This window comes from Sphaerochaeta sp. PS, from assembly GCF_032144095.1.
Classification (GTDB): domain Bacteria; phylum Spirochaetota; class Spirochaetia; order Sphaerochaetales; family Sphaerochaetaceae; genus Sphaerochaeta.
Map to the genome: position 1 here is coordinate 1 of NZ_JAVSNJ010000017.1, position 57394 is coordinate 57394.

At 48.2% G+C, this 57394-nt stretch carries 54 protein-coding genes; 37 read left to right on the forward strand and 17 right to left on the reverse strand.

All coding sequences use genetic code 11. From position 1 onward, the window contains the following. A partial coding sequence (locus tag ROJ03_RS11510; RefSeq protein WP_313727207.1) for a MarR family transcriptional regulator occupies positions 1–423 on the forward strand: 423 nt, incomplete at its 5' end. Between the two features lie 16 nt (positions 424–439). Then, positions 440–1276, forward strand: coding sequence for a DUF6544 family protein (locus ROJ03_RS11515; protein WP_313727257.1), 837 nt, complete (start codon positions 440–442; stop codon positions 1274–1276). Here ROJ03_RS11515 and ROJ03_RS11520 read toward each other — a convergent pair. Continuing rightward, complete coding sequence (locus ROJ03_RS11520; RefSeq protein ID WP_313727208.1) at positions 1266–2018, reverse strand: fumarylacetoacetate hydrolase family protein; 753 nt, start codon at positions 2016–2018, stop codon at positions 1266–1268. The two genes, ROJ03_RS11515 and ROJ03_RS11520, sit on opposite strands and share 11 nt — an antisense overlap. A gap of 70 nt (positions 2019–2088) precedes the next feature. Here ROJ03_RS11520 and rlmD point away from each other — a divergent pair, with 70 nt between their 5' ends. From rlmD to ROJ03_RS11575, 11 genes are all read left to right on the forward strand, one after another. Then, on the forward strand, positions 2089–3252 hold the full coding sequence (rlmD, locus tag ROJ03_RS11525) for a 23S rRNA (uracil(1939)-C(5))-methyltransferase RlmD (RefSeq protein WP_313727209.1): 1164 nt from the start codon (positions 2089–2091) through the stop codon (positions 3250–3252). Between the two features lie 14 nt (positions 3253–3266). Continuing rightward, complete coding sequence (locus ROJ03_RS11530) at positions 3267–3836, forward strand: HXXEE domain-containing protein (protein WP_313727210.1); 570 nt, start codon at positions 3267–3269, stop codon at positions 3834–3836. A gap of 49 nt (positions 3837–3885) precedes the next feature. Continuing rightward, positions 3886–4449 carry an isoprenylcysteine carboxylmethyltransferase family protein gene (locus tag ROJ03_RS11535; RefSeq protein WP_313727211.1) on the forward strand — a complete coding sequence of 188 codons (564 nt, stop codon included), beginning with the start codon at positions 3886–3888 and terminating at the stop codon, positions 4447–4449. Positions 4450–4739: 290 nt separating this feature from the next. After that, complete coding sequence (locus ROJ03_RS11540; RefSeq protein ID WP_313727212.1) at positions 4740–6011, forward strand: AAA family ATPase; 1272 nt, start codon at positions 4740–4742, stop codon at positions 6009–6011. Between the two features lie 109 nt (positions 6012–6120). Next, positions 6121–6690, forward strand: coding sequence for a hypothetical protein (locus tag ROJ03_RS11545; protein ID WP_313727213.1), 570 nt, complete (start codon positions 6121–6123; stop codon positions 6688–6690). Between the two features lie 274 nt (positions 6691–6964). After that, positions 6965–7093 (forward strand): hypothetical protein, encoded by a 129-nt coding sequence (locus tag ROJ03_RS11550; RefSeq protein WP_313727214.1) that lies wholly within the window; start codon positions 6965–6967, stop codon positions 7091–7093. A gap of 311 nt (positions 7094–7404) precedes the next feature. After that, positions 7405–8682 (forward strand): O-acetylhomoserine aminocarboxypropyltransferase/cysteine synthase family protein, encoded by a 1278-nt coding sequence (locus ROJ03_RS11555; protein WP_313727215.1) that lies wholly within the window; start codon positions 7405–7407, stop codon positions 8680–8682. Between the two features lie 78 nt (positions 8683–8760). Continuing rightward, positions 8761–9879: a cysteine desulfurase family protein gene (locus tag ROJ03_RS11560; RefSeq protein ID WP_313727216.1), complete on the forward strand. Its 1119-nt coding sequence runs from the start codon at positions 8761–8763 to the stop codon at positions 9877–9879. 126 nt (positions 9880–10005) lie between these two features. Further along, positions 10006–10650 (forward strand): class I SAM-dependent methyltransferase, encoded by a 645-nt coding sequence (locus ROJ03_RS11565; RefSeq protein ID WP_313727217.1) that lies wholly within the window; start codon positions 10006–10008, stop codon positions 10648–10650. Positions 10651–10719: 69 nt separating this feature from the next. Further along, entirely contained in the window at positions 10720–11952 is a 1233-nt protein-coding gene (locus ROJ03_RS11570) for an MFS transporter (RefSeq protein WP_313727218.1), read from the forward strand. A gap of 88 nt (positions 11953–12040) precedes the next feature. Then, positions 12041–13264 carry an MFS transporter gene (locus ROJ03_RS11575; protein WP_313727219.1) on the forward strand — a complete coding sequence of 408 codons (1224 nt, stop codon included), beginning with the start codon at positions 12041–12043 and terminating at the stop codon, positions 13262–13264. Between the two features lie 13 nt (positions 13265–13277). Here ROJ03_RS11575 and ROJ03_RS11580 read toward each other — a convergent pair whose 3' ends face one another. Next, complete coding sequence (locus ROJ03_RS11580; RefSeq protein ID WP_313727220.1) at positions 13278–16184, reverse strand: PAS domain S-box protein; 2907 nt, start codon at positions 16182–16184, stop codon at positions 13278–13280. A gap of 206 nt (positions 16185–16390) precedes the next feature. Here ROJ03_RS11580 and ROJ03_RS11585 point away from each other — a divergent pair, with 206 nt between their 5' ends. Then, complete coding sequence (locus ROJ03_RS11585) at positions 16391–17071, forward strand: peroxiredoxin (RefSeq protein WP_313727221.1); 681 nt, start codon at positions 16391–16393, stop codon at positions 17069–17071. 182 nt (positions 17072–17253) lie between these two features. Here the strand turns inward: ROJ03_RS11585 and ROJ03_RS11590 are convergent, their stop codons facing one another. After that, positions 17254–17868: a 4Fe-4S binding protein gene (locus tag ROJ03_RS11590; RefSeq protein WP_313727222.1), complete on the reverse strand. Its 615-nt coding sequence runs from the start codon at positions 17866–17868 to the stop codon at positions 17254–17256. Beyond that, positions 17865–18197 (reverse strand): cupin domain-containing protein, encoded by a 333-nt coding sequence (locus tag ROJ03_RS11595; protein WP_313727223.1) that lies wholly within the window; start codon positions 18195–18197, stop codon positions 17865–17867. The genes ROJ03_RS11590 and ROJ03_RS11595 overlap by 4 nt, the downstream gene beginning before the upstream one ends. Before the next feature lie 87 nt (positions 18198–18284). Between ROJ03_RS11595 and ROJ03_RS11600 the strand changes: the two genes are divergently transcribed. Together ROJ03_RS11600 and ROJ03_RS11605 are read left to right on the forward strand one after the other, a co-directional pair. Then, on the forward strand, positions 18285–18932 hold the full coding sequence (locus tag ROJ03_RS11600) for a Crp/Fnr family transcriptional regulator (RefSeq protein WP_313727224.1): 648 nt from the start codon (positions 18285–18287) through the stop codon (positions 18930–18932). Positions 18933–19002: 70 nt separating this feature from the next. Then, positions 19003–20226: a hypothetical protein gene (locus tag ROJ03_RS11605; protein ID WP_313727225.1), complete on the forward strand. Its 1224-nt coding sequence runs from the start codon at positions 19003–19005 to the stop codon at positions 20224–20226. A 72-nt stretch (positions 20227–20298) separates the two neighbouring features. On the opposite strand, the gene ROJ03_RS11610 is transcribed toward ROJ03_RS11605, so the two are convergent. Then, positions 20299–21075, reverse strand: coding sequence for a GNAT family N-acetyltransferase (locus tag ROJ03_RS11610; RefSeq protein WP_313727226.1), 777 nt, complete (start codon positions 21073–21075; stop codon positions 20299–20301). After that, the gene (locus ROJ03_RS11615) at positions 21072–21938 is read right to left on the reverse strand and encodes a phosphatidylglycerol lysyltransferase domain-containing protein (protein ID WP_313727227.1); all 867 of its coding nucleotides are present in this window, start codon (positions 21936–21938) and stop codon (positions 21072–21074) included. The genes ROJ03_RS11610 and ROJ03_RS11615 overlap by 4 nt, the downstream gene beginning before the upstream one ends. Positions 21939–22284: 346 nt before the next feature. Here ROJ03_RS11615 and ROJ03_RS11620 point away from each other — a divergent pair, with 346 nt between their 5' ends. The 8 genes from ROJ03_RS11620 (at position 22285) to ROJ03_RS11655 (ending at position 32154) form a co-directional block, all read left to right on the forward strand. Continuing rightward, entirely contained in the window at positions 22285–24414 is a 2130-nt protein-coding gene (locus tag ROJ03_RS11620; protein WP_313727228.1) for a KamA family protein, read from the forward strand. Between the two features lie 135 nt (positions 24415–24549). Next, complete coding sequence (locus ROJ03_RS11625; RefSeq protein WP_313727229.1) at positions 24550–25506, forward strand: D-2-hydroxyacid dehydrogenase; 957 nt, start codon at positions 24550–24552, stop codon at positions 25504–25506. 329 nt (positions 25507–25835) lie between these two features. Next, positions 25836–26813: a tripartite tricarboxylate transporter substrate binding protein gene (locus ROJ03_RS11630; RefSeq protein ID WP_313727230.1), complete on the forward strand. Its 978-nt coding sequence runs from the start codon at positions 25836–25838 to the stop codon at positions 26811–26813. An 89-nt stretch (positions 26814–26902) separates the two neighbouring features. Beyond that, positions 26903–27463 (forward strand): tripartite tricarboxylate transporter TctB family protein, encoded by a 561-nt coding sequence (locus ROJ03_RS11635; protein WP_313727231.1) that lies wholly within the window; start codon positions 26903–26905, stop codon positions 27461–27463. Positions 27464–27474: 11 nt separating this feature from the next. After that, on the forward strand, positions 27475–28977 hold the full coding sequence (locus ROJ03_RS11640; protein ID WP_313727232.1) for a tripartite tricarboxylate transporter permease: 1503 nt from the start codon (positions 27475–27477) through the stop codon (positions 28975–28977). 22 nt (positions 28978–28999) lie between these two features. Next, complete coding sequence (locus ROJ03_RS11645) at positions 29000–30340, forward strand: enolase C-terminal domain-like protein (protein WP_313727233.1); 1341 nt, start codon at positions 29000–29002, stop codon at positions 30338–30340. Between the two features lie 24 nt (positions 30341–30364). Then, the gene (garR, locus tag ROJ03_RS11650; RefSeq protein ID WP_313727234.1) at positions 30365–31249 is read left to right on the forward strand and encodes a 2-hydroxy-3-oxopropionate reductase; all 885 of its coding nucleotides are present in this window, start codon (positions 30365–30367) and stop codon (positions 31247–31249) included. A gap of 8 nt (positions 31250–31257) precedes the next feature. Continuing rightward, the gene (locus ROJ03_RS11655; RefSeq protein ID WP_313727235.1) at positions 31258–32154 is read left to right on the forward strand and encodes a dihydrodipicolinate synthase family protein; all 897 of its coding nucleotides are present in this window, start codon (positions 31258–31260) and stop codon (positions 32152–32154) included. Positions 32155–32240: 86 nt separating this feature from the next. On the opposite strand, the gene ROJ03_RS11660 is transcribed toward ROJ03_RS11655, so the two are convergent. Further along, a complete protein-coding gene (locus tag ROJ03_RS11660) occupies positions 32241–33032 on the reverse strand; it encodes an IclR family transcriptional regulator (protein ID WP_313727236.1) in 792 nt (263 codons plus the stop codon). Positions 33033–33391: 359 nt separating this feature from the next. Between ROJ03_RS11660 and ROJ03_RS11665 the strand changes: the two genes are divergently transcribed. Next, positions 33392–34717, forward strand: a complete 1326-nt coding sequence (locus ROJ03_RS11665; RefSeq protein WP_313727237.1) for an enolase C-terminal domain-like protein — start codon at positions 33392–33394, stop codon at positions 34715–34717. Positions 34718–34856: 139 nt separating this feature from the next. On the opposite strand, the gene ROJ03_RS11670 is transcribed toward ROJ03_RS11665, so the two are convergent. Next, positions 34857–35564: a GntR family transcriptional regulator gene (locus ROJ03_RS11670; RefSeq protein WP_313727238.1), complete on the reverse strand. Its 708-nt coding sequence runs from the start codon at positions 35562–35564 to the stop codon at positions 34857–34859. Between the two features lie 527 nt (positions 35565–36091). Here ROJ03_RS11670 and ROJ03_RS11675 point away from each other — a divergent pair. Then, positions 36092–37264, forward strand: a complete 1173-nt coding sequence (locus tag ROJ03_RS11675) for an ABC transporter substrate-binding protein (protein ID WP_313727239.1) — start codon at positions 36092–36094, stop codon at positions 37262–37264. A gap of 224 nt (positions 37265–37488) precedes the next feature. Here ROJ03_RS11675 and ROJ03_RS11680 read toward each other — a convergent pair whose 3' ends face one another. Further along, a complete protein-coding gene (locus tag ROJ03_RS11680; protein WP_313727259.1) occupies positions 37489–37785 on the reverse strand; it encodes a hypothetical protein in 297 nt (98 codons plus the stop codon). Between ROJ03_RS11680 and ROJ03_RS11685 the strand changes: the two genes are divergently transcribed. The 3 genes from ROJ03_RS11685 to ROJ03_RS11695 are packed head-to-tail and all read left to right on the forward strand — an operon-like array spanning position 37700 to position 41168. Beyond that, on the forward strand, positions 37700–39190 hold the full coding sequence (locus ROJ03_RS11685) for an iron ABC transporter permease (protein ID WP_313727258.1): 1491 nt from the start codon (positions 37700–37702) through the stop codon (positions 39188–39190). The genes ROJ03_RS11680 and ROJ03_RS11685 overlap by 86 nt on opposite strands. A 28-nt stretch (positions 39191–39218) precedes the next feature. Further along, entirely contained in the window at positions 39219–40340 is a 1122-nt protein-coding gene (locus tag ROJ03_RS11690) for an ABC transporter ATP-binding protein (RefSeq protein WP_313727240.1), read from the forward strand. Positions 40341–40385: 45 nt separating this feature from the next. Then, the gene (locus tag ROJ03_RS11695; protein WP_313727241.1) at positions 40386–41168 is read left to right on the forward strand and encodes an inositol monophosphatase family protein; all 783 of its coding nucleotides are present in this window, start codon (positions 40386–40388) and stop codon (positions 41166–41168) included. 249 nt (positions 41169–41417) lie between these two features. Here the strand turns inward: ROJ03_RS11695 and ROJ03_RS11700 are convergent, their stop codons facing one another. The 8 genes from ROJ03_RS11700 to ROJ03_RS11735 form a co-directional block, all read right to left on the reverse strand. Further along, positions 41418–42464: an SIS domain-containing protein gene (locus ROJ03_RS11700; RefSeq protein WP_313727242.1), complete on the reverse strand. Its 1047-nt coding sequence runs from the start codon at positions 42462–42464 to the stop codon at positions 41418–41420. 18 nt (positions 42465–42482) lie between these two features. Further along, positions 42483–43376 carry an ROK family protein gene (locus tag ROJ03_RS11705; RefSeq protein WP_313727243.1) on the reverse strand — a complete coding sequence of 298 codons (894 nt, stop codon included), beginning with the start codon at positions 43374–43376 and terminating at the stop codon, positions 42483–42485. Next, positions 43373–44224, reverse strand: a complete 852-nt coding sequence (locus tag ROJ03_RS11710; protein WP_313727244.1) for a carbohydrate ABC transporter permease — start codon at positions 44222–44224, stop codon at positions 43373–43375. The genes ROJ03_RS11705 and ROJ03_RS11710 overlap by 4 nt, the downstream gene beginning before the upstream one ends. A gap of 8 nt (positions 44225–44232) precedes the next feature. Next, complete coding sequence (locus tag ROJ03_RS11715; protein WP_313727245.1) at positions 44233–45105, reverse strand: sugar ABC transporter permease; 873 nt, start codon at positions 45103–45105, stop codon at positions 44233–44235. Between the two features lie 2 nt (positions 45106–45107). After that, complete coding sequence (locus ROJ03_RS11720) at positions 45108–46376, reverse strand: extracellular solute-binding protein (RefSeq protein WP_313727246.1); 1269 nt, start codon at positions 46374–46376, stop codon at positions 45108–45110. Between the two features lie 212 nt (positions 46377–46588). Continuing rightward, the gene (locus ROJ03_RS11725; RefSeq protein ID WP_313727247.1) at positions 46589–47197 is read right to left on the reverse strand and encodes a hypothetical protein; all 609 of its coding nucleotides are present in this window, start codon (positions 47195–47197) and stop codon (positions 46589–46591) included. 9 nt (positions 47198–47206) lie between these two features. Beyond that, positions 47207–48469, reverse strand: coding sequence for an ATP-binding protein (locus ROJ03_RS11730; RefSeq protein ID WP_313727248.1), 1263 nt, complete (start codon positions 48467–48469; stop codon positions 47207–47209). A gap of 396 nt (positions 48470–48865) precedes the next feature. After that, positions 48866–49729 carry an AraC family transcriptional regulator gene (locus tag ROJ03_RS11735; protein WP_313727249.1) on the reverse strand — a complete coding sequence of 288 codons (864 nt, stop codon included), beginning with the start codon at positions 49727–49729 and terminating at the stop codon, positions 48866–48868. Positions 49730–49836: 107 nt separating this feature from the next. Between ROJ03_RS11735 and ROJ03_RS11740 the strand changes: the two genes are divergently transcribed. From ROJ03_RS11740 to ROJ03_RS11775, 8 genes are all read left to right on the forward strand, one after another. After that, the gene (locus ROJ03_RS11740) at positions 49837–50913 is read left to right on the forward strand and encodes a mannonate dehydratase (protein WP_313727250.1); all 1077 of its coding nucleotides are present in this window, start codon (positions 49837–49839) and stop codon (positions 50911–50913) included. A 1-nt stretch (position 50914) separates the two neighbouring features. Continuing rightward, positions 50915–51580: an RraA family protein gene (locus ROJ03_RS11745; RefSeq protein ID WP_313727251.1), complete on the forward strand. Its 666-nt coding sequence runs from the start codon at positions 50915–50917 to the stop codon at positions 51578–51580. A gap of 10 nt (positions 51581–51590) precedes the next feature. Further along, positions 51591–52361, forward strand: a complete 771-nt coding sequence (locus tag ROJ03_RS11750) for an SDR family oxidoreductase (RefSeq protein WP_313727252.1) — start codon at positions 51591–51593, stop codon at positions 52359–52361. A 145-nt stretch (positions 52362–52506) separates the two neighbouring features. After that, complete coding sequence (locus ROJ03_RS11755) at positions 52507–53493, forward strand: C4-dicarboxylate TRAP transporter substrate-binding protein (protein WP_313727253.1); 987 nt, start codon at positions 52507–52509, stop codon at positions 53491–53493. A 71-nt stretch (positions 53494–53564) separates the two neighbouring features. Next, a complete protein-coding gene (locus tag ROJ03_RS11760; RefSeq protein WP_313727254.1) occupies positions 53565–54080 on the forward strand; it encodes a TRAP transporter small permease in 516 nt (171 codons plus the stop codon). Position 54081: 1 nt separating this feature from the next. After that, positions 54082–55365, forward strand: a complete 1284-nt coding sequence (locus ROJ03_RS11765; RefSeq protein WP_313727255.1) for a TRAP transporter large permease — start codon at positions 54082–54084, stop codon at positions 55363–55365. 14 nt (positions 55366–55379) lie between these two features. Further along, positions 55380–56804, forward strand: coding sequence for a glucuronate isomerase (gene uxaC, locus ROJ03_RS11770; protein WP_313727256.1), 1425 nt, complete (start codon positions 55380–55382; stop codon positions 56802–56804). Positions 56805–57014: 210 nt separating this feature from the next. Then, positions 57015–57394: AAA family ATPase (locus ROJ03_RS11775; protein WP_409530498.1), on the forward strand; the 380-nt coding region annotated here is incomplete at its 3' end.

Sequence of the window (57394 nt, forward strand, 5' to 3'; positions counted from 1 at the left end):
TTCGGTTCTTTGTTTACCCTATCCAACCGGCTGCAGGTCGTTGGTGACAGCCTTGATGAAGCGATGACGGTAAAGCAGTGGTTTTTGATGGCGGTTTTGTTCAGGAGCGAAGAGAGGGAACTCTCTGTCTCCACCCTTGCCCAGAGGATGGGATCCTCCCGGCAGAATGTGAAGAAGATGGCCCTTCTTCTGGAAAAGCAAGGGTTCCTCTCGATCGAGAGAAGCGAGGATGACAGGCGCTTTCTGATGGTTCGCCCTACCCAGGCATGCCTTGAGCATTTCAGGGGTAGACAGGCCATGGAGGAGGCTTTCATCAAGGCCCTGTTTGCCGGTTTCTCCCTTGAGGAATTACACCACCTTTGTCAGGGGTTTTCCAAACTCGCTGCCAATATAGAGGCCCTGGAAGAGGGTCCTCATGCGTAGGGGGGTTCGTGTGGCCATGATACTTCTCGGTAGTGTAGTAACGTTGGTATTGCTGGTTGTACTCTTTTTCTCCTTGCCCAATTCCAGGACACGGGATGAGTTTTCCCAATCTACGACAATGCTCATCGACGGGGCAGGAAGTAGTGATGGGCTCTTTAGCCTTGAGGACATAGCCCCGTTGCCCCTCCCTGTGCAGAGGTTCTTCCTCCACTGCAACTTTATCGGCAAGCCGAAGGTGGCCTATATGAAGGCTACCTTCAGGGATGTCAGTTTCTCCATGGGAAGGGGCAAGCCGACCATCATGATCGACTATGTGCAGTACAATGCGGTAGAGAAACCGCAGAGGCTGGCCTATATCGATGCCTCGCTGTATGGGATCCCGTTTGAGGGGCTGGACTCCTTCCTGGAGGGAAAGGGTTCCATGAAAGGGAGGCTTGCAAAGGGTTTTACCCTCTTCGATGAGCGGGGAGAGGATATGGACAGGGCCTGTCTGGTGACTTTCCTTGCAGAGTGCCTGTTTGTCCCCTCCGCCGCCCTGCAAAGCTATATCCACTGGGAGGCGATCGACGATACCCATGCCAAGGCCACCATCGAGGCGTATGGGCTCTCCTGCAGCGGCCTCTTTACCTTCAGCGAGGAGGGGGAGATGGAGAGCTTCACTACGGAGGACAGGATGGCCACTGGCCTGGATGGGAAGAAGGAGCGGGTGAGGTGGACGGCAACCCTTGCCGATTACCGAATGCACTCTGGCATGTTGCTTCCCTCAAGGCTCCAGGGGATATGGAACTATCCTGAAGGGGACTTGCTCTACTTTGATGGAAAAGAGGTGGAGATCGAGTACTCTAGCCGATAGTGTTCTTCAGCACTCCCAGCCCTTCGATGATGATCTCGACTGTGTCGCCGTGGTGCATCCCGCTGATGCCTCCAGGGGTCCCTGTCAGGATGATGTCTCCAGGAAGCAGTGTCATGATCTTGGATAGGTAGCTTACCAGGAATGGGACACCGAAGATGAGGTTGCTGCTATTCGATTTTTGCAGGGTCTTGCCATTTACCCGGCTTTCGATGCTCAGGTTCGAGGGGTCCACCTCATCGCTGATGAAGGGGCCGAAGGGGCAGAAGGTGTCAAAGCTCTTGGCTACGGTCCACTGTCCCTGCTTGGGCTGCAGGTCCCGTGCCGTTATGTCATTGGCACAGGTGTAGCCGAGAATGTAGGGGCCGACATCTGCAACCTCCACATCCTTGGCCTTCTTTCCTATGACGATTGCCAGCTCAGCCTCATAGTCGAGTCGGTTGCACTGCTTGGGGTATTGGACTGTCCCCAGGTGGGCCAGGGCAGAGGTCGAGGGTTTGATGAAGACCACCGGTTCGGTTGGGATGGGAAGCTGGAATTCCAGGGCATGGTCAATGTAGTTCAAGCCTATGCACACTGCCTTGGAGAAATCACAGGGGGTAAGCAACTGCACCTTCTCCCTGGGGATGGCGGTTTCGGTTATGGTGTATTCACCAAAGGGGGAACCTTCCAATACCTTGATGGTGTTCTCCTCTAGGATGCCGTAGCTAATGGTGTTGTGGTAGGAAAATCTTACATATTTCATGGCCCTAGCATACCAAAGAGAACGGGGAAAGACAATTGACAAACCTTTGTTTTGACGTCACGGTAGACCTATGAAAAGCTATAAGAAATGTCCCCTAGAACGGGAGTGTGGTGGATGCCAGCTGATGGCCTATCCCTATCCCGTACAGTTGGAATACAAACAGGAGCATGTCCAGGACATGCTCGGTCAGTTCGGCCCTATCGCCCCGATCCTCGGCATGGAGGACCCTACCCACTACCGGCACAAGGTGCAGGCGGTGTTTGGACGTGACTACAGCGGGAAGGTCATCAGTGGAATCTACCGTGAGGGCAGCCACCAAATCATCCCGATCCGCGATTGTCTGGTCGAACATCCAACAGCTGACGCGATCCTTGCAACCATCCGCAGTCTCATGACCCGCTATGGTATCGACCCCTACGATGAGGATGAGCAAATCGGATATATCCGCCATGTGCTCATCAAGGTCTCCCGCTCCAATGGGGAGGCCATGGTGGTGCTTGTCTGTGGCCAGTGGCCCCTTCCTTCCAAGGATTTGTTTCTCAGCTCACTGAGACAGCGCCATCCTGAGATCACGACCATCGCCCTGAACATGAACCGCGACCAGACCAGCATGGTCCTCAGCGAAATACCTGAGAAGATCATCTATGGCAAGGGGTATATCGAGGAGGAGCTCAATGGCCTGAAGTTCCGCATCTCCCCCAAATCCTTTTTCCAGGTGAACCCAGCCCAGGCGGAGAGGCTCTATACCATTGCCATGAAGATGGCCCAGCTTACCCCAAACGATGCAGTCATCGACGCCTATTGTGGCACCGGTACCATCGCCCTCATAGCCGCACATGAGGGTGTGAGGCAGGTTCTTGGCATCGAATCGAATCCAGGTGCTGTCGACGATGCCCTTCGCAATGCCCAGAGCAACCAGCTTGGCAATGTCCAGTTCATCGCCTCCGATGCCTCTGTCTACATCAAGCAGATGGCCAAGGAGAAGCAGAGCTGTGACGTGCTCTTCCTCGACCCTCCACGAAGTGGCAGTGACGAGCGCTTCCTTGCTGCTGCCTTGAAGATGGGACCCAGGAAGATCATCTACATCTCCTGCAACCCCAGGACCCTTGAGCGGGACTTGCGCTACATGCTCAAGTTCAGTCCCTATGAGGTCAGGGGTATCCAACCGGTAGACATGTTCCCCCATACGGAGCATATCGAGACGGTGGTGTTGTTACAGCGGGTCCAGGAGTAAAAGAGGTGAGGGCGATGACGATCAAGAAGCTTGCTGAACATCAGAATTGGGCGAAGGGTGCCCCTGTGTTGGGCCTTGTGACGGCCGTTCTGCTCTTTGTCCTCACCCGTCCTTCCCAGCCGCTCTTCTGGGCGCTCGTCAACATCCCCCTCTATTTTTTCCACCAGACTGAAGAGCATCTTTGGCCAGGTGGATTCAAGCACTATGTCAATGCTGTCATCAACAAGCTGCCGGAAGGGGAGGAGAAGCTGACCGACATTAGTGTGTTCTGGATCAACATTCTATTGGTCTGGGTCGCCTTCCTCATGTTCGGTGCACTCTCCTTCCTATATATCGGCTTTGGCCTGCTGCTGATCATCTTCAGCATCATCAACTGCCTGACCCACGTCGGCATGGCGCTGCGCAAGAGAGAGTGGAACCCAGGCCTTGTCATGGCGAGTATCCAACTGCTCCTGTCCTGTTATGGTGCCTACTTTCTGACGGCATTCGGAGCCATCGACCACGTTGTGCTCTGGTGGGTCTTTGCGACCCTGTTCTCTATCGCTGCCCATATATCGGTATTCAAGATCTGCATGGCAAAGTAGGTAGCTATGCAACCCAAAGTGCTCTGATGAAGAGACAGGAGTAGGTTCCATGCAAGGATATGTTGCTGTAGTGACACTGGCATCTCTTATGGTGATGATTCCCATCCGGGTAGCTCTGATGCGCAAAAAGGGAATTGAGGCAATGAAGTTTGCAAAGATGGACAAGAAGGACCTCTTGATCCTTCCCTTTGCACTGTTTTTCTTGTACGAGGTCTTTGCCAACGCTTTCCCTCTGCCAAAGGTCGGCACCACCCTCTATGGCAATGCGATACTGGGTTGGGTAGGGGTTGTGTTCTGCCTGCTGGGCCTGGTTGGGGTCGTGGCAAGCCTGGCATCCTTTGGCAAGAGCTTTCGCATCGGGATCGATGAAACCCAACCCGGGCCACTGACAACCACGGGCCTGTTTGCCTGCAGTCGCAACCCGATCTACACCTCGTTCGCCTTCATTCTCTTTGGGATAGTCTCTATCTTTGGCGATTGGGTGCTCTTGGTGTTCGTCATTGCAGCCTTATGGCTCTTCAATCGTCAGGTTCTTCTTGAGGAAGCGTCCTTGAAAAAGCTGTATGGAGAGGAATACCTGCACTACTGTAAAAAGGTTCGTAGGTACCTGTAGTAGGGACACCACAAAAATGGGTAGGGAACTCTCCTGACAGCGTGTTTGGAAGAAAGTGGATTTGCCATAGCCTAAAACTATGGAGAATCCACTTTTTATCGGATGGATGACTTTCGATTGTTTGGAGTTGATTGCTTAGAGAATTTGGTGGTAGACTGATAAGGTCTCAAATCTGTAGGGACTAGTATAGAACGCTATGTGAGGTTAGGGGGATGATTTTCACATGTTCGTTTTTGAAGACCGGAAGGTGCTTGACTATGTTGGGAGAAAACAAAACTGAGGTATAACTGATGTTGTTAGAACAGCTTGATATCGAGAATTTCCGAGGAATCAAAAATCTATCACTTGATTTGGATCGCAATATCACTATTTTATCCGGAGTCAATGGAGCAGGAAAGACAACAATCCTTGATGCAATCTCTCATAGCCTTTCATGGTTCATTCTGAAAGTGCATCGAAGCTCTCCTGGTGGGAGTGGTGATCAGATCAGTACTTCAGAGATCAGAAATGGGGCTTCTTCTTCCAAAATTCGAACACGCTACAGGGATGGCGGAAAAAAGTATTCAGTTTCCTTATTCAAGACGAAACCTGGGAATGTTGTTTCTGAGAAATCTGATATGACTGCATTTTCTGAACTTGCAGATTTGTATAAACAGAGAATTACTGACTCAAATGAAATCTGCTCAATCCCTATTCTTATGTATTATACAGTGGGACGAACGGTGACAGATCTTGTGCAAAGAATCAAGAAAACCCATCATTTCAACCTGCTAAGTACATATGAGAACGCACTGGATCCTCAAGTAAACTATAGGACATTTTTTGAGTGGTTTAGAAATTTAGAGGATATTGAGAACGAACAGTATCGAAGTTTATACCTGGAAAATCAAATAAACGTACGATTGAAAGGAATCCCTCAACTAGATGTAATTCGAAGGGTTATTGAACAGTTTACTGGATTTAAGAATATAACAATAAAGAGGAATCCTCACCGTATGCAGCTAGAGAAGGATGGGGAGATTCTTGGAGTTGAGCAGTTATCTGAAGGTGAAAGAGATTTGTTTGCTCTTGTTGGTGATTTGGCTCGAAGGATGGCAATTGCCAATCCAGTGATGGAGGATCCCCTGAAAGGGGAGGGTATTGTTCTCATAGACGAAATTGAGTTGCACCTGCATCCTAAGTGGCAGAAAGAAGTGATAAGAAAATTGACTTCTATATTCCCGAACGTCCAGTTTATTATTACAACCCATTCTCCGCAGGTGTTGAGTGAGGCGGAACCAAATTCTGTTATTCTCTTGTCTCGTAAGGACGGCGAAATTGTCCATACAATCATTGAGCAAAGCAAAGGGTTGAGCTCCAATGAGATTCTTGAGGAGATTATGGATACTTCCCCTGTCAACTATGAGGTTAAGGAAAAACTTGATCGTATTTTCGACTTGATCTATGAGAATGAGATTGAAAAAGCAAAAAGCTCTATCAACGAATTTAAGGAAACCTATGGATCTATCCCCGAAATTGTACGTGGTGAGACATTAATTTCCTTTTACGACACCAAACTCTGATATGATACTGATCCATAAGCGACAACCTCCCAACTCATTGACTCAGTACAAGCGAGAATGTTCAGATTCGTTGAATAGAGGAGTGATCCGTCTTCTTGATGATTTTTCGATGAAGGATTCTCTGCGAAGGCAATTAGCCGAAGAACAGGGCTATCTTTGTGCTTATTGCCTGCAAAGAATCTCAGCGGATCCTCTTAACACAAAAATCGAACATGCCATTGCTCAAACTCTACAACCTCTGAAGCAGCTCGATTATGATAACCTGCTATTGTGCTGTAAAGGAAACGAGGGCCAGTCTGAGAACCATCAGCACTGTGACACGAAAAAGAAAGATATGGAGATCAAGTATAATCCTGCCACGTATCCCAATATTGAGGATACTATCAAGTACAAACGTGATGGGACGATAAGATCCGATGATCAAGAGTGGAATCAACAGCTGAATGACGTATTGAACCTAAATGAACCCCGATTACGTGTAAATAGAAAAGCAGCGGACAATGCGCTGATAAATGAATTGGAAAGAATACAAGGGACTTGGACAAAGGCGAGAATTGACCACATGATTGAAGACCTGAGAACCAAGAATACCGAAGGGAAGTTGAAACCATTTTGTGGAATACTTCTCCGCCGACTCACTAGGCACCCATCATACAGAGATATTGGTCATAACAATTGAAAAATTAGGTAAAGAGGTGCAACTCACCAATGATAGGGCACTCAACGAAACGAATAGGTTTTTTGCTGTAGTTGGCGATTTCCCAGATATTGTTAGCAAAAGAAGATCGGTACGATACCCCATTTTTCAACACTCAATTAGAGGAAATGAAAAAATCTCACCCCAACCTTACGGTAGATAATACCCTACATTGTTTCATTGCCAGCTTTCAATCATTCTGACATTGTCCGGGCTTTCACAAATCTTTCTGATATACCAGCTTTTCAGTATGGTGATGAAGAGAATACGTAAATCCCCCATCCCCCGAAGGGGTAGCCTCGCATTGGCCACTTCCTCCTGCTACCGTAGGGCAGCAGAACCAAGGGAGGTGAAAAGCCAACAGAGACGATGGGTAAGGGTGTAACATAGTTTGTGTACATGGAAATCTGCTATGCTAAAAAAGGAGCAGTAAATGGCCAAGAGGAACAAACGAGGGAAAGACGCAATGGAGAATCCACTTTTTATCTATTATCCTTTCTCCCCGATATGATTTATACTGGGAGAAATCGTATCGCCAGTACGGGTGTAGGATGGACGATATAGTCATATCCCTTTCGCTGGTTTGGTATGGCAAGTGGACAATTATGGAACAGGATATCCCCGAGACGAGTGTGAAGAACCTTGTACCGACAAAAAGAATCGTAAAAAACCTTGTTTGAAATAGAGGAGTTTGAAATGGAGAGCAAAAGGGAAACACAATGTATTCATGAGGGATGGAAACCAAAGAAGGGTGCACCCAGACAGTTGCCCATCTATCAGAGTACTACATTTACCTATGATACAAGCGAGGAGATGGGGAAGCTGTTTGATCTGGAAGCGGAAGGGTATTTCTATACCAGGCTACAAAATCCAACCAATGATGCAGTAGCGGCAAAAATATGCGCCCTGGAAGGCGGTTCTGCAGCGATGCTTACTTCCTCCGGCCAGGCGGCAAATTTCTATGCGCTCTTCAATATCTGTGAGGCAGGGGATCATTTCATTGCTTCTTCATCCATCTATGGGGGAACCTTCAACCTGTTTGGGATTACCATGAAAAAGATGGGCATAGAGTGTACCTTTGTGGATCAGTATTTGCCAGAAGAGGAACTTGCAACATATTTCAGGCCGAATACGAAAGCTGTATTTGGGGAGACCATTACAAACCCAACCGTATCGGTATTTGATTTTGAGAAGTTTGCAAGATTGGCCCATTCGCACGGAGTCCCGCTTATTGTGGACAATACCTTTGCCACACCCATCAATTGTAGACCCTTTGAATGGGGAGCTGACATTGTTACCCACTCCACCACAAAATATATGGATGGCCACGCTGTAGGCGTTGGTGGCTGCATCGTGGATAGCGGTAATTTTGACTGGATGGCACATGCAGAGAAGTTTCCGGGCCTGACCACTCCAGACCCATCCTACCATGGGATCATCTATGCACAAAAGTTTGGAAAGGGAGCGTACATCACAAAAGCAACAGCACAGCTGATGCGTGATTTTGGGTCTGTCCAGTCGCCCCAAAATGCGTTTTATCTGAACCTTGGCCTGGAAACCCTCCATCTCAGGATGCAGAGACACTGTGAAAACGCCTTGGCAGTAGCCAAATTCCTGGAAAGCCAGGAGAAGGTTGCATGGGTGAATTACCCTGATTTGGAAAGCAGTGCCTATCATGCTTTGGCAAAGAAGTATTTTCCGAATGGTTCCTGTGGGGTAGTGGCATTTGGGATCAAGGGTGGAAAAGAGCGGTCGATTCAGTTTATGGATACCTTGCAACTGGCCTCTATCGTAACCCATGTGGCCGATAGCAGAACCTGCCTCTTGCACCCTGCAAGCCATACCCATCGACAGTTGACGGATGCTCAGCTGAAAGAGGCTGGGATAGCACCAGATTTGATCCGTTTTTCAGTAGGGATTGAAAGTGTGGATGACATTATAGCTGATTTGCAGCAGGCCCTTGAGAAGATATAGGGCCTGCAATGAGGCAGATTTGGACAAGGTAGTATGCGAAGGAAGGCACCGAGGAGTGACCAAAGGTGAGGCAGTAGGATGATCTGTCTGGATTACAATGCAACGACCCCCATAGCCAAGGAGGTAGCCGAAGCGATGCTGCCCTTCCTGAATGGGAATTTTGGCAACCCCTCCAGCACCCATGGCATGGGCCTTGCTGCCAAGGAGGCCCTTGGGCATTCGAGGGCCCAGGTCGCTGCCCTCTTGCATTGCAAAGCTCAGGAGGTTGTATTTACCAGTGGGGGGAGTGAGTCCAACAACATGGTCCTCAAAGGGGTTGCCCATTCCTACAAAAACAAGGGCAACCACATCATCACAACCAGGATAGAACACCCTTCCATTCTCGAACCCTGTTCTTTCCTGGAAACGTTGGGCTATGAGGTAAGCTATCTCCCTGTTGACAGGTTTGGCATGGTGGATCCCTCTTCCATTGAAGAGGCGATCCGAGACACCACCATCCTGGTCACCGTAATGCACTCCAACAATGAGGTTGGGACGCTAGAGCCCATTGGGGAGATAGGTCGCCTCTGTAGGGCCCATGGGATCCTGTTCCATACCGATGCATCGCAATCGGTAGGGAAGGTTCCAGTTGACGTAGAGGCCCTTGGTGTGGATTTCCTTACCTTGGCTGGTCATAAGCTCTATGCCCCAAAGGGGATAGGGGCCCTCTACATACGGGAAGGTCTTCACATCGAGCCGCTGATACACGGTGCTGGCCATGAAGGTGGGAGAAGGGCAGGGACCGAGAACATCCTGCTTGGGGTAGGCCTTGGCAAGGCGTGTGAACTTGCTCTACCCCTGGTCCAGAGCGGTGCCCCCTCTGAGCTTACTACCTATTTTTACTCCAGACTGAAGGCCCTTTTTGGCACGGCAATAGAGCTGAATGGCCATCCGGAGCAACGGCTTCCCAATACCCTCAATATCAGTTTTCTTGGCCATGACGGGCATAGGATATTGGCACAGCTTTCCCATCTGGCAGCCTCCACAGGCTCAGCCTGCCATGCAGGGGAGAATTCCCTCTCTCCTGTCCTGAGGGCGATGGGTGTATCGGAAGCGGCAGGACGAGGGGCGATCCGGTTCAGCCTTGGCCGTCCCACCACAAGGGATGAGGTCGACACAGTCCTTTCGTGGCTACAGGGTGTGGTGGTGGGCAACTAGCAGCCTTGAGCCAAGGGGAGTAAGACACCCCTTGAGAACGAGCACACCCTCAAGGGAACTCTCCGACGGTGATGCCCATAATGATGTACCGGTGCTCTATGAAAACAAGGGAGGGGGTGAGACTCTATGACCTGCAAGCTTTGCAACAACACTACCAGAACCATCACACACCCCAAACGGGGCGTGTTCCACCTCTGTCCCCATTGTGGACTCATCGCCAAGGATGAGCTTTTCCATCCCAGCGAAGAGGAGGCCTTCCAGGAGTACTCCCTGCATGAGAACTCCTTGGAGGATCCTCTCTACCAGGCATACTTCAGGCGTTTCCTGGAGAGCGCTGTCCTCCCTTTTGTGAAAGAAGGGAGGCTTGCCCTTGACTATGGCAGTGGCCCCACCCCTGTATTGGCCACCCTCCTGGGTGATGGATATGGCTTCCAGGTGGAGACCTATGACCTGTTTTTCTCCCCCGAGAAAGTCTACGAAAACAAGAAGTATGACCTCATTACCTCTACCGAGGTGCTTGAGCATCTTGACGATCCCCTCTCAGCCTTTCAGCTTTTCGCATCCCTGTTGGCCCCGGGAGGAATCCTTGCTGTAATGACCCTTCTGCACCACCATGATGAGGCCCAGTTCCTGAAGTGGCACTACATCCAGGAGGTGAGCCACATCTCCTTCTTTGCATTGGAAACCCTGCAATTCCTCTCGGAAGAAGTAGGCCTTGAGTTGCTCTATTCTGATGAAAAACGGTATGCCACGTTCAAGGGAAGAGCTTGAACGTCGGGAACATTGGTATTATCGTAAGGCTGGAAAGAGCCCTATGAGGCTCATTTCCAAGGAATATGTATGGACAACAAGCAGAAACCGGTTGAACCAGGTCTCTTTTCATCCCGGATAGTGCTTTTCATAATAAGCCAGAACCTCTCCCTGTTTGGCTCCTCCGTCGTAGGGTACGCCATTATCTGGTACATAACCATCGAGACATCCAGTGGCCTCTGGCTTATGTACGCCACCCTGGCAAACATGGTGCCCCACCTGATAATCTCCCTCTGGAGCGGGGTGTGGGCCGACCGGTACCGAAAGAAATATCTGATCATGATCAGCGACGGCTTCATCGCCTTCGTCACCCTGGTCCTGTTCATCCTCTTCAGGCTGGGCTATGACCGCCTTGAACTGCTTTTGATCGTATCGGTCATACGGTCTTTGGGCACCGGCGTCCAGGGACCTGCGGTAAGTGCCATCCTGCCCCAGCTGGTGGCAAAGGAGCACCTTACCAGGATGCAGGGCATCAACCAGAGCATCTCGTCTGTCCTGTTCATGCTTTCCCCAGCTGTGGGAGGGATGGTTTTGGGCCTTACCAACCTCTCCTGGGCCTTTTTGCTCGATGTTGCCACCGCTACGATTGCCATCACCATCTTCAGCTTCATCAAGGTTGACTCGATAAAGCGGGCCAAGAGGACGACACCCGTCACCCATGCGATGGTCGAGGGGGTCAGGTATACCTTCGGCAACCCTATACTGCGTACCCTCATCATCTACTACTCATTCGCGTTCTTCCTGCTTACCCCAGCTGCCATCCTGACCCCACTGCTGGTTGACCGGACCTTCGGCTCTGAAGTATGGAAACTCACGGCAAATGAACTTTCCTGGACGCTGGGGAACCTCATCGGGGGGATCCTCGTCTCCCTGAGGGGACACTTCAAGGATAAGGTGCGGGCAATTGCAATTTCGCTGGTGGTCTTCGGGGTAGGCTTTGCCCTGCTTGGCCTAGCCACCCACTTCTTCCTCTATCTGCTCATCATGACCATTGTAGGGATCTTCATGCCGATCCTCACTACAGCCGAGACGGTCATGATCCAGAAGATCACCGAACCGAACAAGATGGGAAGGGTCTTCTCCATCGTGCAGGTGCTCTCTGGCAGCACCATCCCCTTGGGCATGCTCTTCTATGGGCCCCTTGCCGATGTGGTCTCCATCGAGAGCCTGCTCATCGTTTCCGGCATCCTGATGGCCTTGGTAGGTGTGCTCTACCAACGGACCAACCGAAGGATGAGGGAGCAGGGTGTCTGGAAAGTATAGGGGGCCAGCAACAAGGCTTGTACGCTACCTCTCTTCTTGGTATAGTCAGGATTCCTATTGTACTGCCGGCAAGGAATAAGAAATACCTATGAACGATCTTCCACAACAAGGGCCGAAGAAGCTCTTTACCCCCAGCATTGTGCTCTTCCTGGTAAGCCAGAATCTTTCGATCTTTGGCTCATCGGTGGTTGCCTATGCCATCATCTGGTATGTGACGCTCAAGACATCCAGCGGGGTCTGGATGATGGCCGTCACCCTTGCCACCATGCTGCCATACCTATTCATCTCCCTCTACAGTGGGGTCTGGGCGGACAGGTACAGCAGGAAATACCTCATTATGTACAGTGACTTCTTCATAGCCCTTGCCACCTTTGGCCTTTTTCTGGCCTTTCGCATGGGGTACTCCTCCCTTTGGCTGTTGTTGCTTGTATCGGTGATACGGTCGCTTGGGTCGGGTATCCAGGGCCCTGCTGTCAGTGCCATCTTCCCCCAGCTGGTTGCCCAGGAGCACCTTACCAGGATCCAGGGGATTAACCAGACCATCAGGGCGGTGCTGTCGCTGCTTGCCCCGGCTGTTGGAGGATTGGTCCTTGGGCTTATGGATATTTCCTGGACCTTCCTGCTTGATGTGACGACCGCTATCCTTGCCTTGCTGGTGTTTGGCTTCATCAAGGTGGGGCGCATTGAGCGAAAGGAAGGATCTTACTCCATGCGTAGCGATATGCGGGAGGGGCTTTCCTACACCTTCAGCAACCCTATATTGCGGAATCTCATCATCTACTATGCCTTCGCCTTCTTTCTTGTCACCCCAGCTGCAATCCTTACCCCCTTGCTGGTAGGCCGTTCTTTTGGGCCCGAGATCTGGAAGCTGACGGCAAATGAGATAGCCTGGACTGCAGGAAGCCTGGCTGGAGGGGTGTTTGTCTCTCTGAAGGGCAGTTTCAAGGATAAGGTGCACACCATAGCCATCTCATTGGTGGGCTTTGGGATAGGCTTCACCCTTTTGGGTGTAGCCAAACCCTTTGTCCTCTACCTCATGGTGATGGGCTTTGTCGGTATCTTCATGCCGATCCTGGCAACGGCAGAGACGGTCCTGATCCAGGAGATTGTGGAACCGGAGAAGATGGGAAGGGTCTTTTCCATCGTGGAGCTGCTTTCCGGCCTCTCCATGCCGTTGGGCATCCTGCTCTATGGACCTCTTGCCGATGTGGTCTCCATAGAGAGCATGCTCATAGTCTCAGGACTCTTGCTTGTTCTGGTAGGGTTGCTCTATCAGAGGACCAACCGCAGGATGATCCGCCAGCGAGGGTAGCCCCTCCCTTTGCTTATTGCAGATGGAAGTCTGGGGTGATGACCTTCTCTACGAAGATGGGGACCAGATCGGGGTCGAACTGGGTTCCGCTGCAGGCATGCAGCTCGTCGATGGCCTCTTGTGGGGAGAGTGCCTTCTTGTAGGCCCTGTCACTGATCATGGCAACAAAGGAGTCCACGATGGCTATCATCCTCGCAGGTTGGGGAATCTTCTCACCTTTCAGTTTCTGCGGGTAGCCTGTACCGTCCCATCGTTCATGGTGGTAGAGTACGTACTCTGCAAAGGGAGCATACTCTCCGACTGAACGGAGGATGGTGTACCCAATCTCCGGATGGCGTTTCAGCTCCAGCCATTGGCTAGGTGTAAGCTTCTCCTTTTGGGCGAGAATTCTCTCGTCGATGGCAATCTTGCCCAGGTCGTGTAGGCTTGCCCCACGTTCTATCTGCCAGACCTCTTCCTTGGAGAAGCCCATCACCTGGGCAAAGCGCTTGCCAAGGATCCCCACATTGGTGCTGTGTTCCTTCTCCCATTGGTTGAGTTCAAACTGTTTGACCAGGAGTGTGTCGATGGCATGTTTTTTGAATATGGAGCTTTTGGCAAATTTTTCTGCATACATGCCATCTTCTGCTACCTTGAATGACTCTTCAAAGGTCTCCTCGCTGTTCTCTTTCACCGAATAGCCAAAGGACACCGAGACCTTCAGGCCCCTGATCTCTTCCTTCAGCAGGGCTACATTGAGACGGTCGACAATGGTTTTTGCATGGAGTGCATCGGTCTGGGGAAGCAGTAGGACAAACTCATCGCCTCCGATTCGGGTGATGATGTCATTTTCCCTACAGGTCTTGCGGAAGACTTGGGCAACGGTTTTCAGCAACAGGTCCCCCGCATCGTGGCCGAAGGCATCGTTGGTGAGCTTCAGGCCGTTCACATCCGCAAGCAAAAGGGTCAGGGGAAAGTAGGGTTCGCTGTCGACAGTCTTCTTGATCTGTTCGTAATAACGCCTGTTGTAGAGGCCTGTAAGGGCGTCCCGGTAGCTCAGCTGCCGTATCTGTTCCTCTTCCCTTTTTTTCTCGGTGCTGTCCCGGAATACCAGCACTACACCCTTTAGCTGTTTTTCGTTGTCCAGGATGGGTGATGCACTATCGTCAATATACCGTTCCACTCCATCGCGGGCGATAAGGATGGTGTCATTGAACAGGCAGACTGCCTTTTCATGTTTCAGGACCTCAGTAACAGGGTCTGGACAGATCCTCCGTTCATTGCCGCATACGATCTTGAATACGTCAGAGAATGGGCGGCCCTTGGCCTCATCGGAACGCCACCCGGTAAGGTCTTCTGCAGCTTTGTTCAGGAACTGGACCTTTGCCTCAGCATCGGTTGAGATGACACCATCACCTACGGAGAGGAGGGTTGTCTCAAAGAGTTCCTTCTCATAGAAGACCTGTTGTTCCAGGCGCTTGCGGTCGGTAATGTCATCCATGATGGTAGCGAACTGGTTTTGATGGGGGCTGTACACCGATGCTGAGAAGAACTTGTCCAGAGTTTTGCTATAGGCCTCATAATAGGTTGGTTTTCCGGTAAGAGCTACTTCACAGTTGCGCTCTATCCAATAGTCATCCACCTCCGGCATCACCTGGTAGAGGGTCTTGCCAACAAGGGCCCCGTGTGCAACGCCCAAAAGGGTCTCAAACCTTGGGTTAGTTTTCAAGAAACGTACATCATATGGCCTCTTTCCATCATCGAGGATGACTTCACAGAGTGCGAGGCCCTGGACCATGGAGTCGATGAGCAGACGGCTCTCCTTTTCGCTGGCTTCCAGGGCAAGCTGGGCCTGTTTACGTTCAGTGATATCTGTATGGGTCCCTGTCATCAAAGAGGGTTTTCCCTCCTCGGTCCAGGCAACGATCTTGCCTTGGTCGTGGATCCAAATCCACTCTCCATCCTTGTTTTTTACCTTCAGCTCTGTGCTATAGAGCTCTTTTTGGCCTATGACAACCTCATTGATCATCCCCTGTGAAAGCTTGACATAATCGGGGTGGACCAACCCCAGCCATCTGTCGATCGCTATGGGGTTCAGCTCTTCAGGCTTGAGCCCAAGGGTATCCGACCACGTTCCATTGAGAGAGAGCTTGTTCGTCTGGATTTCCCACTCCCAGGTCCCCACATTGGCCCCTTCGATGACATTGCTGTAGCGGTCCCTGCTCGTTTTGATCTCTTTCTGGTAGGCCTCTTGCCTTTTCCTGAAGGCGGAAAGTTTGGCAATGGCCAGAAATCCAATAAGGAAGGTAACCAGGAGAATGATCAAGGGCCCCACAATGGTTAGGATACGGTCATACCGGAGCAGGGCTTCCAGTTTGGCCTGCTCTTTCACCAACTGCTCTTCAGAGGGTTGGCCAATAGCGTCCAAAAGGGTAAGCATCTCTGAGGTATATTTCTGCGATTGTTGGAATTTTTCCGAAAATTGGGAGCCTTGTACAAACTCCTCTGGGGAAGTTTCCATCAGGGAGCGCAGCTCTAGCATGGGCTCTATGACCTGCTTGTGCATCACGGTAAATATTTCCAGTAGCCTGGTAAGTCTCTGCTGCTGCTCTTCATTTCCCTGGGTCAGGCTGGAGAGCTTGGCGTGATGGAGGGTAAACAGGTCTATCTGTGCATCGATCGCACTTCTCTTTGAAGGGTCTCCTGATAGGAGGTACTCCCGTTCAAGCAGGATGATGTCCTGGAAGGTTACCGTCAAGGTAGCCGACTCATGGAGTATCCAATGAGTTTTTGCTACGAGGCTGTTGACATGCATCACCTTGTGGCTGAGATCTATCTTGTAGAATCCTATGGCCACCATCGTGAGGCATATGATCACAAAGCCTACGACAAAATGGCGAAGTATCATGTCTTTTTTCTTGATGGGTTTTTGTCCTTGCATTGGTAGTAATGATACAAGCGGCAGTGTTTGTTAACAAGAGTTGCAGTCGTAAGAATAGGTAAAAAACCCCTCTTATGACACAAGAAGAGGAAAAAAAGGGGAGAATTTTATTAATAATAAATATTATCAATAAGTACTTGCTATTAACAATAATCTTTGCTATGCTCTAAGCATAAGAACAAACGCTAGACAAGGAGATATTACACATGGAAGAAATGAAAACAAACCAGGGCTTGCCACTCATTGGTGACAAGGCACCATCGTTTCACGCAGTCACCACCCAAGGTGAGATAAATTTCCCTGAGGATTATGCAGGAAAATGGGTAATCCTCTTTTCCCACCCAGCTGACTTTACCCCCGTATGTACTACGGAATTCATGACCTTTGCCTCGATGGCCGATGAATTCAAGGCTCTCAATACTGAGCTTGTCGGACTCTCCATCGACTCCCTCTATGCCCATATTGCTTGGCTGAGAAAGATTCAGGAGCTTGAATGGAATGGTATGAAGAACGTTGAGGTCAAATTCCCCCTCATTGAGGACATCAAGATGGATGTCTCCAGAAAATATGGAATGGTCCAGTCCCAGTCTTCAACCCAAGCTGTGCGTGCGGTCTTCATCATTGATACCGAAGGCATTGTCAGGACGATCCTCTTCTATCCTGCATCCACAGGTCGCAACTTCGATGAGATCAAGCGTGTTGTCCTAGCCCTGCAGAAGGCCGACAGGGACCATATCGCAACCCCTGCAAACTGGATGCCCGGTGATGATGTAATTGTACCAACAGCTGGTTCCTGCGGTACTGCCAAGGAGCGTATGGAGAGCACCGATGAGGACCAATACTGCCTTGACTGGTTCCTTTGCTTTAAGAGAGAGAAGAAGAGCTAGGGTTTTGCTACCTGATTGAGAGAGCAATAGGGGAAGTTGTGACAACAGCTTGCTCGTTGCAGAAAAGAGGGAGCGTCGACTGACGCTCCCTTTTCGGTTTGCTGTACAACACTAGGTTTTTGTTCATGTTTCACACTGGGGATAACGATGAAGCCCTCTTACCGTGATGCGTAAGGTGCGCCTCACGTATACGCAATCGCCCCATTCGGGCATGCATCCACGCACTCCCTGCAGACCAGGCATTCGTTCTTGATGATGCTATGGTGCTTCTCTTCCTTTACGATTGCAAGGGAAGGGCAGACCTTGGCACACTTGCCACAGTTGATGCAAGCCTCTTCGTCAATCTTCATGGCATGCTTTGCCTTTCGGGAAGGCAGTGAGATGATGGCCCCATAGGGGCAGAGGTAGTGGTGCCAGAGCTCTTCAGGGAAGAAGAGGGTCAGGACAAAGCCCAAGCCTACCAATACTGGCAGTACCGGTAGTTTCTTTCCGGTTCTGAAGGTGAAGACCAGGACCCCCAGGAAGAGGAGGAGCATGAAGGCCCTTGACCACTTGGAAGAGAGGGACTTGGGAACCTTGAAGCTTTTGATGTGCTGCTTTTTCTTTGCCCAGGTCACCGGCTTGAGCAAGGTGTTTATCGGGCACATCCAGCCGCAGTAGAACCTGGAGAAGAGGAGGGATGCGATGGCAGACACCACAAAGATACCCATCCAGACCTGAATTCTACCCAAGACCATCAAGGTCAGGAAGAGGGCGAGGAAGAGGAGCTGCACACCCCTTTGTACTACCTTACTCATATGAGGGACTCCTTGTATTTTCGTGGGTGGGGTGCCTTGATGATGAAGAACTCGCCCAGCTCGTCATGGGTGTTGCTTATGTTCATCTTGGTATGGAAGGGCACCTTCACGATGGATCCTTTCTTGTGGTGGTTCGCCTCCTGGTCGTCGAAGATGAAGGTAATGGTACCTCCGACAATGATGAGGTAGACATTTGAGTCGCTGAAGTGGATGGGTACGGTATCGCCCTTTTCCAACGCTATGTGGTTGATCATCACCTCGTCGTCACCTACGAGCTGCTCGATGACCTTTTTCTGGGGTATGGTGAAGGGGTAGAGTTTCTCTAGCATCTTTGGCCTCCTTGGCTTACGTTTCTGTAGTATACTCACTTCGTGAGCGAACAAGCGTTACCTATGTAACACATTGGGGGATAGCTGGTGAGAGTGCAATATCAGGATCTTGCAGAATTGAGCCTTTTTTCCTGTTTCAGCAAGGAAGAGCTCCAAATCATATGTGAAAGTTATCCTTGTAGCCTCAGGACCTATGCAAAGGACCAGATGATCTACCTCCCTGGCGAGAGCTGCAACACCTTGGATGTCCTGCTTTCGGGCAGTGTCTCCATCCAGAGCCTCGATGAGGAGGGTAAGGTCTTCAAGGTGCAGGTTATGGAAGAGGGGGACACCTATGGTGCGACCCTTCTCTTCGGCAAGCGCAACGAGTTTCCCATGACTGTGGTCGCTGATGGACCTTCCCAGGTGCTGCACCTGAGCAAGGCCCTGGTGTTGCAGCTATGCAAGGCCAGCAGCCAGTTCACCTCGAACCTTCTGGGTGTCATCTCGGACAAGGCCCATGCCCTCTCCACCACCCTTACCAACCTCTCCTCACGCTCCTTGAGGGAGAACCTCCTCTCCTACCTCAAGGGTGAGGCCTTGAGGCAGAAGGGGCCTACCATCATTCTAGGGATTACCAAGAAGGAGCTGGCCCATCGCCTTGGGGTGCAGAGGACCTCGCTTAGCAGGGTATTGGCAACTCTGAGGGAGGAGGGGGCCATAACCTTCGACAGGAACCGCATCACCCTGTTGTAGGGGAGAGAAACCTTGTCGATTCTGACTTTTTTTAGTATATGGAGTGTATGCAAACAAAGGAGAAATGACGATGAATCTACGAAAACGTTTGTTCACAGTTTGTTCTTTGCTTTGTGTGAGTGCTGCCTTATTGGTAGCTGCCCCCAATGCAGAGAGACTCTTTAGGGATGTCGAGGCCATGGACCTCCAGGGCCAAAGCCTGGAAGCCATTAGGTCTGCCTACGACAAGCTTGATGATGGAATTGCAAGGGATGCCCTACAGGCCCGTAAGGATATGTTTGAGGCCAAAGGGAAAGGTGACCTCGCTTCCTATAGGGAGGCGTATTCCAGGCTCGAGAAACTGGGTACCTTCCGGATGAAGGGGGAGCAGAGCAACCTCCTGCTCGGCCGCATCTTGGCCGAAGCCGAACCCAAGAGGGGCGAGTACGCCTCCTGGCTCTACCAGAAAAGCAACTTCTACAACCCCGTCCTTACCCTCGATTTCACCTCAGAGGGCGCTACCTACCGCTATAGCTACCGTCAGCAGATCCAGAAGGCCCCCCTTTCGGAGGTCATCCTTCCCGATTATACCCAGCTACGGACAAACAGCTCCCAGGTGGGTTTGCTGAAAGGGTGGGGACTCGCCAAGGACGAACTCACCTATAGGGGAGGCGAGACGATCAAGATGCCCTATACAGACCAGAGCCTCTATGCCATCTGGGAGCCTGGGGTACGTTTTGTGCAGGAAGGTGGCGATACCCTCTATGAGGGCGTAGAGCAGGGTCAGGAGGTAGCAGTTCCTACCCCCTCCACACCCGATGGTTCAGCTGTCTTTGTCGGCTGGTACGACAGGGGGACCAACACCCTGCTCAAAGAGGAGAAAACCTATACGGTAGTAGGGAAGGGAGCCCTGTTCGAACCTCTTTGGAAGAGCATCAATATTGCTGAGGTTGCACCACTCTTCTATCCTGCGGGTGCACTGTCAAAGCATACCCAGCTTGGGGTGGGCTTCCTGCTGGAAAATAGGGGTAGTGTGGATTTGACGGGTCTTGAGGCTAGGCTTACCAGTGAAAGTCCGTTTGTGACGATGCTAGTGGACCGGCTGTCCCTTGGTTCGGTCGCTGCCAACAGGTTTGCAACCAACAACAGCCGCTTCTCCACAACCCGGGCAATGCAAATTCAAGGTGGCTACAATACCTTCAGGTTCGTCATCGCCGATGCGGCCCCAAGCGGGGCTGAGATTCCCTTTGTCCTTACGGTTACCGACAAACAAGGCGACGCTTGGTCAAAGAGGGTGACCTTCAAGGTGGAGTAAAGGAAGTTTTGCAAACCTAGTTAGAGCATAGTTGCACGAAGAAGGACATCCCAAAAAAGGTGTCCTTCTCTCTCAATACTGCTCTGCGATGTATACCCCGGCCATTGAGGGGTCGGTACTCATTCCCATGGGAACCATTTCCGCAGGGCCTGCAAGCAGGGTTGAGAAGGGTGAGTTGGGAAGGACCCGTATGCGTCCAATCTCTCTTTGCTGCAGGAGGGAGAGCAAACTCTTTGCTGACTCCCTGCTTGTAGCCATTGCCTCCACTGCTATTCCCTCGTTGATGAAGGCGTAGGCATCTGGGAGAGCGATCAGATCGTATCCGCTGATGAGGGATAACCACCCTTCTCTATCACGCATGAGAGCTCCATCCTCTCCTGTTGCCTCTCGGTAGATCTTGTCGAGCTGGGAGGGGGTAGGGGTGCTGGATGGGATTTTGCTTTCTTGTTTGTCAGGGGAAAGTGCATACTCCTCCATGCTGGAGGTGGTCAGGTAGCCATGGGCTTCATAGAAGGGCCTGACAGCGGGAAAGAGTGTTACCGGCCCTTCTGTCGTGGCTTTGGTATAGGCCAGCAGCTCGCCCATGATTCCCTGTTTGCGGTGGGAGGCGTAGGTGGCGGCTCCGACTATGAAGGAGCAGTGTTTTTCTTCGCCCTTCTGCCTGTAGGTTGAGGGTAGTGCGTGCAGGGCACTTACGATCATCCCGCCCTTACGGGCGAGGACGATATGTTCAGGATGAAAGCGCTTTGAGAAGAAGTGTTCGAGAAACTGTGGTTCCTCATCGAACACTACGGACCAGAGTGTTTTCAGCTCTGCAAAATCCCTCTCTGACGCCCTCTCTATCTTCATGGCTTTCTCACAATGCGGTACTTCTCGACCATGATGTCCGGTCTGTAGGAGAGCTTTGCCTTTCTCAGGCCTTCCACCCCTGCATCTTCCTGACGGTTGATGTAGTGGACATCGGAGAGGTACATCGAGCAGAAGAGCTGGTTGATGACCGAGTAGATGCCGATATAGGAGGTGTCACCCTTTTCGAAGTGGACGATGGCAAGGTTGTTGTCGATGATCTCCCCGACGGTAAAGGCTGTCAGGTGGTGGTCGACACAGATGAGGATACCAACCAACCCGAGGTGATCCCAGTTGTCGAAGGTCCTTCTCAGGGCTCCTAGTTCGGTCTTGATGTCTTCGTTCCCTTCATCATGGTTCTCAAGCCAGGTGGTGGATGCCATGCGGTAGCACTCTTCCCGTTCTTGTTCCGTCCGTAGTGGGCGTACCGAATAGGTGTACTTCCGTTCGAACTGGGAGATGTGGTTGCGTTTGCTCTGCAATTTCCTTCCACTGAGTTTGATAAGCTTATCGCTTTCGTATACGTAGTCATCAAGATTACGGATGTGTTCGATGGTGTAGCCAAGCTTTTCCATCTCCAGGGCCTGCTCGGTAGGGACACACTCAAGCTGGAAGCGCTGTCCGCTCTGTTTGCAATGCTCTTCGAGGTCTTGCATTGCCTTTTGCATGTTGTCTGTAACGGGCATCAGGAATACATCGTCGACTGCGAGGTGCATGTATAGGGCTGTATCGGTCTTGCAGATGGTAAGGCCAATGGCGTCGCCCCAGATTACGCTGTAGGAGTAGTAATATTCATACGCTAGGTATTTGCTCTCGGTAAGAAACAGGTCTCTGTCCTTTTCGGACGGTATATGGAATTCTAACATGGTACCTCAATAATATATGTGTATGTATTCATACGTTTTTTTTACTCATTCGTCAAGCTTGGGCTGTACAGGGAAGGTAGTGATAAGAGAGCAAGTCGACAATAGCTAGAAGTGTCATGTCGTAAATTCAGTCCTTTTTTTTGAAATTGAGAGGGTATTAGCCAAATAGGCTGTTGCAATCATGGGTATTTTTTATGAAGGAAATGCTCCCACGCTCTGGATTCTTCTCGTATTTTTTCGGTTAGGAAATAGGTATATAGTTGTATAATTCTATGTAATTCCAATCCTAACATGTATTTGTATGGTAAGGTTGACAGAACTTTACCCTAGCCTGTATTCTGGTAGTATGAATACACAGACAAAACTTGCCTCTGATCTTGCCACCAAGGTCCAGAGCGGCAACCTCGCGATACTCCCTCTTTTTTTGGATGCAAGCCTCGATGATGGTTCTTTGGTAGAAGCTTTGCGCTCCCACTACGCTGAGTATATGCAGAGCCATTACCCCAAGGCATGGGCCTACTATACTGGTGAACAGCAGAGTGAACAGGACTACTATAAGCTATCGGCAAGATCGATGGCGTACCTGAGGATCATGGACTACCTTGACCATGAGGGTGAGCGTTTCCCTGATGGGAACCTCCATGGGGAGGATGTTGTATCGCGGCCGATTGGCTTGATGCGAAAGATCCTCAAAGGTGAACATGGTGACTACCATCCTGATTTCCTTGAGGATATGGTCCACCTGTTTTCCCAGCTCAGTGAGGTCGATGAATTCAACATACCCACCAGGGGTCAGGTACAGGGCTGGATGGAACGCCACGAAAGCGGCCTGGACCCAGAGGTCATCGCCTGGAGGGCTCAAAACAAGGACCGTATCATAGGCTTGCTTGGTGAAAAGCTGAAAAGCAAGAAGAATCGGGGTTCCCACTACCAGTTGAAAGAGGGGATGGGTGAGTCCGATATTCGCAAGCAGATACTCACCTGGTGGAGGGAGGACCGCTTCCATCTGCATTTTGCCATCAGGAGTGCTGAGGAATTGAACCGCTACCTCGACTACTCCATGAGCGAGGATGAGAAACGGGTTATGGCGGAGGCTGAGGAGAAGGGCATTCCCATCTTCGCTACCCCATATTTCCTCTCCCTTATCGATACCCGTAGGAGAGAAGAACAGCAAAGGCCTGGCAGCGACCTGGCTTTACGTTCCTACCTCTTCTATAGCCAGGATCTGGTCGATGAGTTCGGCTCCATCGTTGCCTGGGAGAAGGAGGATATCGCCGAGCCTGGAAAGCCCAATGTGGCAGGCTGGGTCCTTCCTTCACACAATGTCCATCGCCGCTATCCCGAGGTTGCCATCTTCATACCCGACACGATGGGACGTGCCTGTGGTGGACTCTGCTCCTACTGCCAGCGGATGTATGATTTCCAGGGTGGTCGGTTCAACTTCGAGCTAGAGAAGCTGAGGCCAAGGCAGAGCTGGCAGGAGAAGCTGGAGCTCAACATGGAGTATTTCCGTAATGATCCCTACCTCTCTGACATCCTCATAACCGGAGGAGACGCCTTCATGAGTTCAGTCAAATCCTTGAAACAGATTCTCGATGGTGTCCTCACGATGGCCCAGAACAAGGTGAAGGACAATGAAAGTAGGCCAGAAGGGGAGAAATATGCAACCATGAGGCGTGTAAGGCTTGGGACCAAGATCCCTGTCTATTTGCCTCAGCGTGTCACCAAGGAGTTGGCTGGGGTCCTGAAGGAGTTCAGGGAGAAGGCAGCCTTGGTTGGCCTGAAGCAGTGTGTGGTGCAGACCCACATCTCTTCAGCTATGGAGATTACCCCTGACACGAAGAAGGCCATCTCCCGGTTGCTTGAAGCGGGGTGGGCTGTCACCAACCAGGAGGTCTTCACTGTTGCGGCCTCCCGTAGGGGTCACTCTGCAAAGTTGAGGAAGACGCTCAATGAAATCGGGGTATTGCCGTACTATACCTTCTCGGTCAAGGGCTTCAAGGAGAATCGGGAGCTCTTTGCCACTAACTCCCGATCTACCCAGGAGCAGATAGAGGAGAGTTCCATCGGGTTGGTTGCCCAGCGGTATCATGCAGCCCTGCGGCCCTTCATGAGTGATGCCCCCCACATGGTGGAGAGCATCGACTCGATCAGGAAATCCGATGAGATTCCCTTTTTGGCAACAGACCGCAATACCCTCAACCTGCCGGGTGTGGGCAAGAGCAACACCTACCGTACCATCGGTATCACCGATGACGGGAGGAGAATCCTGCAGTTTGAGTTTGACCATACCCGACCCCATAGCCAGGTCATTGAGGAGATGGGTGTGGTCATCGTCATCGAATCGAAGTCCATAGCCCACTATCTGAGACAGATGGAGGCGATGGGGGAGGACATATCCGAGTATGAGACCATCTGGGGCTATTCAGCAGGCAGCCTGGCTCCAAGGAGTACGGTATTTGAGGGGTTGGCTTGACCTATATACCCCAATCAGCCAGTGGTGGGTTCCTTGCCGAGTAGGCAGGATTCCTGTAGGCTGTCTACATTATTATAAGGTAAGTATGGAGGGTTGCCCACTTGGACAACCTTTCTTTGTAAGAGGAGAACTACCATGAATCATAGGATTGTCGTACTTGATGGATATACGCTTAACCCCGGAGATCTCTCCTGGGAGGGTTTCTCGGCCTTGGGAGACCTTAAGGTATACGACCGCACAGAGGCCAAGGATATTCTTTCCCGCATCGGGGATGCTGACATTGTCATCACCAACAAGACACCCCTAACCAGGGAGACCATCGAGAAGGCTCCTGCGATCAGGTATATCGGGGTGCTGGCAACCGGCTACAATGTGGTGGATGTCCAGGCAGCCAAGGAAAAGGGCATCCCTGTGTGCAACATCCCTACCTACGGAACGGATGCCGTTGCCCAGTTCGCCTTTGCCATGTTGCTGGAGATCACCAACCATGTGGCCCATCACAGTGACGAGGTGAAAAAGGGCAGGTGGACAGCGAGCCCCGACTTCTGCTTCTGGGATACTCCCCTGATGGAGCTTTTGGGAAAGACCATTGGCATCATCGGCTTCGGGAGGATCGGGCAGGCAACCGGCCGTATCGCCAAGGCCTTCGGGATGGAGGTGCTCGCCTATGACAGCTACCAGGTCCCCAATGCCGATGCCACCTATGTTTCCCTCGATGAGCTCTATGCAAAAAGCGATGTCATCGCCCTGCACTGTCCCCTCTTCTCCGAGACTGAGGGCATCATCAACAAGGAGAGCATTGCCAAGATGAAGGATGGGGTCATCATCCTCAACAACAGCCGTGGTCCGCTGATCGTCGAGCAGGACCTCGCCGATGCCCTGAACAGTGGCAAGGTCTATGCCGCTGGCCTGGATGTGGTCTCAAGTGAGCCCATCAAGGGTGACAACCCCTTGCTGAAGGCCAAAAACTGCATCATCACCCCACACATCAGCTGGGCTCCCAAGGAGAGTAGGACCAGGCTTATGGGCATTGCTGTGGATAACCTGAAGGGATTCCTTGAGGGAAAGCCTGTACATGTGGTGAACCAGTGAATCTCAGTACGATCGGTATGTTTGAAAATTGAAAAAGAGGGTCTGCTTAAGTGTGGACCCTCTCACTGAATTGTTTGCATAACAAGCTCTTTTTCACTGACGTATATCAATATTCCATACAAGTTTCATTATGTTTGTTCGGATTTGAAGCAGCAATGTATGGTATAAAAATCTAATAAGGATTGAGAAAATATAATAAAAATATAATAAAAATAATGTTTTTATAAAATTTTACATTTTAGTTGACATATATCAAAACCCATTTTACTCTATAAGGGAAAAATGAACCAATATTAAGGTTCATACGGAATTATCCTTTGGAGGAAGAAATGAGAAAATTGCTTACAGTTCTTTTGATTCTCGCTATTGCCATGACATCAGTGATGGCTGCTGGACAAACTGAGACTGCTGCTGATGCTAGTTCTAAATGGCCCCAGCAACCTATTAACCTTGTCGTTGCATTTGCTGCAGGTGGGAACTCTGACTACAATGCACGAGCCCTTGGAAAATATCTCACCAAAGAGCTTGGACAACCTGTTGTTGTAACCAACATTGCTGGTAGCGGCGGTTCAATTGGCGCTGCTCAGGTCAAAGATGCAAAGAATGACGGATACACAATCCTTGTGTCCCAGCTTTCCATGAATATCGCACAAGCTGCAAAAATGGTTGATTTCGGATATGAAGATTTCGAACTTGCTTGTGTTTTCTCTGCTTCTGCAGACGAAGTTCTCGTAGCAAATGCAGATGCTCCCTTTAACACAGTTCAGGAACTTATCGCCGAGTCCCAGAAGAATCCTGGAAAGTACAAGCTTACTGCCAACACCGGGGCTTCCACCCAGTGGATTGCAATTGGCCTTCAACAGGCTGGAGCAAAACTTAACATCGTTTCTTCCGGTGGTTCAGGCGAACGCCTTCCCTTGTTGCTTGGAAGACACGTTGACTTGATCCCAATGCCTTACAATATGGTCCAGGATTATGTAGATAAGGGCCAGTTTAAGTATATCGCCAACGTTAGCAATGCACGATCTGCTGCTCTTCCTAATCTTCCTACCCTTCGTGAAAGTGGTGTACCCGCCGGCTACTATTACTACAATACAATGTTCTTCCCCAAGGGTACCGATCCGAAGATTGTTGCAAAATTTAGTGAAGCTTGTGGCAAGATTATTACCACCAACGAAGCCTATCAGAAAGAAATGGCAGCTTTGTTCCAGGCCCCTACCTATATGAATACAGCTGATACTGTTGCTCATTGGTCACAGGAACTCAAGGAAATGATGGCGATCAGTGATTTGCTCCAAGGCAAATAAACAAGCATTGTAAGAATCTATACTTGTTGGTCCGGAAACAATGTTTCCGGACCATGTATTGACTAGACATATTTTTAGGAGTCAATCTCATGAATAAAGAATTGAAAAAGGAACTTGGAGTTGGAATTTTTTTTGCTGCTCTTTCCTTTGCATACTTACTAGGGACAACCTTCGTCTCTACCTTTTCACCCTTTGGTAACCGAGGTCTTGACTCCAAGTCTGTTCCCATGCTTATCGGTGGTTTAGCTCTTGTTCTCAGCGCTTCGCTTATTATTTCGACATGTATTAAATACAGGCAAACCAAAGCGACTACAAATCTGAAGAAAGAACAGGTTTGCGACAGCGATGAGGTTGTATGTATCGCTCCTCCTGATGGAGTGGAAATAACAGATAAGACCAAAAAATTACCCGTTAAGATGGTCTTGTCAGTTGTTTTCCTAGTGCTGTATTTTGCTCTCTACCAAAGAATTGGGTTTATTCTATCCAGCATATTCTATCTGATAGCCGAAATATTTCTTCTTACAGAAAAACAGAAAAGAAAGAAATGGGCTCTGTTTATTATCCTTTTTTCAATAGGTGTTACGGTTTTGATATATGTAGTGTTTACACGCTATCTGACGCTTTTCTTGCCCAGAGGCATTTTAGGATAGGAGAATTAAATATGTTTTCAATGTTAGTTGCAGGGTTTGGTTCGGTTTTCACTGACCCCCTATCCATAATTATGGTTTTTCTTGGAACTGTTGTCGGTATCATCTTTGGAGCCTTGCCGGGGCTTACCACGGTGGCGGGACTCTCCATGTTCTTGCCCGTAACCTATGCGATGGCTAGTGGTACAGGCCTTTCGATGTTGACGGCAATCTACATCGGAGGTATTTCGGGGGGACTCATTTCTGCAATCCTTTTGAATATTCCTGGAACACCTAGTTCCATTGCCACCTGTTTTGAAGGAAGTCCGATGGCCAAAAAGGGAGAAGCTGGTAAAGCCCTTGGTCTTGGCGTTTTTGCTTCTCTCATCGGTACTGTCTTCGGTATTTCACTTATGATCGTCCTCAGTCCGACGTTGGCAGCCCTTACAATTAAATTTGGGCCTTGGGAGTATTTTTCGGTCACTATTTTTGCACTTACCCTCATTTCTGCCTTATGCGGAAAGTCAGTGACTAAGGGAGTCCTAAGCGCTTTGTTTGGTATGATGTTTGCAACAGTTGGATTATCCCCCATCGATAGTGCAAAACGCTTTACCTTTGGATATCTTCAGCTTACTTCAGGATTTAATCTTCTTGCTGTGTTGGTTGGATTGTATGCCATCAGTGAGGTGCTTTCCACCGCGGGCAGTGATAAGCCTCCAGCTAAGGTTCTTGCCTATAAGATGAAAGGACTTGGTTTTTCAATTAAGGATATTTCTGGGCAGTGGTTCAATATGCTTCGCTCTTCCTTAATTGGACTTGGCATTGGAATCCTTCCTGGCATTGGCGGATCCACGAGCAATCTCATTGCCTATTCAGTAGCAAAGAACTCCAGTAAATATCCTGAAAAGTTTGGAACAGGAATTCCTGACGGAATCATAGCTTCCGAATCTAGCAACAATGCATCCATTGGAGGGGCCATGATACCCCTTTTGACTTTGGGAATACCCGGAGATGGAGCTACTGCAATTTTGCTTGGAGGGTTTATGCTGCACGGTATGCAACCAGGACCTCTATTGTTCCAGACGAATGGCGCCACGGTATACCATATTTTTGCTTCCATGATTCTTGCAACCTTCTTCATGGCAATCGTTATGTATGCGGGGATGAGGTTCTTTGTAAAGATACTCAAGGTTCCTTCAAATATTCTGCTTCCCCTGATTGTCGTCCTTTGTTCCATAGGTGCCTTTGCCCTGAACAATCGGGTGTTTGACATGTGGAGCTTGTTGCTGTTTGGCCTTATTGGTTTGGCTATGGCAAAAGCAGGAATTCCTGGACCTCCCTTTATTCTTGGTTTTATCTTGGAAGGTGCTTTTGAAACTAACTTACGACGTGGGCTAGAGTACTCCAATGGTAATTTTCTAGAAGTGTTTACCCGCCCTATTAGCGCAATATTTCTGACATTAACTATATTGAGTCTGGTTCTAACATTGATGAGACAGTACCAATCCAACAAGCGTTTGGCGAGCTCTAAAAATTAATAACACAGATAAAGGACATACCATGAATACAAGATGTGAATTTCCTGTAATTACTGAAATGCTTGTCATCCCCGTAGCCGGGCATGATAGCATGTTGCTCTCCCTCAGTGGAGCCCACTCTCCCTATTTTACCCGTAATATTGTTGTGCTGAAGGATAGTAGTGGCAACACTGGGGTAGGAGAGGTCCATGGTGGTGAGGCCATCACCAAGGCTTTGGAGGATTCCATCCCTTTGGTTGTCGGGCAAAGCATCAAGGATTACCGATCTGTGTTGAAGCGTTTGACAGACATCCACAATAACCGTTCCAAGAACAGTGAGGGGTTGCAAAACCTCTCCTTGGCTAACCTCAAGGATGTGGTCCACTCTGAGACAGCCGTAGAGTGTGCCATGCTCGACCTTTGGGGCCAGTTTGTAGGTTTGCCTGTATGTGAGCTTCTTGGTGATGGCCGGCAGCGTGAGGATATTGTTGTCCTCGGTTACTTGTTCTACCAGGCTGACAAACGAAAGACAGACCTCCCCTATTTGGATGAGAGTGACAGCACAAATCCCTGGTTCAAGGTTAGGCGAAACCCCGCTATGGATGCCCAAGCCATTGTAGAGCAAGCAGCCGCCTTGAAAGAGTATTACGGTTTTAAGGACTTCAAGCTTAAAGGTGGTGTATTGGATGGGAAACAGGAGATGGAAGCCATCGCAGCTTTGATCAAGCGCTTCCCTGATGCCCGGATCAACATCGATCCCAATGGAGCCTGGAAACTTGATGAGGCTGTTGAGCTTTGCAAGGGCAGTGGCCTTACCTACGCTGAAGATCCTTGTGGGACCGAACGTGGGTACTCAGGTCGCGAAACCATGGCTGAGTTTAAGATGCGTACAGGCATTCCCACCGCAACGAATATGATCGCTACGGACTGGAAGCAGTTTTATCATGCCGTGTGCGAGAAGAGTGTTGACATTGTACTTGCCGACCCACATTTCTGGACGATGTCCGGTTCGGTCCGTATCGCTCAGGTACTTAATGATTGGGGCCTTACTTGGGGCTCTCACTCAAACAATCACTTTGATATCTCCTTGGCAATATTTGCCCAGTGTGCAGCGGCTGCCCCAGGTGATATCACTGCAATGGATACCCATTGGATCTGGCAGGATGGTCAGCATCTGACCAACAACCCCTATAAGATCAAGGGCGGAAAGATTCATGTTTCGAATGCTCCGGGCTTGGGCCTTGAGCTGAATATGGATGCAGTGATGAAGGCTAACGAAGTGTATAGGAAACTTCCTGTTGGAGCGCGAAATGACGCTGCCTCTATGCAATACCTCATCAAGGACTGGAAGTTTGACAGTAAAAGACCCTGTCTTGTTCGATAAATAATATTTTTTAGGAGTATACATATGAAGATTGGATTTGTAGGACTGGGAATCATGGGAAAGCCCATGGTGAAGAACCTGCTGAAGGCAGGACATGAAGTGGTGGCATTCGATTTGAACAAGGCAAGTTTGGACGAGGTTGTTGCCTCCGGTGCCGTTGCAGGCACCTCTGCCGGCGATGTGGCATCGAAGACCCCCCTGGTAATCACCATGCTGCCCAACTCCCCCCATGTGAAGGCCGTTGTCATGGGTGAGGGCGGCGTCCTCTCCGGTGCCAAGGAAGGCACCATCCTCATCGACATGAGCTCGATAGCTCCCCTTGCCAGCCAGGAAGTGGAGAAGGCCTGTAGGGAGAAGAAGGTGCGCATGCTCGATGCCCCGGTATCCGGTGGAGAGCCCAAGGCTGTCGACGGGACCCTTGCCATCATGGTAGGTGGGGACAAGGCCCTCTTTGAGGAGGTCAAGGACATCCTCTTGGTCATGGGTGCCACTGCAGTCCATTGTGGTTCTGTCGGTGCGGGAAACACGACCAAGCTTGCGAACCAGATCATCGTCGCGCTGAACATCGCGGCAGTCTCCGAGGCCTTCACCCTGGTGAAGAAGGCCGGTGTCGACCCTGAGTTGGTATTCGACGCGATCAAGGGCGGGCTTGCCGGCTCTACGGTCATGAACGCCAAGGCCCCGATGATGATGGACTCGAACTTCAAGCCCGGCTTCAAGATCGACCTGCACATCAAGGACCTTGCCAATGCAATGGACACGGCCCACAGCGTGGGATCCCCCCTTCCTCTCACCGCCAGTGTGCGTGAGATGATGGAGACCCTCCATGCAGACGGTTTCGGTGGAGACGACCACAGTGCCCTTGCCCGCTACTATGCCAAGGTCAGCGGCACGAAGATCGGTAAGTAAGGATGAACATGGACACAAGTTTTATCAAGGGCATAATACCCCCGATAGTGACCCCCATCAAAGCCGATGAGACGATAGACGAGGTGGCGCTTAGGCGCCTCGTCGATTTTGTCATCGAAGGCGGAAGTTCAGGCATTCTTGCTTTTGGTTCCAATGGTGAGTTCTACATGATGGAAGAAGAAGAGATGGAGAAAGGGCTCTCCATTATCGTTGACCAGGTATCAGGGCGTGTGCCTGTCTACATGGGTGTTGGTGCCATTAGGACTAGCAAATGTATTCGCATTGCCCAGATGGGGGTACGTTGCGGTGCAAAGAGTATCTCGATCCTGCAGCCCATGTTCATCAAACCTACCGAGGATGAACTGCTGACACACATTCGTTCCATTGCTGCGAGTGTGGCCGATACTCCCGTGTTGCTCTACAACAACCCGGGCAGGTGTGGCTATGCAATGAGTCAGGCCCTTGTGGAGGAGCTTGCCCATTCCATTCCGAATCTGGTGGGGATGAAGGACAGCAGCGGGGACCTTACCCAGACCATGGAGTTCATCAGAAGAAATGCTGATGTAAACTTTAAGGTGTTCTGTGGCAAGGACACCTTGATATACTCCGGTCTTGGTGTTGGTGCGGTGGGAGCGGTTTGTTCCACAGCTAACTATGTTCCCGAACTTGTCTGCTCGATCTATGACAAGTATATGGCAGGCGACATCAAGGGCTCGTTGGAGGCACAGATGCAGCTCAATCCCATCCGTCTCATGAATGATTACTCGAGCTTTCCTGTTGCTACAAAAGATTGTGCCAATCTGATAGGGATGAATGTTGGAAGCCCTTTTCTGCCAAATAAGCCTTCACCGGCTAAACAGCAGGAAAACCTTCGCAAAGCATTGTTCGTTGGAGAGCCTTCTTGAGTAGAGACCGGGTAGTTTAATAGCGAAAATTTCATTTCAATATAAGCAAATGGCCACCAAATTTGGTGGCCATTGATTTATCCTGTTTACATGACAGAAGCGTTCGTATATCCCATCATATAGGATATTTTTGAAGCAGTTTCCTTAAGCTTGGGAATGGCTCCTTCAATATCCTCTTCGCTCATGTTGGAAGTAAGGGCACTGACACTGATTGCTGCGACAATTACTCCATTTGGCCCAATGATAGGGACAGCCGAGCAGTTGTCATCATTGATAAACTCATTCCTGTCCCGGGCTACACCATCGATACGTACTTTTGCTAGCAAGGCTTTTAGTCTGGCGGGATCTGTAATGGTATCCTGGGTATATTTTGGAAGTCCCTTTTCTGCAATTAGTTTGTCGAGTTCCACTTCACTCAGTTGGCAAGTAAGGATTTTTCCCAAGCCTGTGCAGTGGAAGGGCAACTGTCTTCCTGGTGTGAAATATGTTCGAGGAGTGCTTTGTGTATCGATACGGTCAAGCATGAGCACTTCTCCGTTATAGAAAACAGCCATATTCACATTTGCTCTAGGAAACTGGTTCCAAAGGAGTTCTAGGTAAGGCATGGTCACTTTCCGGATATCTTGCGACTGGAGTGCATTTCTGGATAGTTTGAGAGTTTTCAGAGAGACAGCGTAAAGTCCGGTAGTGGGGTCTTTTGTCATATATCCTGAACTTTGCAAACTTGCCAACAGGCGAAAAGCCATGTTGCTGTTCACATCCAGTTCATTGCAGACCTCTTGAATAGAGATCGGTCCTGGATGATCTGATGCAAAATCGAGTATTTGAAAACATCGCGCAACTGATTTGATATTGTACTTGTCTGATTCGGCTGCCATACAAACTCCTTCACTATTTGGAAAGGGACTAAAATTCTATAATGTCATTATATTATTGCATACTTTTACTGGAAATTCAAATTGATAAAAATTATTTTACTTTTTTTTATTATGGAGGATTTTGTATTTTTCTTTTTATATTTTTAGGATTCCTGACAGTATTACGATGAATGTATGAAATTGTTAGTTCCAAGTGATTTATATTGGAATTATAAAATTTGATGTAATATTTAAAACTTTCTAATAAAAATTGACAAATATTAGATTCAGATATAATATTTATAATACCAATAGTAAGATATGTATATTTCACTAAGTACAATAGAAGACCACGAAAAGCACAGCAGGAGGAATTTTGTATGATACCGTATATCCAAAAGATGGATGTGTACCCAGTAGCAGGAAAAGACAGTATGTTGCTCAATCTCAGTGGGGCTCATGCTCCGTATTTTACCCGTAATATTGTCGTCTTAACTGATAGTCAGGGCAATACTGGAGTCGGAGAAGTCCCCGGTGGCGAGAAGATAACCAATGCTCTCAATGCAATGAAAACAGTGGTCTTGGGAACTAAGCTCAGTGAGTATAAACAGACCCTTTTGAAAGTTAAATCTGCTCTTGGTAATGATGAGGCAGATGTACGAGGTCTGCAGACCTTTGACTTGAGAACAGGGATCCATGTGGTTACTGCCATTGAGGCACCGCTGCTTGACCTGTTGGGTAAATATCTGGAAGTACCTGTTGCTTCATTGCTCGGAGATGGTCAGATTAGAGACAGGGTGGCTGTGCTTGGGTATCTCTTCTTCGTCGGAGACAGGAAGAAGACCACACTCCCGTATTATTCTGATGTAACTAACTCCAATGACTGGTACAGGCTTCGTCATGAAGAAGCACTAGATTCTGAGGCTGTGGTGGAACTTGCCCGTTCTAGCGAAGAACTGTACGGCTTTAAGGATTTCAAACTCAAAGGTGGTGTCTTGCAAGGCAAAGATGAGATGAAGGTCATCAGAGCTTTGAAGAAGGCCTATCCTGATGCACGAATGACACTCGATCCTAATGGAGGTTGGTCACTCAAGGAAGCCATTTCAATCTGTAAGGATATGCATGGTATCCTTTCATACTGTGAAGATCCTTGTGGGGCGGAGAATGGATATAGCGGACGGGAGATCCTCTCAGAGTTTCGTCGTGCCACGGGCCTTCCCACAGCGACCAATATGATTGCAACTGACTGGCGTCAGTTTGCTCATTCATTGGAGTTGCAAAGTGTCGATATCCCTCTTGCCGATTGCCACTTCTGGACTATGAGCGGAGCTGTACGAGTTGGGCAGATGTGTGATGAATTCGGTCTTACGTGGGGTTCCCATTCCAACAACCACTTTGACATCTCCCTTGCTATGATCGCTCAAGTTGGTGCTGCCGTCCCAGGTAACCCGACAGCTATCGATACACATTGGATCTGGCAGGAAGGTATCGAAAGGCTCACAATTGAACCCATGAAAATTGAAGATGGAACGATAAAGATTCCAAATAAACCAGGTCTTGGCATTGATGTTGATATTGAACAAGTCAAGGGTGCCAATGCAGTGTATAAAGAGCACTGCCTTGGGGCCAGAGATGACTCTGCGGGCATGCAATTCCTTATTGATGGCTGGAAGTTCGATCCTAAAAAACCTGCATTGGTACGCTAATCTTAAGGCTGTTGTGGGAGACCATGACAGCCCCTTTTCTTAGTGAGGGGGATACTCTTAATGCCATCATGGCATGGGGTATCTCTCCTTTTTCTTTGTATTTCCAACATGATCGGAATCGCGTTTGTCTTTTCCTTAATCAAGGCTCGCTATGGCTCTTCCTTCCAAGTTGAATCTTGAACTGGCTTTTGTCTCCACGGTACCATTCAAGTACATATTCGACAATATTGCCGCTAGCCGCTTTCCATATGCTTGTACTGTAGAGTACGGGACTGCCCGGTGCAACCTTAAGTAGGTCAGCTTCTTGGGAAGGGGCAGGGATGGCTTCTATCGTCCTCTCCGCAGTCTGAAGAGCATAGTGGTAGTCTTTTTCAATTATGGAGTGCAAGGACCTTGTTACCAGCTCCTCTTTTTTGGATTCAATGGATTCAAAGAGCGCATACGGCAGATATGATTGCTGCACAACCATAGGCCAGCCATCAACAAAACGTAGCCGTTGTATGACAACTACCAGTGCATCTGGTGCTATTTTCAGCTGCCGTGAAACGAAATCCATGCTTTTTTCTCTATGTATGGAAAGGACAACCGTTTCGGGTTTCAGACCATGGGATTGCATTTCACGGTTGAAGTCCTCAAGGGCCCATCTGGTATCTCGGATGACCTTGCTCCGCTTAACGAATGTCCCCTGGCCGGGATGGCGAGTTACCAAGCCCTCTTCACTGAGGCCCGAGATTGCCTGGCGAATTGTTTGCCTGCTTACGCCAAATCTCTTGCAGAGTTCCTCTTCAGTAGGGAGAAGCGTGCCGTTTTCACTCTCCTGTACCCAGATGAGAAGAATTTCTTTCACTTGCTTATATAAAGGCATTTTCTTGCTTTTCACTAAAACCTGTTGGCTTGTACTAGAATTCATGAGCATAGTTTCCATTATAGTATTCTATTTTTCGAGACAATTTTTACGTGCCAAGTATACGGGTGGAATTTCCAAAAAGCAATACTATCCATACAAAATGTATGTATTTACGTATCTATATCATTGTTACATAGGTGCAAAGTGAGTCCTTGATGTTCATTCTACACGCATGTACGTACAAACATATACGCAACCAATGAGGGCCCATGGGTGAATTCCTCAGATGGATCATTTTTTCCTATTCTGCTGGCGATCAGACCAATAGATGCGTTTCCATGCCAAGGAAACTTTAAAGTAATGGTTAAGGGGATTGAAGGATGACTGGACCAATCCTTAAGGAATATTTCAGAACTCTTGAACCATCCACCTGGGGAGATTTTCTCTGTTTGAGTAAAAACATACAAAATGTATTTGACATATGAGACTTTATGATTAGATACTAAGACAAAGAGCAAGGAGGCTATATGAAAAAACATGTTTTGTGTTTGATGCTGGTTACCGTTGTTTTAGGTCTGGTCAGTGTGTCTCCATTGATGGCAGCAGGCGTACAGGAGGAGAAGAAACCTGCGTTTGTCAATGAACCATATTGGACGGCAGAAGGGTATGACTATGACAAGCTAGTCGCCGCAGCACAAGCAGAGGGATCTCTGGTGGCTCGCTGGCAATCAGGGCGCGCACCACAGGCTGCAAAGGTTTTTGAAGAAAAATATGGGATCAAGACTGTCGCAAGTCCCCGTTTTGATGACTCGGAAAATATTGAACGCCTAAGACGTGAATACCAGGCTGACAACGTTCAGGTAGATATTCTCGGGATGGATGACGGTGGAATAATCATGTCTGAGTTTATTCCCAACAACATGGTTGTATCCTGGACACCACCAGATCTTGCTCAATATATCGACGAGAAGGAGCAATATCCTCAGGTGGTATATTGGCAGCCTTGCATCATCGGTTACAACTCCTCAGTGTATTCCCACTCCCCAATAAAAAATCTTTGGGAACTTACTGAACCGAAGTGGAAAGGAAAGTTTGTTACCAGCGATCCACAGATCCAGCCGTACATGTGGCATTTCTTTGCAGCTGCAATTGACCATGGTGACGAATTCGCCGCTGCCTATGAACAGCTTTATGGGAAGGCACTGAAGACATCATACAAGAATGCCGGATGGGAATGGGTGGCCAGGATGTTTGCCAATGACATGATAGCTGTGCCACATGACACTGAAGTCGCAAAAGCCATTGGTTCTCCAGGGCAGACCGACCCTCCAATTGGTATCTTTACCTTGACAAGATTCCGTGATGCAAAAGAGCAGAACCTCTTCCTAGGATTTGACGAGAAGGTAGTACCGGCAGTTGGGTTTGCCATGCCGACCTATATGGTCATCCCTGTTAAAGCCCCTCATCCAAATGCTGCTCGCCTGTGGGCTAGGTTCTTGTTGACAGAAGAAGGGAGTTTTCCTTGGACCACCGTTGTGGGAGGGTTCTCTCCTAACCAGACAATTATGGCAAGCAAGGACAATCCCTTCACCTCCTCTTGGGGAGAATGGTTGGATTACCTGCTCATCTTTGATCCAGAGCAGTCTGCTGCAGTGCGAAGAGATCTTATTGATATGTGGTTGATGTCACAGAAGAAGTAGGTCTAGTAGCGACTACCAGGTCACATGGGCATATGCCCATGTGCTTGGTAGGGTTAATCCTTATTGAGGGAGTACATTTTTGTGAAATTCAACGAGTCAAAACCAAAAGATGGGGGCTCTATGCCAGAGTTAGATTCCAAATTCCATGGCACCTTGTGGTATAAGGTCAGGAACAGGTTACAACCAACAGTGGTATTGGGATTTGTTCTTGCAGTATTGCTGACCTATCTTATTGCTGTCCCAGTTTTCATGCTTCTTTCCGAATCGGTGACAGTCCATTCCATCGATGCAAAGTACTTCAACCAGCAAGCAGGGACCCTTACTCTAAAATATTTTGAAAGGGCACTCACGTCAGTTGTATCGGGGGTCCTGTTCCTGGCCCCCTTATGGAATACCCTGCTAATTGCAACAACCATCACTATTTTTACTACCATAGTGGGATATATCCTTGCCTGGATATTCACAAGGACGGATCTTCGATTCAAGAAAGTCTTCTCAACGTTGGCTGTAGTTCCGTTCATGTTGCCATCATGGAGTTATGCTGCTGCCTGGATTACCCTATTCAAGAACAGGAAAATGGCAGGGGCTCCCGGTATATTGGAAGTTATGGGATTCACTATCCCCAATTATATGGCATATGGAGCGATTCCGATCATCATCTGCCTTACGATGCATTTTTTCCCTTTGTCCTTCCTCTTGTTTGGCAATGCCTTCCAGAGGATCGACAGCCAGATGGAAGAGTCTGCCCAGCTGCTCGGTGCCAACAGGTTTCAGACAGCAGTGCACATCCTCTTGCCTGTAATGCGTCCGGCGATCATGTCATCTATCCTGCTTACATTTGCGCGATCGGTCGGTACATTCGGCACCCCCTATACACTAGGCAGGCCTGTTAAGTTCAACACCCTTTCGACATCTCTCTATTTTACCCATCAGTCGGGGGAACCTGGGGTCATGGCGGTAATTGCCTTGGCCATGCTCCTCATCGGAGGCCTTCTCGTAGCAATGGATGTCTACGTGCTTCGGGAATACAAACGGTATGTTACCATGAGTGGGAAAGGACAGATGTCCCGCCCCTCTGCTTTGGGAAAAGCCCAGATACCGATGAATATCCTGGTGGGCCTCTTTTTATTCTTCGTGATATTTGTACCATTGGGAATCCTTGCCCTCTCGACATTCATGATCACCCCAGGGTGGTTTGTGAAGGACAATTTTACCTTGCAATTTTGGTTTGCAAAAGAAACAACCATACGTGAAGCTGTCCCTGGGTTGTTGCGTGACCCCCATCTGCTGACCATTGCATGGACAAGCGTCAAGGTTGCAGGTATCGGGGCTTTGATCTGTGGAACCTTAGGGACATTGGTGGGATATGCAGTGGTCAGACTGCAGCAGGCTAGGTTGGGGAAATTCCTCAGACACCTTTCGTTTCTGCCATATCTCGTTCCTGGCATTGGGTTCGGCGCAGCCTATCTGGTCCTTTTTGCAACCGGACGGGGACCTATTCCTGCCCTCTATGGAACCCTGCTGTTGATGATCCTCGCCATGAGTGTCATGTACCTTCCCCTGACTACCCGAGCCAGCATAAGTTCGATGGCCCAAATGGGAACGGAGCCTGAGGAGGCCGCCATGATCCTTGGTGCAAAGTGGTCGACGAGGATGTGGAGGATCGTTATCCCTATCCAGAAGAAATCTCTGTTCAGCGGGATACTGCTAGCCTTTATCCAGGGGATGAAAGAACTGAGTCTGGTGATCATGCTCGCTGTGCCGGGTCTTGAAGTGCTTACGACGCTCTCGATCAGGTATACCGATAATGCCCTCATGCAGATGTCCAATGGGGTAATTTTGATCATTGCCCTGATAACCTTCCTGCTGACCGTCATTTCCCAGCATTTCATGAAGACCAATCTTGCACAAGGAATTGGTGGTTGAACCCCAAATACTCATAAGGTGGAGTTGTATGATAGAAATCAAGCTTGAAAATATAACAAAAAAATATGGCAATGATGTGGTTGCTGTAGACAATATCTCCCTGGATTTTGCTCCAGGAAGTTTTGTGTGCCTTCTTGGTCCTTCAGGGTGTGGCAAGACCACAACGCTGCGGATGATCTCTGGCCTGGAACGTGCAGACAAGGGAAGGATCACCGTTGGAGGTGAGGATTTTGACTGGCCGGAGAAACGGATATTTGTGAGTCCTGAAAATAGAAAGCTTGGGCTCGTATTCCAAAGTTATGCACTATGGCCCCATATGACCGTTGAGGAAAATGTGGAGTTCGGGCTACGGATGAAGCATGTGCAGAAAAGTGACCGTACCAAGATCATCACTGAATCGCTCGATCTGCTAAGAATGGGCCCCTATCGGAAAAGGTATCCCTCTGAACTCAGCGGAGGCCAACAGCAACGTGTAGCCCTCGCCAGGATGCTTGCTGTGCAACCTTCAATACTGTTGCTTGACGAGCCCTTGTCAAACCTTGATGCAGCTCTACGGCTGGAAATGAGGTCAGAGCTAAAGGCTCTACATGAGAGGCTGGGAAGCACCGTGGTGTTTGTTACCCATGACCAGCTGGAGGCGATGAGCCTGGCAACCCATGTAGCAGTCATGAACGAGGGAAAACTGGAGCAATATGATGAACCTATGAATATCTACCAGAAGCCAGCAACTGAGTTCGTGGCAAGGTTCGTAGGCAATCCTCCCATGAATATGCTGGATTTTGGTGACAGTGGCAAGAATGCGTGGATGTATGAACTGCAGAAAGCAGTTGCTCAGTTCTATCAAGTCAAACAGGGCCCTGATGGTGTCCGAAAGATTGGCTTCAGACCTGAGGTCATTGCCTTACAGAAACATTCTCATGATGGGCAGGAACCGAAGCCAGGAAATTGGTATTTCGATGGGGTTGTCAAAGCGGTCCTTCCTACTGGTCCTGAACAGGTAATCAGTATCGTGGTGGACCAGTTGCAATTCTATGTAGTAACTCCCCCCACAAAAGAATATGAAAACGGAGATAGGGTCACCCTCAGTGTCCCCCTTCGTTCAATGCATGCTTTTGACAAGGCTGGTTTACGTATTACACAACAAGCGTGATTTCCTAGATCATGAACCTACACAAGTAAGCGGAGAGTCGAAAGAATGGAAGAAATACAGTATATTGAGCAACTACTACAGGACGTGTCTGGTTATGTTTCAGAACAATATGGCCAGAGAAAAAATCTTTCAGTCTATACAAAAGCTAATGCAAATGATTTTCTTACAGAGGTGGACATTACCGTCCAAGGTATCTTGGTCAACAAGATCAGAAAAACCTATTCTTCCGACCTGATCCTTGCAGAGGAGTCGGGCTTGGACAAAATACCCTCTCTGGGTAACGATAGATGCTGGATCATTGACCCAATAGATGGGACCCAAAACTTCCTTCGGGGACTCTTTCCTGAGTTTGGGATTAGTATTGGAGTCATGAAAAACGGAATTCTGCATGCCGGCGGTGTGTTGTTTCCTGTTTCTGGTGATATGTTTTTGACAGAAAAGGGTTCAGGGGCATTTCGTAACGGCAAGCGCATGAAGGTTTCCTCCACTGATGTGTTGTCGCATGCCCGAATTGACATAGACCTTGGAGGGTTGGACAATCGGGACGTGAACCTACATAGGGCAAAGAGCATTGCACAGCAGGCTGGACAGGTCCGTTCCTATGGGTGTTCTGTCATGGGCTTCTGTCAAGTCGCCGATGGACAGCAGGATGCCTACATAGCATTCTCGGTCAAGCCTTGGGATGTTGCTGCGGGTATGCTGCTTGTTGAGGAAGCTGGGGGAAAGGTAAGTTCCTTTACAGGTGAGACTGTCTCTCCTTTTGAATCCCATAAGATCGGGATTGTTTCAAATGGTGTCATCCACAGCCGGTGCATGGGGTGTTTTTAGGTGTAGTCAAGCTTTTGAGTTCTCTACGTGAGTTGAAGAGTTCGATGATGTATCCTCTATTGGATATATAATTCTTGATAATTGTTGTTCAGGGTACTAATAAGAGATATGTCCTTAACTTGCTAAAAGCAGCAAAGAAAGGAGAGATGGCCTGCCATCATGGCATGGGGTATCTCTCCTTTTTCTTGTAGGTAGGTATTACGGTTGTAATACATAGATAAGGGCCAAATGGTATACTACCAACATCCGTTATTCGGTCACCGTTATCTTCGTGCTGTATTTGGGGATTCCTGCCATCCTGTTTACATTGCATGCGTAGCCGATCATCAGGGTCTGGAAGGTTTCCATCACTGCCAGGGCTGCCACGATATCATCCCCAGGAGGGCAGGTGATGGTCAGGGCCTCCTTCAAAGGTGCCAATCCCGATGAGTCTATCACCACAAGGTGGCAGCCACTCCTCATGTGGATATTCTCAAAGCTTGCTGCCAGCTCCCCCAAAAGGCCCTTTTGGCGGAATATGACCAAGACAGAATCATGGGAGAGCACTTCAAGAGGCCCATGTCGCAGTTGCCCTGTCTCATTGAAGACAATGGGCCTGCCTCCCAGCTCTTCACCTCCAAGACAGAACAGTTGTGCCAAACCGGAATAGAGGCTTCGCCCTGTACCGATGATGTGGCTCTTGCTGGAGAGCAGCTCCACGGCTTTTCGCATGGTAGTGCTGTCCCCTTGCCTGAACGCGATCGCTGCAGCTACTGCATCAGAGGAAACAACTCCCAGTTCAGCTGAGACATACGCCATGAGGGCAAGGGATAGGGTAACGCTTCGCGTCCCTGCAAAAGCCTTTTCACTGCCTCCGTATGCCACTAGCGATCGTGTATTCCTGCCTATGGTGCTGTCCGCGTTCAAGGTGATGCCATAGAGGATTGCTTTGGTAAGCAGGTTGAGGCACCTGACGGTCTCCACAGACTCCCCTGATTGGCTTGTCAGCAATACCAACCGGTCTTCGAGAGGGAATGGGTCATAGAGGTATTCTGAGGCTGTAACGGCAATGGCCTCAATGCCAACCTTGCGAAGCTGGAACGAGAATATCTCGTTCACACAATGGGAAGCCCCCATCCCCAGCATCACAATGTTCTTGTGGGCCCTGATGGCATTGGCAAAGCCTTTGATGCTTTCCTTCTGGGTCTCTTGGGTTTTTGTTGCATCTTCCATCTGGCGTCTCATCTCAAGCAGGATCGCTTCAACGCCCGAACGGTCTGAGAGTAGGAGAGAGTACGAACTGATTACATTGAGCATAGGGAGACTTCCTTTGTGTTAGCCGCTTTGGCCAGTTGCTAGCATGGCAGCGCCATAACATCCAGCAAGAGGTCCTATCTGAGAATCTTTCAAGACTGTCTTTCCATATACAGGCAAGAGGGTATCCAAGCGCTCCTGAACAGGGCCCATAACATAGCGGCAGATGAAGAGATGCATGCCTCCCCCTATAAACACCACCTCAGGGTTAAACAGGATCGACAGGGTGATGATGGCCTCTGTCGTTGCATCTACCATGCGGGCCAGGAACTTGCGGTACTGCTCGCTATCGGGGTTTTTCAGCACTTCCTCTGGTGATTGGCCGTAGGTGTCCATTGCATACCGGTTGATGCCGCTACCTGACATCACATGTTCGAAGCAATGGGATTTGTTGCAGTAGCAAAGGTCTGGGGAGCCCACCCCCACACTGATGTGCCCAATCTCAGGGTGGAAAGGACCTGGAAGGCGAAAAAGCTTGCCACCAAGCCGCACGGAGACGCCAATGCCTGTCCCAAAGGTGATCATAATGGAATTGGGGACTGCAGGGTCCATCATGGATGCCTCCCCAACATGTGCTGCATTGGCATCATTTTCACATATCACAGGAACCTCGAATTCGGTTTCCATCATCGTCTTGATGTTGACCCCTTCGTAGCCTGGTAACGTATAGGGGTTGTGGATGGCTCCTGTTTTTCTGTTCACAGGGCCTGTACAGCCGATTCCAATGGCTGTGAGGCTTCCTTTGCGCTCGGCTATGAAGGTTTTGGTCTGTTCCATCAGGGCCTTGATGGTATGCAGGGGATCGTGTAAGCCATAGGTGGCAACAGAGTCCTGATAGAGGATTGTGCGCTTTTGGTCGATGATGGCACTTTTGATCGAGGTCCCACCGATATCATAGCCCACATAGAGGTTCACTCCTTTACCCCTCCCATCGCCAGACCCTTGATGAGGGAGCGTTGGAACAGGAACCCTATGATGACCGGTGGCAGGCTTGCCAGAACACCTCCGGCTGCTATCAGGTTGTAGTTTGACTGACGACCGGATGCAAGGTTTGCAATTACGACGGGTAGGGTAATGGCTTGCTTGCTGTTGGTGAAGAGCATTGCATAGAAGTATTCGTCCCAGGCCATGATCAGGGAGAGCAGTGCCACGGTTCCCAGCGAGGGCAGCAGTAGGGGGAGCACAACCTTGGTGATCTGGGTGAACAAGCCTGCACCATCGATGATGGCGGCCTCTTCCAGTTCATAGGGTATGGCATCGATGTTCTCCTTGATGAGCCATACACAGAAGGGGAGTACTATGGTGCAGTACACCAGGGCAAGGGAAAAAGATTTGTCCAACAGTCCTATCTGGGACAAGATCCGATAGAGGGGGAGGGCATAGGCCACAGGGGGGAGCATGAAGGTGAAGATGGCCGCATAGAGGATGAGGTTTTTCTTTCCGGGGTGGCGGGAAAATACCCAGGAGGCTGGGATGGTGACCACCATGGAGATGGCGACAGCCAGCAGTGCGGTGACAAGGCTGTTGCGCAGCCCATGGAGGAAGAGCTCCCCACGGCTGTTGATGCCCATGGTCAGCAATTCTGCATAGGATGAGAGGTTGATGCGTTTGGGGATCCAGCGCAGCGGTCGGGTGGTCAGGTCCTCAGAAGAGCTGACAGACATGATTATCAACCACAAGAAGGGTGCGATTATGTACACGAACAGGAGAATGGCTGCTGTGTAGAGCAGGATGGTCTTTGTTTTGTTGGTTCGGGATCGCATACCATCTCCTATCGTTTTTTCGTGATGATGCGCATGTAGAACAGGATGAAGATCATGATCAGGGCGACCATGATTACTGCATAGGTGGCACCAGAGCCCATACGTGAGTTGGTGAAGGCCTCCTGATACACAAATATGCTTCCGCTGCGGGTCCGGTTGGCTGGTCCGCCTTTTGTCATGATGTAGATGATGTCAAACACCTTGACGGCTTCGATGATGCGTAGCACCAGGGCAACCTGGAGGGAGGGGATGAGGTGGGGCAGGGTGATGTAGCCAAATCTCTGCAGCGCATTGGCCCCATCGATCTTGGCCGCATCAACCTGGGCGGAGGAAAGGGTCTGTAGCGAGGCCAGGGCTATGAGGGCAACAAGGGAAAAGTTCTTCCAGACGTCGGCGAATATGATCGCCCCCAGTGCCATGTTGGCACTGCTAAGCCAGCTTATGTAGGAATCTATCAGGCCAAGCTGGGTCAGCAGTGAGTTCAGGGCCCCATACTCCGGGTTGTAGATAAGGCGCCACATGATGGCATTCACTACAGTGGGCACAGCCCAGGGCAGGATCAAGAAGGCACGCAACAGGTTCCGGCCTTTGAAGGGCTCGTTTACCAGAAGGGCAACGGCTGTACCCAGGATCATCTCCGAAGTGACGACGACAAAGGCGAAGATGGCCGAGATCTTGAGGGAAGCGAGGAAGCCTTCATTGGTGATTGCATTTCGGAAATTAGCCAGGCCGACAAAGCCGCTGGTGCCGCTGTCCATCAGCTGGGCGTCGGTAAAGGAGAGGAGGATGGTGCGTATCAGTGGCCAGCCAATTACGGCTCCCATGATTACGATCATGGGAACCGTCAACAAGATTTGGTTTCTTGCTGTTTTCTTGGACATGGTTATTTGATCTCTTTGACTTTCTTGACCGCATCAGAGAGAGCCTGTTTTGGGGTAATCTCCCCATAGAGGGCCCTCTGGACATACTGCTGGATGATGGCACTTGCCTCTTGGTAGTTGGGTTCGCTTGGGCGGACATTCATGATGGAGAACGCCTTCTTGGAGGCTTCTACCAACTGCTCCCTACCTACGGCAAGCTTAGGATCGTCATAGGAGGCTGTCCAGACTGGCAGCTGCAAGTCTGAATAGGCATCCTGTACCTTCTTGCTGCTAAGATGGAGGATGTACTGCAAGGCAGCTTCAGGGTTCTTGGACTGGTTCAATACCGACAGCCCCATGGAGCCACTCATTGCTGCAAAATCCTTGACTCCCTTTGCCCCTGGCAGGACCATCACCTTCACTGCTTCCTTGGCGATCGTGCTTTCAGCAGGATCGGTGGCAAGGGCGAACATATAGGCCCAGTTCAAGGTAAAGGCTGCATCGCCGCTTGAGAAAACTCGGCGTACGTCCTCTTCAAGATATTCGAGAGAGTTTGGATTCAACAATCCTTCGTTCTTGAGGGAGACAAGGAATTCCAGGGCTTTTACCCCTGAAGTGTCGAGGATGTAATTGCCGGAGGCATCCTGGAAGGAACCTCCAAAGGCCTCTAGGAAGTTGGCATAGACGCAGATCAGTGCTTCTGCCTGGGCAAGGCTGAATACGAATGGGTATTCAACAATCTTCTTAGCCTTCAAGGTCCTGGCCATATCTACCATCTCTTCGATCGATTTGGGGGGATTGGTGTATCCAGCTTTCTTGAGCATGTCAGCGTTGTAGAAGAGATACATCGTGTCTAGGAACCAGGGAAGTCCCAATACTTTCCCTTGTTTTGTCGTCACATTCCACGCTCCGGCCAGGACGCCTTCCTTATAGCTGGCAGGAACCTTTGCCGTTATGTCGTAGAGCATCCCTTTCGATGCATATTCGGCATACCAGATGTCGTCAACAAGTACTGCATCATAGGGGTTGTTTGAACCGTATGCGAGCATGGTCTTGTTTCTCAGCTCTTCATAGGGGACGAATTCCGTTGATACGGTGATGTTTGGGTTTGCTTTCATGAAATCATCGGTCATGTCATTTACGTTCTTTTCAGAGTATGCTGCTTGTGCCATCCCAAGGAAACGCAGCTTTATTTTCCCCGCATCAGTGCCTTCCTTGGCACCTGCGGCGAACATGGGAACAATACCGATGACCAGTAGCAGGACAACCAGAACAGATACAGTTTTCTTCATGCTTTTTCTCCTTTGGGAATCTTTGTTTGCATCAAAAATATTGATATAAACATAAATTTATTATATATGGGACCCTCTCATAAGTCAAAGATATATTCTGTGAACCAAGTCCAATAGATAGGAATAGCGTAGCATCAAAAGAGGTTGCTAAGATCAATGGCTTGGAGGAGGGAATGCGGCAAACTATGTATCCTTCCAATGGGTTGCAAGGTCTAGGAAAGTAACAATATATCTGCTCTTGCAAGGTCTTTAAGGTGTTGTTGGAATAATTGGGCAAATCCACAGGGGAATGCAGCATGTGCCCCATTGAGATTGGAGAATAGGTTTTTGAGGTGCTTTATCGTCAGAACGAATGGCATCTCTCCCTTTGTGTAGAAAGGAATGATGTTCTCGGCGAAGAGTGGAACATATGTATCAGCGTGCATGGGTGAAGAAAAATGCTGACGACTTTTACATAGGCAATACCATTTCTCCGATAGTTCTTTTTCAAGATGGAGAGTGAGGAAATCTTCGAAATTCATATGGGTGAAGAGAAATTCTGGGATGCTTTTAGGTCGGTTTACATAGGATGCCCAATTGCCATCGTTATTCCGCAAGTAAATATCATAATCGAGGCAGATGTGGATTGGGGTACGGGGGTTGTTCTTTCTTGCTGTTTTGTATGTTTTCACAACCTTGGAATATTGGCCACCATTGCTGGATATGGGTATGTAGACAAGTGGGATTTCTTCTTCACGGAGAAATCTATTCAGCTCTTGCAGGTAGACAGCCTCTGAAGTCCCTTCACAGATAATCATATGAACGTGCTGTCGCTCTTCCATCTCTAGCTCCTAGATGTATGGGAAAGGGATGCCTGTATAGGTTCCATGCAGGTACTGCTTTCTGAAGTTCGTCACGTTACGCACCCCTTTGAAGTCAGAGACTCTCTTCATGGTGGAACCACTTTTTAGGGTTTTGTTGATGATGCATATTTCTGATATACGCAGCAAATCATTGTCGAGTATGTCAGTATTATGGGTGGTAAAGATTATCTGAGAGTTTTTTGTATTGTACCTCTTGTCCTTGAAAAGTTTCACCAGTTCTGAGGTGAGCAAAGGGTGCAAAGAGAGAGCGAGTTCGTCAATGATTACAACACTGCCTTGTTCCAAGGCAAACAGGAACATGGCTATCAAAGAGGAGAGCCTTTTTGTACCTTCTGACTCTTCGTTGAAATCGAACTCAATTTCATTGCCTTGCATATCGAGGTGATAGGAATGGATCGTGTCTGACTGTTTAGTACATGTTCCTAGGCTCGAATTGGTAGTTGAAAAGGCCAAGCGTGGGCCAAGATTGGTTTCCCTGATATGCTCCATTCTTGCAATATCAATATCGAGTTTCTTAAGGATGAAAACAATCTTATTGAATGCTTCCTTTAGCTTTATCTGGTCTTTGGAAGCAGACAACATATCGAGACAGGAAGAAAATGATGGGCGGTTGGTTGTGTATACATCGATGTTTCTTGAAATATAGGAGAAGGCCGCAGAGACATGTTCTGAAAGACCTGTGAAACCTTGGCCAAGGACGGTAAGAAAGGGTTTCTTTTGGTTTTTTTCCTCATCCAAGCATTCGACAGTATATACTTCGTTCAATTTGTCAGTGGTGTAGACCTTTGTGGCAATTGTACCAAAAGCTTGAGTTTGGGTTTCAATTGCATAGAGCGTCTTCCCCTCCACGGTGAGCCTCTCTCTTTGTATTTGTTGCTTGTCATATTCCAGAAAGTATACGTATGCAGTTTCATCGAGGTAAAATTCTAGTTCGAAGGAAGTTGATGGATAATTGGAGTGTAGTCTATTCGGATTGAATGATTGGGCAGTGAGGCCCTTTGCGATAATCTGTTTGAAAGTTGAAAATGCATGGATGATATTTGATTTTCCTGAGGCGTTTGCGCCATAGAGGGCAATGACAGGGACAAGCCGAACCTTTTCCTTTGCTTGAAGGAATGGGAGCATCTCCATGTCTTGGTACCTATTGGGAGCTTTTTTCTCTGCATAGCTTACATCGAGTTTTAGGTCAAGAATTGACTTGAAGTTATGAATGGAAAAGTATGATAGCATGATGCCCCCCTTTTAGATACTTGTAACTATAGCGTACCTTGTTCCCATGAATTTGTAAATATAAACATTTTTTTTGTTTATATATAGAAAAAATACTACTATGAAAACTATTTTAAAACTGCAATACCACACACTATTTGTAAGCGATAGTAGGTGAAGTAAGCATTTTGCAATTGCCTCTCTTTTTGCTTTTTAAGTATACGTGATCCCATGAAACTGTCATTATTCGACAGTTTCATAGGAGTATATGTAAGATAAACATATTTTTGTTTATCCTTGTGTGGAAATGGAGCTGAAGGCTCCTCGGAAAATTTCTTTTTTGAGAATTGAAGATGGTATTTGGCAGATTTTGGATTTGTCAGATATCAGTTGAATAGATGGATTTTTATTCGTGGCTTATTTAGCAAAATAGTAACTGCCAATCTTCCTGAACTTTAATGGAGTCATTCCCAACTCTTTTTTGAACAAGGCATAGAAGTTGCTCAGGCTCTGGAACCCTAGGGAGTAGGCGATGTCTATGATTTCATCATCGGAGTGTTGGAGCATGTTGGCCGCGTAGTTTATCTTGAGGGTGTTTACATAAGCGATGGGAGTGGTTTGTAAGTACTTCTGGAAGCATCTGCAGACATGCTCTTTTGTCTTTCCCGATTGGGTTACAAGGGAGTCAAGAGAAATGGTGCCTAGGGCAGTATTGTCCAGGTCTTGGATCATTTTCTGAAACCAGATTGGAACGTTCTCTTGTGAGGTGATTTTGGAGTCAAAGGTGAGGGCTGGAATAAGATACTGGGTGAAGATATACACCAGCTGGGTCCTAAGGTAGGACTTGATGGCCACGTAGTCATGGATATTAAACAGAGCCAGGCGCTCCAGTTTCGTCCGAAGGTAACTGGTCTCATTGTTTGTCAGGTGAATGACCGGCAGTTCCTCTGCTGCAAGAAATTTCTCCTTCACGCCATCGGAATAGAGATATTCAAATAACGATGAGACAGCCTTGGCAGGAAAGGCCAGATTTATATGTTCGCTTTTTCCTGTTTCGATCTTTTTATGGATTTCTCCTGGCCTTACAAAAATGATATCGCCCTTTTGTAAATAATAGGTCTTTCCCTTAAGGATAAACTGTAGATCCCCATGTGTCATGAAAGAAATCTCATAAAAATCATGGACTTGGGGGTAGATGTTTGGGTTGATCTGTTTCTGGAACGCGTAGTGAGTTTCTGTATCTGTGTTGATGGTCCCGTTTGCATTGACTACGTGTATCATATTGCTTTCCTACTATGTATCAATATACAGCAATAATACCTTGGTTACAAGGAAGAATGTACGTGCCAGTTCGGGTAAAATTAGCCAAAAAGATAAAGGTGCGATATATGAAACTAGGTCTTGGCTTATACAAACATATGCTTACTCGAGATAATTTCAAGTTTGCAAAACAAGTGGGTTGCTCCCATATAATAATCCATCTTGCCGATTATTATTCTCAAGAAAAAGGTGTGGTTACCGCAACGGATGAAAACAACAACTATGGCCTATCCACAACATCTGACCCGATTTGGAGCCTGGAAAGTATGCAGACCTTACAGGCAATGGCCAAGGAAGAGGGTGTAGAGATCTATGGCATCGAAAACTTCAGCCCTGCTGATTGGTACGATATCCTACTCGATGGACCCAAGAAATACGAACAGATTGATACCCTTAAGCAGATAATCAGGAATGCTGGAGCTGCTGGGATACGAAGTTTTGGATATAACTTTAGCTTTGCAGGAGTGTGGGGTCACCAGAGGCGGACTGTTGCAAGGGGAGGGGCAGTCAGTGCTTGTTTCAATGCACACGACCTTGCCATTGATGCTCCGATCCCAGATGGTGAGATTTGGAATATGACCTATCGCGAGGGAAATCCTGGTAAGTTCATAGAAGAGATTACCTCGGAAATGCTCTGGGATAGGTTGGCTTGGTTCTTGAGGAAAATATTGCCCGTTGCTGAAGAAGCTGGTGTGGAGCTTGCCCTTCATCCTGATGACCCTCCTATGCCAAGTCTCCGAAATACACCAAGATTGGTGTACCAGCCTTCGCTCTACCAGAAAGTAATTGACCTGTACGACAGCCCGTCGAACAAGCTAGAGTTCTGTATGGGGAGCATTCAGGAGATGAGTGAGGGGAACCTGTATGATGCCCTAAAGTCCTATGCTTCACAAAACAGGATAAGCTATGTCCATGCACGGAACGTAAAGGGAAAAGTCCCTGTGTATGATGAAGTATTCATAGACGAAGGAGACATCGATATGTTCAAGGCCCTGAGGATCTTGAAACAGAACAATTTCCAAGGGGTGCTTATTCCTGACCATACCCCTGAATTGATCTGTGGTGCCAGTTGGCATGCTGGTATGGCGTATGCGTTGGGATATATACGAGCAGTTTTGCAGGCTTTAGAGATGGAGGAACGGTAATATGGACACATGGAAGACAGAAACAGAAATGTTCGCCTTGATGAAAGAGAGACTCTACACACCTGTTGTCGGTGATATTCTAGACGCTATGGGATATTATCATCAGTTTTTACCACAGGATATCAGGCCTTTGAATGATGGAATGAAACTTGCAGGGAAGGCCATGACAGTGCTGATGATCGATGTGTATGGACAGCAGAAAAAACCCTTTGGCTTGTTGACCGAAGCATTGGACCAATTGGATGAGAATGAGATCTACCTTGCGACTGGGGGGACAAAACGTTGTGCATATTGGGGAGAGCTTCTCACTGCCACAGCGAGGACCAGAGGATCTGTAGGAGCGGTAGTCAATGGATGGCATAGGGATACCCCGCAGGTTCTGGAACAGAATTGGCCAGTTTTCAGTTGTGGCTGCTATGCCCAGGACTCTTCGGTGAGGACACAGGTTGTGGACTTCCGCTGTAGAATCGAGATTGGGGAAGTGACCATCAACGATGGGGATATCGTATTTGGTGATGTCGATGGCGTTATAATCATACCCAAGGATGTTGCCTCTGAGGTTGTTCTTCTCGCCTTGAAAAAAGCTTCCACGGAGAAGGTGGTGAGAAAGGCTATTGAAGGTGGGATGAGTGCAACGGCAGCGTTTAAGGAATTTGGAGTTCTGTAAGGAGAAAACCATGAATGAATTAATCAAGGAAGCATTTGGTTTGGATGGAAAGGTTGCCCTGATAACAGGTGGGGGTTCCGGCCTCGGCTTTGCCATCGCCCGGACGTTGCATGGCTCCGGGGCAAAGGTAATTCTTGTTGGCCATAGCAATGAAGAGAATTTGAAAAAAGCTTGCGAACAGTTGGAAGGTAGTTGCTACTATCTGTTCGATATCACCCGTCATGATGAAGTGGCAGGCTTTGTTGAAAAGGTTCAGAAAGAGCAAGGGGAAATTGATATCCTGGTAAACAATGCTGGGGTCCATTGCAAAAAGAGTATTGAAGACTTAGAAATGGAGGATTTCAAGCGGTTGTTTGATGTCCATTACCTGGCTTCCATTTCCCTGACCCAAGCTGTTCTTCCTGCGATGAGAAAGAGAAAGAGTGGGAAGATCATCTTTCTTTCCTCAATGAGCGCTTTTGTCGGGCTTACAAAGGTCATGGCCTATACAGCTGCAAAAGGTGCCCTTACCGCATCAGTAAGAGCTCTTGCAGCAGAGGTCTCCTGTGAGAATATCCAAGTCAATGCCATAGCCCCGGGTTTTATAGATACGCCGATGTTCCGCCTTGTAACAGATAATGATCCTGCAAGGAAAGAGAAAATATTGGGCCATACCCCTATGAACAGATTTGGAGAACCTTTGGACATTGGGTTTGGAGCTCTCTATCTTGCTTCAAGGGCGTCAGATTTTGTGACAGGGACGACCCTTATCATCGATGGTGGATTTTCCATTGGGTTCTAGGTTTTTTCTCTGAAATTGCAAGAAGTCAATATACAGGAATTATTCCATCTAAAATAGGAAGATTGTCAGGTCAAGGTATCATACCCTGTTGATATAGGTTCTACATATTTATGTCAGAATAAGTCAAAGGAAAAAGGAGAACGTGATGAAAAAATTAGTGCTGATCGCTTTGTGTTCGTTGGTCATCGTATCAGGCGTGTTCGCTCAAGGTGGAGGAGAAAAGGCTACGAAATCTGGTCCCTATCTCATCAAGCTTGCAAATACCCAAGGCGAGAAAGATACCCAATCTATTGGATTGAAGGAAGCAAAGGAACGACTTGAGGCAACTGGCCTATTCAAGGTTGAGCTGTATTATTCATCATCCCTTGGTGGTACTGATGACCTTACGGAACAGGCAATTGCAGGAGCTCCCGTGCTAACAGTCTCCGATCCTGGCCGTCTGATGACCTATGTGAAGGACTTTGGTGTAATCCAGATGCCCTTTATGTTTGATGATGCTTCTGCCTTGAACAAGCTGGTTGAAACTGCTACCTATAAGGGCTGGGAACAGGAATTCGAGAAGCAAGGTATCAAATTGGTTACTTCTAACTGGTATTCTGGCGCAAGAAACTTTGTGTTGAACAAAGAAGTCAATGTTCCTGCTGACCTTAAAGGCCAGAAGATTCGCACCATTGGTAGTCCTCTCTATACTGAATCAGTCAACGCAATGGGTGCTATTGCAACCCCAATGGAATGGGCTGAAGTATATCCTGCTCTATCCCAGGGCGCTATTGATGGTGTAGAAGCCCAGACCCCTTCTGTCTACGCTACCCGTCTCTTTGAGACCAGCAAGTACATCAACAAGACTGAGCATTTCCAGCTGATCGGCTGTGTTGTGATGGGTTCTTCCGTTTTTAATTCTTGGAGCAAAGAAGCTCAAGATGTATTTGTAAAGACTTTCAAAGAAGTTGGCAAGGAGAACCAGGGACTGGTTATGGAACTTACAGCTGAATATGAAGCTGAGATGGCCAAATCCGGAATGATAATCCGTACAGTTGATAAGACTCCTTTCCTCAACGCAGTACAACCTGTCTATGAAAAGTTGGGCTATTCAAAAGCCAGAACAAGCATTCTTGCTGAAATTGCAAAATAATAAATCTAGAAGTGCCGAGGCTAATGACAAAACGGGTTTTTTGTCATTAGCCATCTTAGGAGTCTCTCTCAATGAATGAAAAGAAAACCTTTGCTACAAAGTTGGAGCATGCTTACCAAAAATTTTGCCAGATTGAAATTTTCATTAGTGCTGTCCTATTTATGGTCATCATTGTGTTGGTTTTTACCGCAGCACTATTCCGAAAGTTTTCCATCCCCATTCAGTGGTCCATCGATGTCTCCCAACTGGCGTTTGCATGGTTAGCGTTTTTAGGTGCTGATATAGCGTTACGAAAAGGAAGCTTGGTTGGTGTTGCCTTGCTTACTGATAAACTCCCTGCGAAAATCCAATTTATTCTGAAGTGTATCTGTTATGTATTAATGTTGTTTTTGGTATTTATCTTCATTCGGTATGGCTTTGTTTTGGCGATTCAAAATTGGAACAGGGCTTTTCAAACACTTCCTGTCAGTTATTCTTTTGTTACTCTCAGCCTACCGGTAGCTGCAATTTTAATGGTGTTTTCAATTATCCATTCTATTGTTCTTGATGTTATTTCCTTTAAGAACATAGCTAAGAAGGAGCGTTAGGATGTGGCTGTTACTCCTACTGTTTATAGTTTTGATCGTTATCAACATGCCCATTGCCTTTGTAATCGGTATTTCTGGAAGTGGGTATTTCCTTTTGAACAGTGACATTCCTTGGGCTGTCCTTGTCCAGAGGGTTGTTGCCCAGACACAGTCCTTCACTTTTCTTGCAGTGCCTTTTTTTCTATTTGCAGGAAACCTTATGAATGAGACTGGGATTACAAAAAACCTCTTGAGCTTGTCACGATTGCTCACCCGTAGGATGTATGGAAGCATTGCACAGGTGAATGTTATCCTTTCCACTTTGATGGGTGGGATATCTGGCAGTGCTACTGCTGATGCTGGAATGGAAATCCGCGTCCTCGGCCCTGAAATGGATCGTTTAGGGTACCCCAAGGGGTATACGGCGGCCGTTACCTGTCTTTCAAGCCTAATTACTGCAACTATTCCGCCAAGCCTTGGCTTGATTTTGTATGGTTTTGTTGGAGAAGTTTCTATTGGGAAACTATTTGTCGCTGGAATCATTCCTGGTTTGATCATGTGCGGTGTGTTAATGATTACGGTTAACATAACCAGTCGCAAGCGAGGATTTGAAGTCCCCACGGATGATATAAAACCTGCTTCTTTCAACGAAATCCTTGATAACCTTAAATCATCGGTATGGGCACTACTGTTTCCCTTGATTCTCATCTTGGGCATCAGATTTGGTTTTTTTACACCCTCTGAAGCTGGAGCATTTGCTGTAGTATACGCCCTATTCGTAGGAATCTTTATCTATAAAGAGTTGACTTGGGAAAAATTTAAGAAGGCTTTAATCAACTCCATTATCGACAATGGTGCCATCATTCTGATCATTGCATTCTCAGGAATTTTCAGTTATGCGCTGACCTATGGAAATGTACCTACGATTATGTCCAAGTTCATTCTTGGCTTGACGACCAACCCTCAGGCAATGGTTTTGATAATGCTCTCTTTCTTGTTCATCACTGGAATGCTTGTAGACAGTAATGTAAACATCTTGTTGTTAACCCCAATATTCCTTCCTGTTGTGCAAGGTCTTGGAATAGACCCTGTGCATTTTGGCATATGTATGATGACTATTGTTACCATGGGTATCATGACCCCACCTGTAGGGACTGCTGTCTATATTGTGTGTGGTATTCACAATTGTAGTATTCAGGATTATGTGAAGGAATCATTACCTTTTTTTGCTGCGATAATCATTGAAGTAATTATCTTGGTGTTTGTTCCTCAGTTGACAACATTCTTGCCTAATCTGTTGTTCTAAAGAAGGAGGTTCACGTGAAACCTTTCATGGATGATGATTTTTTGTTGGATAGCGAGACCGCTATCCAGCTTTTCTCTTTTGCCAAGGACCTTCCGATCGTCGACTATCATTGTCATCTGAGTGCAAAAGAAATATATGACGACAAACAATTTTCATCCATTGGATCGCTGTGGCTCGATCATGACCATTATAAATGGAGAGTCATGAGAGCCCATGGTGTCAGTGAGAATTTTGTAACGGGAGAAGCTTCACCATATGAAAAATTTTATGCCTTTGCCGGAAGTCTTCCCTATGCTATCGGAAATCCAGTGTACCACTGGTCCATGCTGGAGCTTCAAAGATATTTCGATATCTACGAACCTCTATCAGAGGCTAATGCGCAAAAGGTCTGGACCCTTGCCAATTCTATCATAGCTGAGCGCGCATATTCGCCACGGAGTATGATAGAACTGTCCAAGGTAACGATGCTTTGTACGACTGAAGATCCTTGCGCTGATCTTTCCTATCACGCTCTTCTGAAAAATGAGTTTGTTTCCTGCTCTGTCTTACCAGCTTTCAGGCCTGACAGATTCCTTGCGATACAAAAAGCAGAGCCGTATTCTGTCGCCTTGGAAGAGTTGGGGAACCTGACAGGGGCAAACATCTGTACATATGGGCACTTGAAGGAAGCCCTAGAAAAACGGATTGATTTTTTTGATAAATCTGGTTGTATAGCCAGTGACCATGATATCAACTTACTGGTTTTTGACCCTATCTCCGACTCTCTAATGACAGCTATTATGCAGAAGTCACTAACTGGGGCTTCCCTCACATTTAAGGAAGTGCATCAATACCGCTCAACCCTGCTACTCTATCTTGCCCAAAGCTATGCAAAACGGGATTGGGCCATGGAAATGCATATCGGATGTAATAGGGACCAAAACATGAAAATGGTCCGATCTGTTGGGGAGGCTTGTGGGTATGATTCTGTTGGTGACTATTCCATCGCCTGTGATCTGGGTCTGTTTTTCAATGCATTGGAAGAAGAGGGGAAGCTTCCCAAGACGATCTTGTTCAGCCTGAATCCGAAGGACAATTGGGTATTGGCAGCCCTGGCAAATACGTACCAGAGCTCAGAAGTTGCTTCAAAAATGCAATTGGGCGCTGCCTGGTGGATGCAAGACCATAAATATGGGATGGAGCAACAATTGCTTGCTTTGGCTAATACTGGGGTGCTCGGGCATTTCATTGGAATGCTTACCGACAGTAGATCATTCCTTTCTTATCCAAGGCATGAGTATTTTAGGAGAATCCTGTGCAACTTTATTGGCCAATATGTCGAAAAGGGTGAGTATCCGAATGACATTGAGGTCTTGAAGGTTCTTGTCGAAGATATTTGCTATAAGAATGTGGTTGTGTATTTTCAGAAAAGAAGAGGGGTGGGCTTGCTTGATTCATAAGGGAATACAATGATTATTTCCTTACAGGCAAAAGCGTGTTTCTACATAGTTTTGAGACTCTGTTGTTCGTGGGCATATTGTAAAATTATCAGCTTCGTCGATTATTTGTATTCGAAAAATCCTCCTCGATTATTCATTATCTTGTAATTATCGAGATGTAATGGCATATTTTACTAGAGATATTCGAAATTTTCGATAAAGAGGCCTGATATGCTTGTACAATTTATTTTTGATAATTACCTCTCATTTGGCACTAGGCAAGAATTTAGTATGTTCAGTGGGAAAAGTAGAACATTTCAAGAGAGGGTTAAACAAACAGGTAATAAAGGAATTCTTAAATTTGCTGCCCTTTTTGGTACTAATGCTTCAGGAAAGTCAAATTTTATCAAAGCATTGTCATTTATGGATCAAGCTGTAGAAGAAGGGAGCATCCCCCTAGGTCAAGGGAACAAGTATTGTCGGACTATAGCAAGTAATCGAGAAAGAACCAGTTACTTTGAGGTGATATTGCTAGAGCAAGATTGTTTTTACAGCTATGGGTTTGAAGTTCTTCTTTCCAAGGGGAATTTTACTTCTGAGTGGTTGATTAA

Excerpts from the sequence above, each read along its gene's own strand:
- ROJ03_RS11645 (WP_313727233.1), top strand. The coding sequence starts at position 29,000 with ATGAATACAAGATGTGAATTTCCTGTAATTACTGAAATGCTTGTCATC.
- ROJ03_RS11675 (WP_313727239.1), top strand. The coding sequence starts at position 36,092 with ATGAAAAAACATGTTTTGTGTTTGATGCTGGTTACCGTTGTTTTAGGT.
- ROJ03_RS11590 (WP_313727222.1), bottom strand. The coding sequence starts at position 17,868 with ATGAGTAAGGTAGTACAAAGGGGTGTGCAGCTCCTCTTCCTCGCCCTC.
- ROJ03_RS11760 (WP_313727254.1), top strand. The coding sequence starts at position 53,565 with ATGAATGAAAAGAAAACCTTTGCTACAAAGTTGGAGCATGCTTACCAA.
- ROJ03_RS11560 (WP_313727216.1), top strand. The coding sequence starts at position 8,761 with ATGATCTGTCTGGATTACAATGCAACGACCCCCATAGCCAAGGAGGTA.
- ROJ03_RS11540 (WP_313727212.1), top strand. The coding sequence starts at position 4,740 with ATGTTGTTAGAACAGCTTGATATCGAGAATTTCCGAGGAATCAAAAAT.
- ROJ03_RS11680 (WP_313727259.1), bottom strand. The coding sequence starts at position 37,785 with ATGAACGGAACTACAGCCAACGTTGAGAAGACTTTCTTGAATCGAAGA.
- ROJ03_RS11715 (WP_313727245.1), bottom strand. The coding sequence starts at position 45,105 with ATGTCCAAGAAAACAGCAAGAAACCAAATCTTGTTGACGGTTCCCATG.
- ROJ03_RS11615 (WP_313727227.1), bottom strand. The coding sequence starts at position 21,938 with ATGTTAGAATTCCATATACCGTCCGAAAAGGACAGAGACCTGTTTCTT.
- ROJ03_RS11610 (WP_313727226.1), bottom strand. The coding sequence starts at position 21,075 with ATGAAGATAGAGAGGGCGTCAGAGAGGGATTTTGCAGAGCTGAAAACA.
- ROJ03_RS11720 (WP_313727246.1), bottom strand. The coding sequence starts at position 46,376 with ATGAAGAAAACTGTATCTGTTCTGGTTGTCCTGCTACTGGTCATCGGT.
- ROJ03_RS11640 (WP_313727232.1), top strand. The coding sequence starts at position 27,475 with ATGTTTTCAATGTTAGTTGCAGGGTTTGGTTCGGTTTTCACTGACCCC.
- ROJ03_RS11595 (WP_313727223.1), bottom strand. The coding sequence starts at position 18,197 with ATGCTAGAGAAACTCTACCCCTTCACCATACCCCAGAAAAAGGTCATC.
- rlmD (WP_313727209.1), top strand. The coding sequence starts at position 2,089 with ATGAAAAGCTATAAGAAATGTCCCCTAGAACGGGAGTGTGGTGGATGC.
- ROJ03_RS11620 (WP_313727228.1), top strand. The coding sequence starts at position 22,285 with ATGAATACACAGACAAAACTTGCCTCTGATCTTGCCACCAAGGTCCAG.
- ROJ03_RS11655 (WP_313727235.1), top strand. The coding sequence starts at position 31,258 with ATGGACACAAGTTTTATCAAGGGCATAATACCCCCGATAGTGACCCCC.
- ROJ03_RS11605 (WP_313727225.1), top strand. The coding sequence starts at position 19,003 with ATGAATCTACGAAAACGTTTGTTCACAGTTTGTTCTTTGCTTTGTGTG.
- ROJ03_RS11765 (WP_313727255.1), top strand. The coding sequence starts at position 54,082 with ATGTGGCTGTTACTCCTACTGTTTATAGTTTTGATCGTTATCAACATG.
- ROJ03_RS11535 (WP_313727211.1), top strand. The coding sequence starts at position 3,886 with ATGCAAGGATATGTTGCTGTAGTGACACTGGCATCTCTTATGGTGATG.
- ROJ03_RS11555 (WP_313727215.1), top strand. The coding sequence starts at position 7,405 with ATGGAGAGCAAAAGGGAAACACAATGTATTCATGAGGGATGGAAACCA.
- ROJ03_RS11740 (WP_313727250.1), top strand. The coding sequence starts at position 49,837 with ATGAAACTAGGTCTTGGCTTATACAAACATATGCTTACTCGAGATAAT.
- ROJ03_RS11750 (WP_313727252.1), top strand. The coding sequence starts at position 51,591 with ATGAATGAATTAATCAAGGAAGCATTTGGTTTGGATGGAAAGGTTGCC.
- garR (WP_313727234.1), top strand. The coding sequence starts at position 30,365 with ATGAAGATTGGATTTGTAGGACTGGGAATCATGGGAAAGCCCATGGTG.
- ROJ03_RS11550 (WP_313727214.1), top strand. The coding sequence starts at position 6,965 with ATGAAGAGAATACGTAAATCCCCCATCCCCCGAAGGGGTAGCCTCGCA.
- ROJ03_RS11730 (WP_313727248.1), bottom strand. The coding sequence starts at position 48,469 with ATGCTATCATACTTTTCCATTCATAACTTCAAGTCAATTCTTGACCTA.
- ROJ03_RS11695 (WP_313727241.1), top strand. The coding sequence starts at position 40,386 with ATGGAAGAAATACAGTATATTGAGCAACTACTACAGGACGTGTCTGGT.
- ROJ03_RS11725 (WP_313727247.1), bottom strand. The coding sequence starts at position 47,197 with ATGGAAGAGCGACAGCACGTTCATATGATTATCTGTGAAGGGACTTCA.
- ROJ03_RS11700 (WP_313727242.1), bottom strand. The coding sequence starts at position 42,464 with ATGCTCAATGTAATCAGTTCGTACTCTCTCCTACTCTCAGACCGTTCG.
- ROJ03_RS11630 (WP_313727230.1), top strand. The coding sequence starts at position 25,836 with ATGAGAAAATTGCTTACAGTTCTTTTGATTCTCGCTATTGCCATGACA.
- ROJ03_RS11530 (WP_313727210.1), top strand. The coding sequence starts at position 3,267 with ATGACGATCAAGAAGCTTGCTGAACATCAGAATTGGGCGAAGGGTGCC.
- ROJ03_RS11625 (WP_313727229.1), top strand. The coding sequence starts at position 24,550 with ATGAATCATAGGATTGTCGTACTTGATGGATATACGCTTAACCCCGGA.
- ROJ03_RS11545 (WP_313727213.1), top strand. The coding sequence starts at position 6,121 with ATGAAGGATTCTCTGCGAAGGCAATTAGCCGAAGAACAGGGCTATCTT.
- ROJ03_RS11515 (WP_313727257.1), top strand. The coding sequence starts at position 440 with ATGATACTTCTCGGTAGTGTAGTAACGTTGGTATTGCTGGTTGTACTC.
- ROJ03_RS11575 (WP_313727219.1), top strand. The coding sequence starts at position 12,041 with ATGAACGATCTTCCACAACAAGGGCCGAAGAAGCTCTTTACCCCCAGC.
- ROJ03_RS11635 (WP_313727231.1), top strand. The coding sequence starts at position 26,903 with ATGAATAAAGAATTGAAAAAGGAACTTGGAGTTGGAATTTTTTTTGCT.
- ROJ03_RS11580 (WP_313727220.1), bottom strand. The coding sequence starts at position 16,184 with ATGCAAGGACAAAAACCCATCAAGAAAAAAGACATGATACTTCGCCAT.
- ROJ03_RS11755 (WP_313727253.1), top strand. The coding sequence starts at position 52,507 with ATGAAAAAATTAGTGCTGATCGCTTTGTGTTCGTTGGTCATCGTATCA.
- ROJ03_RS11745 (WP_313727251.1), top strand. The coding sequence starts at position 50,915 with ATGGACACATGGAAGACAGAAACAGAAATGTTCGCCTTGATGAAAGAG.
- ROJ03_RS11570 (WP_313727218.1), top strand. The coding sequence starts at position 10,720 with ATGGACAACAAGCAGAAACCGGTTGAACCAGGTCTCTTTTCATCCCGG.
- ROJ03_RS11665 (WP_313727237.1), top strand. The coding sequence starts at position 33,392 with ATGATACCGTATATCCAAAAGATGGATGTGTACCCAGTAGCAGGAAAA.
- ROJ03_RS11565 (WP_313727217.1), top strand. The coding sequence starts at position 10,006 with ATGACCTGCAAGCTTTGCAACAACACTACCAGAACCATCACACACCCC.
- ROJ03_RS11520 (WP_313727208.1), bottom strand. The coding sequence starts at position 2,018 with ATGAAATATGTAAGATTTTCCTACCACAACACCATTAGCTACGGCATC.
- ROJ03_RS11735 (WP_313727249.1), bottom strand. The coding sequence starts at position 49,729 with ATGATACACGTAGTCAATGCAAACGGGACCATCAACACAGATACAGAA.
- ROJ03_RS11710 (WP_313727244.1), bottom strand. The coding sequence starts at position 44,224 with ATGCGATCCCGAACCAACAAAACAAAGACCATCCTGCTCTACACAGCA.
- ROJ03_RS11585 (WP_313727221.1), top strand. The coding sequence starts at position 16,391 with ATGGAAGAAATGAAAACAAACCAGGGCTTGCCACTCATTGGTGACAAG.
- ROJ03_RS11690 (WP_313727240.1), top strand. The coding sequence starts at position 39,219 with ATGATAGAAATCAAGCTTGAAAATATAACAAAAAAATATGGCAATGAT.
- ROJ03_RS11660 (WP_313727236.1), bottom strand. The coding sequence starts at position 33,032 with ATGGCAGCCGAATCAGACAAGTACAATATCAAATCAGTTGCGCGATGT.